The following is a 57,466-nucleotide window of genomic DNA, read 5'->3' as shown; positions in this document are numbered from 1 at the left end:
CCCGGTCAGAGCCCGGCTGAGCGTGCACGGCAGGCCGCCGATGGCCTTGCCACGCTGTTCGACCAGCACCCGGGCGAGATCTGTGCGGTGATCCTGGAACCGCGCCTGCAGTGCGCCGGCGGCATGCGCATGCATGACCCGGTCTACCTGCAGCGCGTGCGCGAACTATGCGACGCCCATGGCGCGTTCATGATCGCCGACGAGATCGCCACCGGTTTCGGCCGCACCGGCACCCTGTTCGCCTGCGAGCAGGCCGGGGTGATGCCGGACCTGATGTGCCTGTCCAAGGGCCTGACCGGCGGCTTCCTGCCGCTGGCCACCGTGCTGGCCACGCAGGCGCTGTACGACGCGTTCCTCGACGACTCACGCGAGCGCGCCTTCCTGCATTCGCACAGCTATACCGGCAACCCGCTGGCCTGCGCGGCGGCATTGGCCACGCTGGACATCTTCCGCGACGACGATGTGATCGCCCGCAACCGTGGCATCGCCTCGGTGATGGGCACGCTGGCCGCACCGTTCAGCGACCATCCGCACGTGGCCGACGTGCGCCAGGCCGGCATGGTAGTTGCCTTCGAGCTGTCGCGCGACGGCAACAAGCGCACGCCCTTCGACCCGGCCATGCGGCTGGGCCTGCATGCCTACAAGGCCGCGCTGAAACGTGGCGTGGTGCTGCGTCCGCTGGGCGACGTGCTGTACTGGATGCCACCCTACTGCGTGGACGACGAACAACTGGAGCTGCTGGCAGATACCACGCTGGCGGCGATTGACGAGGCGATTGCATGCGCGTGACCCGCTGCCCCATCCACCTGGCGCTGCACAGCGGCCAGACCGTGACCCTGCCGGAAGAGACGGCCAACCATCTGGTGCGGGTGATGCGCCTGCGCGAGGGTGATACCTGCGTGCTGTTCAACGGCGATGGCCACGACTACAGCGCCACGCTGACTGCCGCCGGCAAGCGTGAGGTGCAGGTGCGCATCGATGCGGTGCAGGCGGTGGACAACGAATCGCCGCTGGCGATCACCCTGCTGCAGGGCATTGCCCGAGGCGAAAAGATGGACCTGATCCTGCAGAAGGCCACCGAGCTGGGCGTGGCGGCGATCATTCCGGTGAATGCCGAGCGTACCGAGGTGAAGCTGGATGCGGCTCGGGCGGAGAAGCGCGTGTCGCACTGGAACAATGTGGTGACCTCGGCCTGCGGCCAGTCCGGGCGCGCGCGCATTCCGCAGGTGGGCCCGCCGCTGTCGCTGGCACAGGCCGCGGCGGCACTGCCGGCCGATACGCTGCGGCTGACCCTGGACCCGCTGGGTGCCCATCGCCTGTCGACGCTGGACGCGGCGCCGGCGGGCGGCATCGTGATCGCGATCGGTCCGGAAGGAGGCTGGTCGCCGCGCGACCGTGATCAGTTGGCAGCAGCAGGCTTCCAGGGCCTTCAACTGGGCCCGCGCATCCTGCGAACCGAGACCGCCGGGCTGGCCGCGATTGCCGCATTGCAGGCGCGGCTGGGCGATCTGGGGTGAGGCTGATTCGTTGTAGTGGCGGGGGCGGGGCGGGCCCCCCCCGGGGCGGGGGGGTGGGGGGGCCCGCGGGGCGGGCCCCCCGGGGTACCGTGGGGGGGGCCGCCCCGGCCCCGCCACTACCGCGACCAGCGCGTCCAGGGCAGCAGCCGAGCGTAGGCTCGGCTCTACAGGCCCGCGCCAGATTGCAGTTTCCTTGTAGAGCCGAGCCATGCTCGGCTCGGTGCCGGTCGGCAGCCGGCACTACCAGCCTGGTGGATCAAGCCGCCAGCGAATCCAGGGCGGCTTCCAGTGCGTCCAGGTTCGGCAGCAGCGCGCTCTGCTCACCCAGCAGCACGCGCATGTGCACGATCTGCGGCAGGGTTTCCTCGGAAGCATCGGCCAGCAGGCCATCGCGCGGCACCGAGATCAGCTGCGGAAAATTCTGCGTCAGCAGCGCGTAGTACGGGCGCTGCGCGTTGCCGCTGAGGGCCTTCAGCACCACCACCTTGTTGTGGCCGCCCACGGCTTCCTCGCCCAGGCCGGAAAGGCGCGCGAACGACACCAGCGGCACCTGCCAGCCGTGCCAGCCGATTTCGCCGACCAGCCAGCGCGGGGCATCGGAAACCGGCTGCACCGGCACCCGCGACATCATTTCGGCCACGGTGGCATTGGGCAGCAGCACGCGTTCGTTGCCGGCCTGGATCAGGACGCCTCGGATTTCGTCATTGCTGGCATAGCTCATGGTGCGTCTCCGTTATCGTCTTCCACGCCCCAGCGCGAGGCGATGGCCTGCGCCAGTTCCTGTGGTTCACCGGCCACCATGCCAGCGGCGACCACCGCCGTGGCCGCGGCAGGGTCATAGCAGCCCTCGCCGACCTGCCCGGCCACCCACGCACCGGCGGCGGCCAGATCCAGTGCCGGCCCCACAAGCGCAAGGTCGGCGCCGCTGAGCAGGACCAGCGCGGTGTGCTCAGCCGGCAGCGCGGCAATCGAGATCCCTTGCGCGTCGCTGACGAAATGCAGGCCGTCGCTGGCTGCCTGCACGCCGATGTCATCGGCCAGCACGTGCACTTCACCGGGTGTTGCACGCTGGCCGACTTCGGCCAGCTGCACCGGCAGCGGCGACACGCGCGCCATCTGCTTGACCAGGTTTCCGTAGCGGCCACCGTCCAAGCGCATATGCACCAGCACCGGGACGCTCAGCGATGCAGGCAGCGCGCCCAGCAGGCGACGCAGTGCATCCGGGCCGCCGATGCCGGCCAGCACCAGCAACGATCCGGCGCGTGCGCCCACGGGCGCACCAGCATCCAGATCGACCAGGCTCAGATGGCCGGTATCGAAGGAAGGCAGCGGTGCCTCCGGCGCGGCGTGTTGCGAAGCGGCTGCCGGAACGTCGGCCACGTCATCGACCAGCGACCATGCGGTGTGGTCGAAGGAGGCCGGCGGAATGGGCGGTGCTGCGGGCGCGATCTCCGCCAGCGATGGCGGTTCGGGGGCCTCCAGCGGCTCAGGCACGACCGGCTGCAGCGCCGCCAGCGCCTGTTCCAGCGCAATCGGTTCGTGCAGCTGCGCAGGCGGCGAGTACAGGCTGTCAGCGGGGACCTCGTCGGCCCAGCTCGATGCCTGGTCCAGGTGCGCCTGCAGCGCTTCTTCCTGCGGTGCCGGTGGCGGTGCCGGATGGCCCGGCGCCAGTTGCAGGCTGGGTTCTTCTTCGGCCCCCGGCGGCAATACCTGCTGATGGCCATGCAGCTTCGCGGCCAGATGACGGCCCCAGCGCTGGGCCTCCCAGCCATCACGACGTGCGGCCAGTTCGGCCTCGTCGAAGACCAGGGTCAGGCCCGGTGCGGACAACACCGTTTCCAGGCGCTCCAATGCGTCCTCAATGGCCGTCTCCAGCGCAATCACCACGACCTGAGGTCGGGCGTCGTGCAGCAGCTGCGGCTCAAGGCTGTTCGGGTCGTCTTCCAGCACCAGCTGCACATCCGCATGCGACAGTGCCTCGCGCAGGCGCTCGCGCGCCGCGCCGGGACAGGCCAGCAGGGCAACGGCCGGAGCCGCCTGGGTTTCACTCACGGACACGGGCGATCCCCAACAGGTCGTACACGTTACGCATCAGGTCCAGTTCCTGGTACGGCTTGCCCAGATAACGCTGGACACCGATCTCGAAGGCGCGCTGGCGGTGCTTGTCACCGCTGCGCGAAGTGATCATCACGATCGGCACGTCCCTGTAGCGCGGGTCGGCACGCATCGCGGTAGCCAGCTCGTAGCCATCCATGCGCGGCATCTCGATGTCCAGCAGCATCAGGTCCGGTACCCGCTCTTCCAGTCGCTCCAGTGCTTCCACGCCGTCGCGCGCAACGCTGACCTCGAAGTTGTGGCGTTCGAGGATGCGGCCGGTGACCTTGCGCATGGTCAGCGAGTCGTCGACCACCATCACCAGCGGCACCTGGCGCTCCTGGCGCGGCGCATTGGCCAGTACCGGCAGCGTCGGGTTGGCCAGGAAACGGCGCACCAGCGGCGCCACGTCCAGGATCACCACCACGCGGCCGTCGCCGGTGATGGTGGCGCCGTAGATCCCCGGCACCGACGCGATCTGCAGGCCGACCGGCTTGACCACGATTTCGCGGTTGCCCAGCACCTGGTCGATCGCGACGGCGGCGCGCAGATCACCGGCACGGACCAGCAGCAGTGGCACCTGCTCCTGGCCGTCGGCACGCGCCGGGGCCTGGCCGACCAAGCTGCCAAGGTCGTACAGCGGATAGTCTTCGCCGCTGTAGCGGTAGCTGCTGTCGGCAGCCTCGAAGCGCTCGCGCGACAGGCGGCCGATACCACTGACCGAGGCCACCGGCACTGCGAAGGTGGTTTCGCCGATCTGCACGAACACCGCCTGGGTGACCGCCAGCGTCTGCGGCAGGCGCAGGGTGAAGCGCACGCCCTGCCCACGCACTGACTGGATATCGACCGAGCCACCCAGCTGGCGCACTTCGTTGCGCACCACGTCCATGCCCACGCCACGGCCGGCCAGCTGGCTGACCTGGTCGGCGGTGGTGAAGCCTGACGCGAAGATGAGGTTGTCCAGTTGCTGCTCGTTCGGCTGCGCATCGGCGGCCAGCAGGCCGCGGTCGATGGCGCGGCGGCGGATCGCTTCGCGGTCCAGGCCAGCGCCGTCATCGGCCACTTCCAGGACGATTTCCGAGCCTTCGCGGTGCAGGCGGATGGCGATCTCGCCCTCCTCCGGCTTGCCGGCGGCGCGGCGCTGTTCCGGCGCTTCCAGGCCATGGGCCACCGAGTTGCGCAGCATGTGTTCCAGCGGCGCGACCATGCGATCGAGGACGTTGCGGTCCAGTTCGCCGTGGGTGCCTTCCAGAGTCAGGTGGACCTGCTTGCCGGTATCCATGCCGGCCTGGCGGACCACGCGGCGCAGGCGCGGCACCAGGCCATCGAACGGCACCATGCGCGCGCGCATCAGGCCGTCCTGCAGCTCCGAACTGACACGCGACTGCTGCTGCAGCAGCGAATCGTACTGGCGCGACAGATCGTCCAGCACGCCCTGCAGGCCGCCAAGGTCGGCGGCGGACTCGTTCAGCGCACGGCTGAGCTGCTGCAGGGTGGAGAAGCGATCCAGTTCCAGCGGATCGAACTTCTGGTCGGCCTGGTCCTGCTCGCGCTGGTAGCGGGCGACGATCTGCGCCTCGGTTTCCAGGTCGAGGCGGCGCAGCTGGTCGCGCAGTCGCGCATTGGTGCGCTCCAGTTCGCCCATCGCGCCGCGGAAGGCGCCGAGCTGCTGTTCCAGGCGCGAGCGGTAGATCGCCACTTCACCGGCATGGTTGACCAGGCGGTCGAGCAGGTCGGCGCGCACGCGCACCTGTTCCTGCTGCGGACGTGCCAGGGGGTCTTCATCGACCGTACCCTCGGCCGGCAGCGGTGCCGACAGCGGCGCGTCGACAATCGGCGTCAGCGTGGCCGCAGCCTGCGCCGGCACGGTCTCGGCCTCGCTGGCTGCACGCGCGGCCGTGGCGGCTGCAGCAATATCGGTGGTGGTGCGAACCTCGAAGGCCTCCACCAGATCCAGCGCCGGCTCCACCACGCGGTGGGTGCCGGTACGGGTGAGCAGCTGGTGCAGGCGGTCAAAGCCGCGTTCCAGCAGCTGCACGTCGCGGCGCTCGATTTCGGTACGGCCAGCGGCCACCGCTTCCAGCAGCGATTCGATGCTGTGGCCGAGGTCGCCGATGGCATTGATACCGGCCATGCGAGCGCCCCCTTTGAGGGTGTGCAGGTCACGCTGCAGGCCGGCCAGCACCTCGCGATCCTGCGGTGCATCACGCAGCTCGCTGATCAGGCCATCACAGTGGTCGAGTAGGTCCCTGCCTTCCTCGACAAAGATGTCGACCAGCTCGCGGTCGTACACGCTGAAGTCAAGCGCATCGGCATCGGCACCGTCTTCGGCATCCGCCGCAACAGGCGCCTGCTCAACATCCGGCGCAGGGGGCTCGATGTCGGCCGCTGCGATCTCCGTGCCGTCACCGGTGTTGATCGTGCCCTGGCCCGGCGCCTCTTCCATTTCGAAGAACCGCACCGGAGCACCACTGCCAACGCGTGCCTCTGCGCTGAACGCCTCAATCACCGTCGCCGGGGACGGCTGATCGGCGCTCTCTCCTTCACCGACCGCCGCCTCCCCGCCGACGTCCGCATCCTCGGCAAAGGCATCTGCCTCGCCCGGCGCGAGTTCGCTGGCCTGGAGGCCGATCACGGGCCATTGCCCGTCGTCGTCCAGGGTCCGCTCTCGCTCGATCACGTGCAGGCCGGCCTCGAGCGCGGCTGCCAGCGTGACCGGTTCTGCGAAACCCGGCACAGCCATTTCATCCTGCAGGCTCGACAGCTCGCTGTCGAGTGGCAATGCAGCAGCGTCGTCAATGACGCTGTCATCGCCGCTGCCCGAATCAAAGGACAAGGACGTATTCAGGTCGATCGCGTCAACTTCCGCAGACACCGGCAGCTCTTCCGCGTCGCGGTCGTCGACCGGCAGCGCACTGGCGTCGAGGTACGGCGACAGATCGTCGGCCATGGTCAGATCAGCGTCGTCGACGGTCTCGATCGTGGGCGCGGCAGCTGCGTCGGCCCCTTCGGCAACAGGCGCACTCTCCACCGGCTGGATCGATTCAATCGCGCCGGTGTACGCCACTGCGGGTTCATCTTCTCCCTGCACCGACGGCCAGCCGGCATCGAAGTAACGCGAAAGATCGTCGCTGGCGGTCAACTCGCCGACTTCCAGGCCGCTGTCGGCGGCGACGTCCGGCGTCCTGAGATCGGGCGCAGATGGAACCGGTTCCAGCGCATCTTCGGCAAGCGGGTCGGCAATGAGATCAGGAGCCGCATCGGAAGCAACGGGCATGCTGGTTTCGCCCAGCGCGTCCAGGCCGGCCAGCGGCGCTTCGGCTTCGGATGCCTGCTCGACATCTAGCGCCGGTTCGGTGCCCTCTTCATCCTCGTCTTCCGACGCGAACAGCGGCCAGCGCGCTTCCGGCAGCTCGCCAGCCAATGCCTGCAGCCGCTGCACCAGCGCATCCTGCGGCGCAATGCGCGGGTGTTCGGCCTGCAGCGCCTCCATGGTCGCGGTGATCGCCTGCGCAGCTGCGTCCAGCGCGGCGACACCCTCGTCGCCAGGTACCACATCGGCGGCCAGAGCCCGCTTGATGTAGGACTCGGCGCCGCCGGTAACGGCGGTGATTTCCGGCACTTCGGTCATCGCGAAGGCGCCGTTCATGGTGTGAACCGCACGCAGCAGTGCGTCGCTGACCGGCTGCGGTGCCTGCTGTGCCGAGCGCAGCCACTCCTGCAGGGTCGCCTGGTGGACTTCGACCTCGGCCTCGAGGATCTCGCGCAGCACGCTGTCGATGTTGGCCGGGGTCCCGGCGTCTTCGGCCACCGCCGAGGCATCGGCCTGCGCCGACGCAGCGGCCTCGGCGTCCAGCAGGCGGCTGATTTCGTCTTCGCCTTCGGACTCGGCCAGTGTCGCTGCCGGTGCGGCCGCAGCCGGCAACGGCACGTAGAAGGTCTCCTCGCCGGCGCCGACCCGATCGGCGATGGCCTGCATTGCCTGCAGGTCCACGCTGATGCGCTGGCCATGGCGCAGCGCGGCATTCAACTGCGGCAGTGCGGCGTGCGCATTGTCGACCATTGCCAGCACGGCCGGCGTGGCCGGCCGGTTGCCATCGAGCACGCGGTTGAGCATGCCCTCGATCTTCCAGGCGAACTCCCCCAGGGTGCGCGCGCCGACCAGTCGGCCACTGCCCTTGAGGGTGTGGAAGATGCGGCGGATCGGCCGCAGCCGGTCCATGTTGTCCAGCTGCGTGCGCCATGCCGGCAGCAGCGTGCCAAGGTTGGCCAGTTCGTCGTCGAACTCTTCCAGGAACACCTCGCGGATGTCCTCGTCGATGTTCTCGGCATCGTCGTCGAAGCCGGCCTCGAAGCCGGCCTCGGTCCCAGCCACGACCGGGATGTCCGCAGCGGGCGGAGCCGCCATGGCCTGCGGATTGAAGTCGGCCGCCGCGGCGCTCAGCTCGGCAAAGAACTGTGCGTCGGCTTCGCTGAAATCGATCGGTGCGATGGTGTCGATATCAATCACCGACACCGCCGGTGCCGGTGCATCGGAGGCCGGCGTCAGCACCTCGGCCATCGGCGCGGCCGCGTGCTCCGGCACATCCGCCGCAACGGCGTCGACTTCGGCAACCACGGGGCTTTCGTCCAACGGCTGGGGCGTGGCGTCATCGACGGTCTCCAGCGACGGATGCAGTCCGGCGTCGTCGTCCAGCGACAGCGTCTCCATGGCGTGCAGCGACAGCACGTCGTCGGCGTTATCCAGCGCATCGGCGTCGAAACGGAACACCACGTCGTCACGGGCAGCAACCACATCGTGCTCGGCAGCCACCGGGTCGAACACCGGCGCTGCAAAGCCAGTGGTGTCAAAGGGTACCGACGCGTCGACGTCGTGCTCGACATCCGCCACTGCCACATCAGCCGATACCGGTGGTGTCGCCTCCGACAGCGTCCATTGCGGCACCGATTCCATTCCGGTTTCGGCGCGTTCGAAGCTGACCGGATCGAAACTGGCGAAGGTCGGGCTGCGTTCGTCTTCGGCACTCGCGGCCGGATCGGCGTCCGGATGGAACGGCGCGAGATCCCACTGCGGCACCTCGGGCGCAGGCGCGCTGGAGGCGGCGAAGACCAGCGCCGCCTCGCGGTCGTCATGCAGCGACAGCGGTGTGGATGCAAGGTTCCCCAGCGCACCGAACATCAGGCGGTTGTCCAGCACCTCCGGTGCAGGCGTGGCCGGTGGTGGATCAAAGGTGAAGTCCGGCAAGGGCACCGGCACAGTGCCGGCGGCGGGCGCGGCTGGCTGAACCGGAATCTCGATGCGCTCCGGCTGCAAAGGCTCGGCCTGCAGCGCGACCGGCTCCCGGTCCACCAGCAGCGATGCGAACGGAACCGGCGCGGCGGCAACCGGTTCCACCGCGTTGCGGTCCGGCAACGGCCAATAGCGCAGCGCTTCAAGGCTGCTGCGGGTGATGTCGAGGATGTCCTCGCGGCCCGGACGGCGGTCGCGCAGGGCTTCCAGGTAGTACTCTAGGCTGGCCATGGCATCGGCCAGGGTGTCCAGCTGGCGGCCACTGGGCACGCGCTGGCGACCGATCAGCTCGGCCTCGATGTACTGCTGTACGCCACGCAGGTAGTCTGCGGCGGTGCCCAGATCGAGCATGCGCAGCGCACCGGATACATCACCCAGCAGGCGCGGCACATCCTGCAGCTCGGCATGGTTCCAGCTGGTTTCGATGAACGCGACGAAATGCTCGCGGGCGGCGGCGAAGTTGGCGATGGCTTCATGCGCCAGCACCTCCACCGTGCGGCGGTTCTCAACCGCGCTCGGATCGTCCTCGCCACTGCCGCCAGCGCCCAGATGGGCGACCTGGTCGTCCAGCGAGGCGTCCACGTAGAGCAGTGCCCCGGCGATATCCAGCAGCAGGTTCTCATCGATCTGCTGGCGCCCTTCCACCACCCCACGCAGTGCGTCACGCTGCTGCACGACCACGCTGCGGGCCACGCCCAGGCCCATCATGCCCAGCGTATCGGCCACCGCCCCGAGCTCGTTGGCCTGGGTCTGCAGCTGTTCCGGAGCACCGCCGGTGCGCAGGTGCAGGTCCAGCGCATCCTTGATGCGCAGCAGTTCTTCCTTCACCGCACTGCCGACCGTGTCCAGCAACTCGCGGTTGCGCCCGCTCAGGCTGCCGCGGGCATGGTCCAGCTCGGCCTCGGTGGCGGTGACGCTGTCCGGTGCGAATGCCAGCAGCACGCTGTCATGCACGCCTTCTTCGCCACGCGCGGCACGGATCTCGTTGAGCAGCGGCATCAGCACGATCGGGATGTCGCGGTGGCCGTTCTGCAGGCGCTCCAGGTAGTCGGGCAGCAGCACGCTGCCACGCATCAGGGTCGCGCAGGCTTCATCACGGTCGGCCACGCCGTCGGCCCCGATGGCATTGGCCAGTTGTTCCAGTTCCTCGGCCACCATCGCCGGTGCATACAGCTCGACCATGCGCAGGGTGCCCTGCACCTGGTGCAGGTAGCCGGCGCAGATGCGCATGCGGCTGGCATCGCTCGGGTCTTCGGCGTAGTACTCGACCTCGTTGCGCACCTGGCGCAGGGTCTCGTCCAGCTCGGGCTTGACCCAGCCCAGCGCTGCGTGGCTCATCGCATCGCGCAGACTGCTCATGGACGCGCTCCGTTCGCCGCCGCGCGGTGGCCGCGCGAGTTCTGGCGTGGGAAATGGAAATGCTTCATCGACTGGTTCCTTGCTCGCCGCCCTGCCCGCGTCACGCCGGCAGCTTGAAGTCGGCGACCGAACGGCGCAGGTCCGCCGCCAGCTGCGCGAGATGGCCGATCGATTCGGCGGTCTGCCCCGCACCCTGCGAGGTCTGGCCGGTGATCTGCCGGATCACGCCCATGGTGCGGGTGATGTCCGAGGCCGCAGCCGACTGCTGCTGGGCGGCGATGGAGATGTTCTTGATGAGGGTGTTCAGTGCATTGGACACGCGCTCGATCTCGGTCAGCGCGGTGCCGGCATCCTCGGCCAGGCGTGCACCGGACACCACTTCGGCGGTGGTCTGTTCCATCGAGGTGACCGCTTCGTTGGTGTCGGCCTGAATCGCCTGCACCAGGTTCTCGATGCGTCGGGTCGCACCCGAGGTGCGTTCTGCCAGGCGCTGCACTTCGTCGGCCACGACCGCGAAACCGCGGCCCGCTTCACCGGCCGACGCCGCCTGCACCGCTGCATTCAACGCCAGGATGTTGGTCTGCTCGGAAATGTCATTGATCAGTTCCACGATCGAGCCGATTTCCTGCGACGACTCACCCAGGCGCTTGATGCGCTTGGAGGTTTCCTGGATCTGGTCACGGATCTGGTCCATGCCCTGGATGGTCTCGCGCACCACGCCGGCACCTTCGGCGGCAATCACCACCGAGCGCTGTGCCACGTCGGCCGACTCGGCCGAGTTGCGCGACACCTGTTCGATGCTTGCCGCGATTTCGCCGATGCGGTCCGACGCCGAGGTGATCTGGTTGGCCTGGTGGCCGGCCGCCTCTGCCAGCTGCATGGCGGTGGCCTGGGTCTCCTGGGTGGACAGCGCGACCTTGGCCGAGGTGTCATTGATGGTGGTCACCAGGTGGCGCAGCTCGTCGACGGCGTAGTTGATCGCGTCGGCGATGGCACCGGTCATGTCCTCGGTCACCGAGGCCTTCACCGTCAGGTCGCCCTCGCCGAGCGAGGAGATTTCGTCCAGCAGCCGCATGATCGCCTGCTGGTTGCGGCTGTTGAACTCCACCTGGGTCTGGTAGCGCAGTTCCTGCTCGCGCGAGCGGCTGCGCACGTTGGTGGAAACAAAGCCGATGATCGCGATCAGCGACAGCGCACCGGAGACCACACCGATCCAGAAGTTCGGGAACAGGCGGGTGTCAGACACCGAGCCGAACGAGGAGAACGCGTCGAACAGCTTGCGGCTGTCATCCAGCATGTGGGCCGAACCCTGGCCCAGCGCGGTGGCGGCGGACTGCGCCGCGAACAGCTGGCGCGAGCTGGCCAGGATCGCGTCAGCGTCCTGCTTCATCGCTTCCCACTTCTGCTGCGACTGTTCCAGCGCGGCCACGGCAGCGGCACCGCGCACGGCGGTGATGCCCAGTTCCTCGTTGCCATTGCGCAGGCCGTCGAGCACCTGCGAGAACACGGTGATGTCACGCGCCAGCGCATCGCCGGCCGTAGCAGCGCCGCTGCCACCGGCGCGCATTTCGGTTACGCGGCGGGCCATGGAGCCGGCCACCACGACCTGCTGCAGTGCGCTGTACACCTGCGACGAGGGCGCGCCGGCAGCGGACATCGCACGCACCAGCTCGTTCAGCTGGGCCTGCAGCCCCGGCACGGCGCCGGTGAAGTTGTTGGCGTTGCCGGCCAGAGCCAGCACCGCCGGTTCACTGGCCACCAGCTGCCCGGCCTGCTTGCCCAGCGGCGCCCAGGTCTCGCCCAGCGTGGCGATCGCACCGGACACGCCCGGCTCCTTGCCATAGCGGCCCTGCAGGGTCGACACATTCTGTTCGATCGCGTTGCGGGTGGCCTTGAAGGCAGTGAACGCCTGCGCGTTGCCGCCCACCGCGTCACGGCCCTGGTTGGCCAGCTGCTGCGACAGCACCTGCAGGTCGGCCGCCTTGGAACCGGCATCGGCCAGGCGACTGCCCTGCCAGGTAGCGACGCCGGTGTTGACGCCGAACAGGATCATCGATGCCAGCAGCAGGAACAGCCAGAGGTTGCTGCCGCCCAGCCGCAGCTTGCCGGTCTTGGTGGCGTCCGAAGCAGTACTCATCGTTCAACCTCGATCTTCAATGCAGGGGGCGATGCCCGGCCTCAGGCCGCGGCTTGCCGGAATTCAGGGGTGCGCGACAGCAGCGAAAGCGAGAATACGCCCCAGTCGTGGCCGTCGGCATGGAAGGCGCGATCGACGAAATGGCCGTAGCGCCCTTCGGCCAGCATGCCGGCCTCGATCTGCTGGTCCAGTTCGAAGCTGCGCTGGCCGAACAGTTCATCGATGGTCAGTGCGACGTCGCCACCGGCCTGGCGCATGATCAGCACGCGCTGGCCTTCCTGCTGCACGGTACGCACGCCTTCCAGGAAGTACTTCAGGTCGACCACCGGGAACAGGTTGCCGCGCAGATTGCCCACGCCGAGCAGCCAGGGCTGCGCGCATGGCACCGGGGTCACCGGCGGCATCGGCACGATCTCCACCACTTCGCGGAAATCGGACACCAGCCGGCGCTGGCCGACGCGGTAGCCCACGCCACGCCAGAGGTCCTGGGCGAACTGCCGTTCGGGCAGCTGCACCGCGTGGGCCAGGCTGCGGCGTTCATAGGCTTCGAGGATGTCGAAAGGCGAGCGCATCAGGCCACCAGTTCGTTGATCCGCGCGATCAGTTCATCCTCGCGCGGCGGCTTGACGATGTAATCGGCCGCGCCCTGGCGCAGGCCCCAGGCCTTGTCGGTTTCCATCGCCTTGGTGCTGACGATGATCACCGGGATGTGCTTGATCGCTGCGTCACGGGCCATCGCGCGGGTGGCCTGGAAGCCGCTCATGCCGGGCAGGACCACGTCCATCAGCACCAGTTGCGGCACCTGGTCGCGGACCAGCTGCAGTCCATCCTCGGCGTTGTCCGCTTCCAGCACCTCGTGGCCGGCACGGCGCAGCCACTGGGTGAACACCGCGCGGTCGGTCGGTGAATCCTCGATCAGAACGATACGAGCCATTGTGCCTTTCCCCCCTGGTCAGGCGTTGACGTATGTGCGGATGGCACCCAGCAGTTCTTCACGCGTGAATGGCTTGGTCAGGTATTGCTCCGAGCCGACGATGCGTCCCCGCGCCTTGTCGAACAGGCCATCCTTGGACGAGAGCATGATGACCGGGGTCGCCTTGAACAGCTGGTTGCCCTTGATCAGCGCACAGGTCTGGTACCCGTCCAGGCGCGGCATCATGATGTCGACGAAGATGATCTGCGGTTGCTGGTCTGCGATCTTCGCAAGCGCTTCAAAGCCGTCGGTGGCGGTGACCACCTCGCAGCCTTCCCGCTTGAGCAGTGTTTCCGCAGTCCTGCGGATGGTCTTCGAATCATCGATGACCATCACCCGGAGTCCTGCGAGTTCCCCGCCCGCAGTCGTGTTTTCAGTCATTGCCTATCCCCAAGCGCACGGCCCGATCTCTGGCGGGGGCCGCTACGAAAGCGTATCTATATCGCACTTTCCGCGCCCGCTTCAAGGCCGGCCCATGGCGCGGGGCATGGCAGCCTCCTGAACGTGACGGGTTTCGCAATGAGTGCGCGAGCGCCGGGCGGACGCTGCGTTGCAGTATGGCAGGGAGGCGCGCGACCGGCGTTGCCGCTACCATCAACGCCTTGCCTGACAGGTGCGCCCATGCCGTTGAACGTCCTCGTGGTGATGGACCCCATCGCCCACATCAAGATCGCCAAGGACACCACCTTCGCCATGCTGCTGGAAGCCCAGCGCCGCGGCCATGCCCTGCACTATGTGCGCCCGGGCGGCCTGGCCCTGGAGGGTGGCGTGGCAGTGGCCCAGACCGCGCCGCTGCAGGTGCGCGACGACCCGGCTGGCTGGTATGAGCTGGGCGCATTCAGCCGTACCGAATTCGGCCCCGGCCAGATCGTGCTGATGCGCAAGGATCCGCCGGTCGACGCCGAGTACATCTACGACACCCAGGTGCTGGACGTGGCTGCGGCCGCCGGTGCCTGCGTGGTCAACAATCCGCAGGGGCTGCGCGACTACAACGAGAAGCTGGCCGCGCTGCTGTTCCCGCAGTGCTGCCCGCCGACCCTGGTCAGCCGCGACGCCAAGGCCTTGAAGGCCTTCGCGCTGGAGCATGGCCAGGCCGTGCTGAAGCCGCTGGACGGCATGGGCGGCCGCTCGATCTTCCGCAGCGGCCAGGGCGATCCGAACCTGAACGTGATCCTGGAAACCCTGACCGACGGCGGCCGCAAACTGGCACTGGCCCAGAAGTTCATTCCCGACATCACGGCCGGCGACAAGCGCATCCTGCTGGTCGATGGCGAACCGGTCGACTACTGCCTGGCGCGCATCCCGCAGGGCGACGAGTTCCGGGGCAACCTGGCTGCCGGTGGCCGCGGCGAAGGCCGTCCGCTGAGCGAGCGCGACCGCTGGATCGCGGCCCAGGTCGGCCCGGAGATGAAGCGTCGCGGCATGCGCTTCGTCGGCCTGGACGTGATCGGCGATTACCTGACCGAGGTCAACGTGACCAGCCCGACCTGTGTACGCGAACTGGACGCACAGTTCGGCCTGAACATCGCCGGCACCCTGTTCGACGCGCTTGAGGCCGGCCTGCGCTGATGGCAACCGCACCTGCCGTCCTGCCCCCGCCACCACGCGAAGCGCAACGGCTGGGGGCGACCATCGCGCTGTCGGTGCTGGTTCACGCGCTGCTGATCCTGGGCGTGGGCTTCGCCGTGAAAGGCGATGCACCGCTGGTGCCCACGCTGGAAGTGATCTTCAGCCAGACCCGCACCGCGCTGACGCCGAAGCAGGCCGATTTTCTTGCCGCAGCCAACCAGGATGGCGGTGGCGAACACGACCGCGCACAGCGTCCGCGCGACAACCAGGCCGGCATCGTGCCGCAGGCGCAGCCCGGTTTGAGCCCGGTCCCACAGCAGCAGCAATCGGCCGCGCCGGTCCCGCCGCCACAGGCACGGGTGGTCAGCAGCCGCAATGGCGAAGAGGCGGTCGCGCAGGCCCAGTCCCGCCCCACGCCGGATCAGCCCGAACCGGACGCCCCGCTGAGTGCGCGCGAACAGCGCGATGTGGAAATGGCCCGACTGGCCGCAGAAGTGCATCTGCGCTCGGCGCAGTACGCCAAGCGCCCGAACCGCAAGTTCGTGTCGGCCAGCACGCGCGAGTATGCCTATGCCAATTACCTGCGGGCCTGGGTTGACCGCGCCGAGCGCGTGGGCAACCTGAATTACCCGGACGAGGCCCGGCAGCGCCGGCTGGGCGGCCAGGTGGTGATCAGTGTGGGCGTGCGCCGCGATGGCAGCGTGGAGAGCAGCCGGATCCTGCGGTCGAGCGGAACGCCACTGCTGGATGAGGCGGCACTGCGGGTGGTGAAGCTGGCGCAGCCGTTCCCGCCGTTGCCGAAGACCGAGGATGAGATCGACATCCTGCAGGTCACCCGCACGTGGGTGTTCCTGCCCGGCGGCGAACTGCGCGACGACCGGTAGGGTTTGTTGCCCGGCCCTGCGGCCCGGGACCCGCTGAAAGGCTAGAGCAACGGCAACAGCAACAGCGGCGGTTGGTGTACTGAAGCGTGGCGAGGCGGTGTCGGGCGGCGGGGACGCCGCAAGTACGTCCGTGTAGGCTTAGCCGCGGCATCCATGCCGCGGATACCCCGCCGCCCGACACGCCCCGCCTCTGATAGATCGCGGCGCACCACTGCTTTGGTAGGTGTCGACCTTGGTCGATACACATCCACGCCACGCGTGGATGCAAGCGAAGCGACCCGCTTTTGATTTTGACTTTTCTTTTTTTGATCTTCCGTGGCGGACGTGCACGGAAACTGTCAGAGGCCGGGCGGGTGGGCTGCGCAGGGGCGTGAGCCGCATGGATGCGGCGACCGAGCTTACATGGACGTACTTGCAGCGCCCCCTGCGCAGCCCACCCGCCCGGCCAAACCACGGCTTTTGATCTACGCGACCAACTCCGCCACGAGGGGCTCAGCCGTTGGCCTTCGCCTTCGCCTCGCGCGCGGCCTGCTGCTCGACCAGGGTCAGTGCCACGTTGTCGCGCAGGTAGGCCGGCTCGACCTTCTCCGGTGCAATGGCTTCGCCGCGGGCGAACGCCGGCACCGCCAGTGCGAGCACGTCAGACGCACGCGGCAATGCCGTGGCGTCGAATCCGCGCAAACCTGTGCCGAGCTGCGCGACCAGCGCACCCTCGGCTGCGGCGAACCCGGTACCGACACCGTAGGCCGACAGCCCTTCCGGCAGCGCTACCGCAGCGGGTGCGCACACGCGTTCGGCATCGCGTGCCACCGGCAGGCCGTCCACACGCTCGAAGCGCGCAACGTACAACTCTCCCATCCGTGCGTCGATCGCCGACAGGATCTGCGTTTCTTCCGCCGGTGCCCGCAGCGCCAGCACCTGCAGCGTCGAGACCGGCAGCAACGGACGATCCAGCGCCAGTGCGATGCCCTGCGCGATGGCGATCGCCAGGCGCACGCCGGTGAAAGCACCAGGACCGCGGCTGAGCGCGATACCGTCCAGCTGGCGGCGGCTGATGCCGGCTTCGGCCAGCAGCGCCTCGGCCCACGGTAGGCTCAGTTCGGCATGCCGGCGCGCGGCGATCTCGAAACGTTCCAGTACCTGTCCATCGACATGCAGGGCAACGGAACAGGCTTCGGTGGCGGTTTCAAAGGCGAGCAGTTTCATCGGATCAGGTCAGAACAGGGGGAACGTGACACCGGGCGCCGGCTCCGGGCCCGCCGCGGCGGCGGCGGTCGGAACGGCATCATCGGCCACGGGCGCCCATTGTGGCGTAAAGAAGGCCTGCACATCGGCCAGGCTGCGGGTACGGCGGAACGGTGGCAGTGAATCGAGAAACACCCGGCCGTAACCCCGGTTGAGCAGGCGCGGATCGCACAGGACCAGCACGCCCCGGTCGCTTTCGCTGCGGATCAGGCGGCCAACGCCCTGCTTCAGGGCGATCACCGCCTGCGGCAACTGTTCGTCGCGGAACGGATTGCCGCCCTGGCTGCGGATCGCCTCCAGGCGTGCCTCGTAGACCGGGTCGTCCGGGGCCGCGAACGGCAGCTTGTCGATCATCACCACGCTCAACGCTTCGCCGACCACGTCCACGCCCTCGCGGAAACTGGCCGAGCCCAGCAGCACCCCATTGCCCGATTCGCGGAAGCGCTGCAGCAGCGTCGCACGCGGCGCCTCACCCTGCACGAACAACGGCCATGGCCCATCGCGCAGTGCCTCGGCGGCCTCACGCAGGGCGCGATGCGAAGCGAACAGCAGGAACGCCCTGCCCTGCGAGGCCTGCAGCACCGGCCGCAGGGTCTGGATCAGCGCGGTTCCGAAACCCCGCGCGGCCGGATCGGGCAGGCCTTCAGGCAGGTAACACAGCGCCTGCTCGGGCCAATTGAACGGACTCGGCTGGACCAGCGTCTGCGGGTCGTCCAGCCCGAGGCGGGTGGCAATGTGATCGAAACCACCGCCCACGGTCAGCGTCGCCGAGGTGAAGATCCATGCCGCGCGACTGCGCTCACGGTGCTCGCGCAATGGACCGGACACGTCCATCGGCGTGCGCTGGCAGCGGAAACCACGCGGGGTGAGCTCATACCAGAGCACATCGGTGGCATTGCCGGTGTCCGCAGGATCGGTATCGAAGTCGAGGGCGGGTTCGTCATCGCCCAGCCAGCGACCGAGCCGCGAAACCGCCTCACGCGCCCGCGCATTGCAGGCATCCAGGCCCGCCGCAGCTTCGCGCAGCGGCTGCAAGGCCTGCTCCAGCGTCACCAGGCCAGCCATCACCGTATCGAAGCCATCACGCACCTGCGGCATCGCCAGTGCACGCCATTGCGTGCCACGCGCTGGCAGCCCTTCCATTGCCGAGCGCAGCGCCAACAGCGCCTGCTGCAACTGGTCGACCGGTTCCTGCAGCGCCGACTGCGCCCCCCCGACGCCGCGCGCTTCGGCCAGGCAGTCGCGGCCCAGCTCCTGCCACGGGCGCATGCCGAAGCCTTCGCCGAAGAACTGCGCGGCCAGTTCAGGCAACTGATGCGCCTCGTCGATGACGAAGGCCTGCGCCCCCGGCAGCAGCTCACCGAAGCCATCCTGCTTCAATGCCAGGTCGGCCAGCAGCAGGTGATGGTTGACCACCACTACGTCTGCCGCCTGCGCACGTTGCCGCGCACGCACCACGAAGCAGTCTTCCCAGAACGGGCAGTCGGTGCCCAGACAGTTATCGACGGTGGAGGTGACCATCGGCAGCAGCGGCGAATCATCGGCCAAACCGTCCAGTTCGGCGATGTCGCCGAACTCCGAGCGTCCGGACCAGGCCAGGATGCGCTGGAACTGCGCCGCCTGTTCTGGGCTTGAGAAGCGCGGCTCGCCCCGCGCCTGCTGCAGGCGGTAGCGGCACAGGTAATTCGAACGTCCCTTCAGCAGCGCACTGCGCAGGCCGACACCGAGTGCCTGGCGCACACGCGGCAGGTCGCGGTGGTAGAGCTGGTCCTGCAGCGCGCGGGTGCCGGTGGAGATGATGGTGCGCAACCCGGACAGCAGCACCGGCACCAGGTAGGCGAACGTCTTGCCGGTGCCGGTACCGGCCTCGGCCAGCAGCAGGTCACGCTGCTGCAGCGCATCGGCGATGGCTTCGGTCAGGCGCAGCTGGGCCGGGCGCGGGACGAAGGCGTCCAGATGCGAGGCGAGCGCGCCGCCGTCGCTGAGGGCTTCGCGGCTGGCATGGACAAGGTCGGACATCAGAGGGAAAGGATACCCGGCCGGGCGCTGCCCGGCACCCGTTTCAAGCCAGAGCACCAGCAAAAGCAACGGCAACAGCTTGGTTCATGGCTCTGGGTTGTACTGAGGGTTGGCGGGGGACTGTGGGTTTGCGGGGACGCCGTGAACCCGTCCCTGGTGGCTTGGCCGCGGCATCCATGCCGCGGACACCCCGCAAACCCACAGTCCCCTGCCTTCGACAGTTTCCCGGTGACGGAGGGACGCGCTTCGTAGCGTCAAGCCTGCTCTACTGGTAGCTCAGAAGCGGTGGAAGGAACGGGAAAAGAAGATGGATTACTGCGAGCGCGCGCAGCGCGCGACCCGCTTTTGTTTTTGATCTTGTTCTTGCCTGCGGCACGCGCGATGTATGGCGGGCCGGTTGGGTAGGGCGTGCAGGACCGTTGGCGCCATGGGCCCGAGGCACGCCTCGGGCGGGTTGGGCAGGACGCCCAACCCCGGTCTTGCCGCGTGCGCAGGACAGCGCACACGAGCAAGGCGCCATCGAGCCCCCATGGATGGGTTTACGGCGTGTCCTGCACGCCCCACCCAACCGGCCCATCACCCGCATCCATCAGTGCGCGCGCCGCAGAGGGGGCAGCGCCCAGTGGAGTGGAATACCTCAGTACCGCTTGATCCCCGGCACCGTGCAACCTTCAATCTGCGCATGCGCCGACACCGCATTCTCCTTCTCGCCCCGCGCCAGGCGTGACTGTTCGATCGTCGCCCAGTGCCGGCGGCACAGCGGCCCCGTCTTCGAGCCCAGATCCACCGCCTTGCGCGCGAACGTCTCCGCCTGTTCCCACTGCCCCTGCAGCAGTGCCAGTTCGGCACGCTCCTGCAGCACCGCCGGGTCGCTGGCCACGATTTCCAGCGCATGGTCCAAGCTGCTGGCGGCACCGGCCAGGTCGTTCGCCTGCCGCTGCGCCTGCGCGGTCACCCGCAGGTCTTCCACCTGCGAATCACGCAGCGGCTGCACCGACAGCTCCTTGTCGTCAGGACCTGCGGCCGCATCGACTGCCGCCAGGCGCTGTGCCGGCGTAGTGGTATCGACTGGCTTGACCACCGGCGGCGCGCTGGTCACACAGGCGGCCAGGGCCAGGCTGAGGCCGGTCAGGGCCAGGGGCTGCAGCAGGGATCGCATGTTCATCGGCTTCATCGGCTCGGGGGAGGAGTAGCGGCGGCGGGCGCTGCGGCAGGTTCGGCGGGCGCTTCCGGCTTGCGGTCCAGGCCGAACCAGCTACGCCAGCCACCGCCCTCCCCTTCAGCTTCGCCCGGCTCGCCCGGCGGCACTGTCGGCGCGCACGGCGCATACGCCGGTGCATAGCCCACCACGAACGGGAAGCGGCGTGCGCCCGGGCAGCCTTCATCGGTTGTGTTCAGACCCGTGGCCGCGACCGACTGCCAGTCCAGGCCTTTGTTGCTGACCCGCAATGGCGCACTCGGCAGGCGTTGGAAGATGCCCGACCAGACCCGCATCGCGCCGGTAGCGCCATACAGGCCGGCCTGCTGGTTCTGGTCGTTGCCGATCCAGATCACCGCCAGATGATCGCCGGTGTAGCCGGCATACCAGCTGTCACGGCCATCGTTGGTGGTGCCGGTCTTGCCGGCCGGCTGCAGGCGGCCGAGGCCATCGGCATTGAGCCGCTGCGCGGTACCACTGGAGACCACCTGCTGCAGGCCGACGCTGATCAGGTTGGCGGCAATTGAATCGCCTTCCTGTGCCGGCGCCGGGGTCTTGTCGTAGCGCTTGAGCAGCTTGCCCTGCGGATCGAGCACGCCACGCACCGCGTGCAGCGGCTGGATCTCACCGCCCGAGGCGAGGAACTGGTACAGCTGTGCCATCGCGTACGGGCTCTGGTCGGTCGAGCCAAGGATCACCGCCGGATTGGCCTCGGCCTTGATGCCCGCCAGCACATGGATCAGCTGGGTCACGCGCTCGGGACCGACCTGCATGCCCACGCGCACCGTGGCCTGGTTGTAGGAGTGTGCCAGCGCGTCGATCAGGCGCACCGTGCCGTGGCTGCGGTTGTCCGCATTGCCCGGGCTCCAGTTGCGGCCGCGGCCGAGCTGCACCGTCACCGGTGAATCGTCGACCCAGCTGGCCAGCGAGTAACGGTCCGGCTGCGCCAGCGCGAGCAGGTACACGAATGGCTTGAGCAGCGAACCGACCGGACGCTGCGCCTCGATCGCGCGGTTGAAGCCGACCTCGGACACTTCACGGCTGCCGATCACCGCCAGCACGTCACCGTTGTGCACGTCGGTCAGCACCATGCCGGCCTGCAGTTCGGGCCGGCGCTTGCTTTCCAGCGACTTGATGGTGCGGGTCACCGCGCCTTCGGCATAGGCCTGCGCGGAGGGCGACATGCCGGTCATGACGCTCAGGCCAGCGCCCTGCAGGGCAGATTCCGGGTAGTCATGGCCGAGCTGGCGACGGACCAGGTCAACATAGGCGGGGAAGCGGTTGGCCGCCACCAGTCCCGGCGTCTTCGGCACGCCCAGCGGGGCCTTCAGTGCGCGCTGGTACTCGGCGTCGTCGATCAGCGTGGCTTCGTGCAGTTTGCCCAGCACGAAGTTGCGACGGTCCAACGCACGTTCCGGATTACGCCGCGGGTCGTAGAAGGACGGGCCCTTGACCAGGCCGATCAGCAGCGCGATCTGCTCGGTCTCCAGCGACTGCAGGTCACGGCCGAACCAGAACTCGGCACCGGACGACATGCCATGGATCGCCTGGCTGCCGCGCTGGCCCAGGTACACCTGGTTGAGATAGGCCTCGAAGATGGTGCGCTTGTCATAGCGCGCTTCCATGATCAGGGCGTAGAGCACTTCGTTGAATTTGCGGGTGAGCGTCTGTTCCTTGCCGATGCCGAGCAGGCCGCTGCGGGCCAGCTGCTGGGTCAGCGTGGAAGCGCCCTGACGGCTCTGGCCACCGGAGCGGATGGTCACCCACACCGCGCGCGCGATACCGGACAGGTCGATGCCGTGGTGGCGGTTGAAGTCCTTGTCCTCCACTGCCTGCAGGCCGGTCACCAGCAGGTCCGGCGCCTCGTCCATGCGGATCAGGCGGCGTTCTTCCTGCTTCTGGCCGTACAGGGTGGCGATACGCGCCGGATCCAGCCGCGCCGCCTTCAGGGCCTTGCGGCTGTCGGCATCGCGCAGCGAGGCGACCGCACCATCGGCCAGCGACAACTCGAGCCGACGCGGGGCAACCCGGCCATCGACGTCGTTGTAGCCGCGGCTGGAGATGACAAAGCGCCCGCCATTCACCGCATAGGTGGCCGGCTCCTTGCCCTGGCCATCATCGCGGTAGGCGGAGGCGGCCAGCTCGGTCTTCAGCGTGGACGCATCCATCGCCTTGCCGGGAGTGAGCACCAGCGGCCGCGCATACACCCGCGTCGGGATCTGCCAGCGCAGTTCGCCGAAACGTTGGGTCACCTGCTGGTTCAGGTACAGCGTATAGGGAATGAGGAAACCCAATCCCAACGCGACCGCAGCCATGCTCCAGGTGATCAGCCGGCGCCGCCACAGCGGGCCGTTGTCCTGCTGGTCGTCGTCGTCGAAATCGTCGATGTCGTCGGAATCGTAGCGTCGGGGCACGGGAATGCAGACAGGTAGGGTCTGGCGAGTCTAACGCAGGCGCCGTGGTGGCCGGCAGGTAATGGACCTCGGTTTCACTGCAGTTCAAGCAGCGCGCGACGCCCGCCACCCGGCCCTGACGCCCGCAAGCGCCGCCCAGCCGCCCTTCCAGCCGCCCCCCGCCAGGCAGACGTTGGCCAGGCGTGCGAGCAACTGCGGGGCATCCTGGGCGATCCAGCCTGCCGGCACATCCACGCGGCGATACAGCTGCAGGCGCGACCAGGCCATGCGCCAAGCGAGCGCGTGAAGTCCCTGGAAGCGCTCCGGCGCCACCACCACGCCGCGCTGTCCCAGCAGATCAGCCAGGGCCAGCAGGCGCCCCGCCGTGCGCTGGCGCGCCTGTGAATCAAACAGATCGAGATGGCGCAGGCGTTGCAGGAAACCACGGCGACTGGCCCCGATCTGGTTGTTGCCATGCTGCCGGTAGTCGATGGTCGGTTCGGCCAGCATGTCCAATCCTTTACGCAGCGATGCGTGGACCGCCAGCCATTCGTCGTGGCTCCAGCCCGCAGGCACGGGCAGTGATCCGACCACGAGCCGGCGACGCAGCGCACAGGTTGCGCCGGTGACAAAATTGCGTTGCAGGATCACGTCGGCAGCCAGCCCGTCGCGCTCCAGCTCCACTTCGGCCAGGTGCACTTTCAGCACCTCCATCAGGCGCTGGCCCAGCGGCGCGCCCTGCGCATCCACCAACCTCGCGTCGCTGTGCAGCAGCAACAGGGCCGGGTCTGCCCGGAAGCGTTGAACATAGCGGCGGACACGCCCCGGATGCCAGACATCATCCTGGTCGCACAGGAACAGGATGTCGGCCTGGCAACGCATCAGTGCATCGGCGAAATTGCGCACATAGCCGAGATTGTGCGCGTGCTGGACGATCTCGACACGGATGCCCAGCGCTTGTGCACGCGGCACGAAGGCCTGCAGCAGCTGCAGCGTCTGGTCGCTGGAACCGTCATCGCCGATCATGACTTCGTTCACCGGAAGATCCTGGTCGAGGATGCTGTCCAGCTGCGCCTGCAGGTAGCGCGCACCGTTGTAGGTGCACAGCGCGACGCCAATGCGCTCGGCAGGGGCCGTTCGGGATGGCGCGTCAGGCATCGAAGGTACTCGCGGAAACAAGGGCTGGGGGATGGTAGCAGAGCCCCCCAACAGGATGGATACGCTGGCTGGCTAGCCGTTGCCGGGATACGCAGCGATCCGCTGCATGGCCTGGGCCGCGCTCATCGGTCGCCACGTGTCCGCGTCGGGCTGGAACGGCCGCGGATGTACGTCTAGCAGCGCCTGCAGTGGGCCATTGTCCGCAATCAGATCCTGCTGCAGGCGTGACACCGGACCACGCGCCCGCGGCAGCACCGCGGCCAAGCCTCGCAGTGCCGCGCCCGGCAACGGCAGCGCCCAGGTCGGCTGTGCCAGGCTGGCGTGCACGCGGCGGAACATCGCGTGATAGGGTAGGCGCTCGCCACCGCCGATTTCCAGCACCCGTGCCGACGCAGCACCGGTGGCGATGCAAGCCACCACGGCGCGGGCGATATCGTCGGCATGCACCGGTTGGCGCAGGCCTCCCACCAGCGGAATCGGAAACAGGCGCAAACGCAGCGCACGCTGCACGATTGGGGTGATGCTGCGGTCGATGCCGGCCCCATAGACCAGGGTCGGCCGCAGGATCGTCCAACCCATGCCAAGACGCTCGGCCTGCGCGATCAGGCCCGCTTCACCCCGCTGCAGCATCGCCACAACGTCCTGCTCGTCGGCCTGCTCGGAATTCTGCTTGCTCAGCACGCTCATCGAACTGGTGGCGATGACCCGCCGCGCGGGGGCCGCCGTCTGCCGCGACAACCACTGCGCCAACGCTTCAAGGGGGCCGAAGCTGGCAATCGCCTGCAGGTCCGGAGACGGCATGCTGTCCAGCGCAGCCGCCAAGTCCCCGCACAGCCACTGCACGCCGTCCTGTGCCGGCTGCGGTTGCCGGCTCACCGCCTGTACCCGCCCATGCGCCTGCACCAGGCGCGGCAGCAGGAACCGGCCGATCTGGCTGGTGGCTCCGGAAACAAGGACGGTCATCGGCACTCCGTGGGGATGTTGCGAGGGGTGCCTACTATAGCGGTCCCTCCGGCAGCGGCGGGCTCAGGGCGACGACACCCCGATGTCGCGCAGGCGCTGCCGCAACTGCTGGTACTCGCTGCTGGAAGTGCCAACGCCAAGTTCGCCCGCCTGCTGGAGCGCACGTTCGGCAAAGGCGACATCACCGTTGCCCAAACGTTCGCTGCCAATCGCAAGCCAACGCTGCGCGAGGCGCTGGCGGGCCGCAGGCAGGCCGCCAGCGGTGGGAGCCAGCGTCTGCCAGGCCTGCAGGCAGGCACCTGCAGCCTGCACCCGGTTCTGCCGGAGGTTGTCGTCGAAACAACTGCGACTGGCAGGCAGCAAGCGCGCGGCCGCGGCCTTCACCCGTGAATCGAGCGGTGCCAGCGCCTGTGCTTCGCGAAGGGCATCGAATGCGCTGTGCCCCGGCGGGCTGATCCATTGGCCTGCGCGCTCGGCGCGTTCGATCCGGCGCAGGTGATCGCGCAGCTCGCGTTCACGCTGCGTGTTGCTCACTGCAGGCTGCTGAAGTGCCTCCAAGGCCTGCCGTGCGCGCTGCAGGCGTTGCGCGAGCTGCTGTTGCGCGGCCGGCGAAGCGCCCAGCTCCTCCGCCAGCGCTGCATCGGCCCGCGCCGCCTCGAACCGGAAGTCGTCGGCCTGCCTCTGGCTGCGTGCCAGCACCGCCTGCAACGTCTGTTCACGGCCGCGCTGGGCGCTGGCATCATCGGCCGCCACTGCCAGAACGGCGAGAAATCCCTTTGCTGCGGACTCCAGCTGCCCGCGCTGCAGGGCGCGCTGGGCCTGGCGCAGGCGCCGCTCGACGGCCTGCGCCAATGCTTCCTGGCTGGCGGGCAGATCAGCATGGCCGGCATCGAACTGGCGCGCACGCTGCAGTAGTGCGGCGGCCTCGGCCAGCTCGCCGCGTCCCGCCAGCGCGCGCGCCTGCTGCAGCAGATCGCTCAGTGCATCTTCGCGACCTTCCAGCGCGGGCAGATTGTCCGGCTGCAGCGACAGGATGCGCTGGAACAGGGGCAGCGCGCTGCTGTCACCTTCATCCAGCCGGCCCGCAGCGAAGGCGTTGCGTGCCTGCGCCAGCAGCGCACCGATGCCGGCACCTGCGCTGCACCGGGCCCGCAGCTGGCGCGCGACGGCGTCCGCCTCGCCCTGTGGTACCTGCAGTTCCTGGGCCAGTGCCAGCGCCTGCGCGCTGCCGTCGAGATCGTTGGCCTGCATCTTTTCGCGGGCCTGCTGCAGGGCCGCCGCGCCGGTACGGGCCAGGCCTTCGCGGGCCTGCGGACGATCTCCATCCAGCGCCAGCACGGCCTGGTAGCGCTCGCGCGCACCACTGCCATCGGCGGCACTCAGCCGCCCGGCCGCCAGTGCGCCATCACCTTCGGCCAGCAGCTGCTCGATCCGAGGCTCATCCCAGAACCAGTCGGCCAGCGGCTTGCGCAGCAGCACCAGCAGCACAAACACCGCCAGCGCCGCGACCAGCGCCCAGCGCCACACCCGGCGCGCGTGGCGTGCCTGCAGCCACCACCAACGGCCTTCGCGGCGGACGCGGTCCAGCGCAGGAAGTTCAGCGCCATGCGGGCGATGCGGGGGCTCGCGTTCCATGCGTGCAGGGTAGCCGGGGCAGCGTGAAGCTCAGCCGAGGCGACGCGCCTCGCTCACGCCGGGCAGCGCGTCCAGCTTGCCCAGCAGGGTCGACAGCTGGCCGTAGTCACTCACCTTCAGCCGCAGGCGCAGGTGGGCACGGCCACTGTTGCGCACGTTGTCACTGTGGATGTCCAGCACGTAGGCGTCTTCCTGGGCGATCAGGTTGGTGATGTCCTTCAGCAGCCAGCGGCGATCGACCGCATCGACCACGACGTCCACCTCGTAGCCGCCCCCGGCCTGGCCCCACTCCACCGGCAGGATGCGCTGCGGGCTGGTGGCCGCCAGACGGGCCAGCGCAGCGCAGTCTGCACGATGCACGGTGACACCGCGGCTACGGGTCAGGTAGCCGACGATGGGTTCGCCGGCCACCGGCTGGCAGCAGCGCGCCAGTTGTACCAGCAGGTTGCCCACGCCCTGTACGGTGAACTTGGACTTGCCCAGGTTCTCGCGGCGCGCGGTCGGCCGCGGCAGGCTCGGCGCGGGCGCCGGTTGGCTTGCTGCACGTTCGGCTTCCAGCAGGGCACGGCTGACCTGGTTCGGCCCGGTATCGCCCAGCGCCACCTGGATGTAGAGGTCGTCAACGCTGTCGGCATGGAACTTCTTCGCCGCGATGGCCAGGTCCGAGTGCTGCAGCCCCAGGCGCTTCAGCTCGCGCTCGAGCAGTTCGCGCCCGGCCTGCACGTTGCGCGCGCGGTCCAGCTTGTGGAACCAGCTGCGCACCTTCTCGCGCGAACGGTTGCTGGCCAAGAAGCCGTTGGCCGGCATCAGCCAGTCGCGGCGCGGGTCGGCCTCCTTGCCGGTCAGTATCTCGACCCGGTCGCCACTGCGCAGACGGTAAGTCAGCGGTACGATGCGGCCATTGACCTTCGCGCCACGGCAGCGGTGGCCAACCATGGTGTGCACCTGATAGGCGAAATCGAGCGGCGTGGCGCCCTGCGGCAGGTCCAGCACCTCGTCCTTCGGGCTCAGCGCATAGACCCGGTCCTCGGTCAGTTCGGCATCGAGCGCCCCGGCCAGTTCGTTGCCCTGCCCGTCCTGGGCCTGCTCCAGCAGCTGGCGCATCCAGGTGATCTTGCGGTCGAAGGACTTCTCCGCGCCCTTGCCGCCTTCCTTGTACTTCCAGTGCGCGGCCACGCCCAGCTCGGCCTGCGAATGCATCTCGTGGGTACGGATCTGCACTTCAATGGTGCGCCCTTCCGGACCAACCACGGCGGTATGCAGCGAGCGATAGTCGTTGGCCTTGGGCCGGGCGATGTAATCGTCGAACTCGCTCGGCACCGGTGCCCACAGTGCATGCACCACGCCCAGCGCGGCATAGCAGGCGGCGACATCGTCGACCATTACCCGCACCGCACGGATGTCGTACAGCTGGTCGAACGCCAGCCGCTTCTTCTGCATCTTCCGCCAGATGCTGTAGATGTGCTTCGGGCGGCCACTGACCTCGGCCTTGATGCCCTGCGCAACCAGCTCGCGCGACAGCACCTTCTTGACATTCTCGACGTAGCGCTCGCGGGCGATGCGGGTTTCGTCGACTTCCCGAGCAATGCGCCGGTAGGTCTCCGGCTCCAGGTGGCGGAACGCCAGGTCCTCCAGCTCCCACTTCAGCTGCCAGATGCCCAGGCGGTTGGCCAATGGCGCGTGGATGTCGCGTGTCAGCTGCGCCAGCGCGCGGCGCTGCTCGTCGTCCAGCTTGTCGGCCGCGCGCATCCGCGCCAGTTGCCGGGCCAGCAGGATCGGCACCACGCGCAGGTCGCGGATGATCGCCAGCAGCAGCCGGCGCAGGCCCTCGCTGTTGCGTCCGGCCTCACGGCCGGCGTGCAGTGCCCACACCGGGTCGGCCGCATCCTGGCCGTCGAGCAGGCCGATCACCGCCGCCTTGTGGTTGCCCAGCGGCAGCTGGTCCAGGCTGGTACGCAGGCCCGGCAGGTCAAACAGCAATGCTGCCACCACCGCGCCTTCGTCGGCCGAGAGCATCGCCAGCGCATCGAGGGTATCGCCCAGCACCGACCAGGTAGTACGCATCTGGTGGTCGCAATCCGGCGCTTCCCAATGCTCGCGCAGGGCCTGGCGCAGCGGAGCAGGCAGCACCGCTGCCGAGGGACGGTTCAACAAGGCATCCAGGCCGGGGACGGAAGCGCGGTTCACAGCATCAAGCAGGCAAGACAGAGGCCTCTACACTAGCGCCGGCGCCGTTCAGGGACAATGACCGTGGCCACCATCCCCCGGCATGAAGACATGCCGCTACACTCGCGGGCAAACCCAGGAGAGTCCCGTCATGTCCCCGATCGTCCCGCGTTTCCGCCTACGGCTGCTGGCTTGTGCCGCACTGTTGCTGTCCCTGTCGGCGCCTGCGCTGGCCCAGCGCGTGGTAGAGGGTGACCTGCAGCAGCAGATGTCACCGGCCGAATTCAAGGCTGCTGGCCTGGACAAGCTCAGTGCGCAGGAACTGGCCACGCTCAACCGCTGGCTGCAGGGCAAGGTCGAGGCGGCCACGACCCAGGCAGTTGCAGCGGTACGGGAATCGGCGCGCGAGGAAGGCCGCCAGGAAGTGATCGTGAAGAATCGCGGCTTCTTCGATTTCGGCAGCAGTGAGCCGATCGTCGGCGTGCTGCAGGGTGAGTTCCGCGGGTTCGGCAAGGGCCGCGTCTACGTGCTGGACAACGGCCAGGAATGGGAGCAGATCGATGCAACCACCCTGGCAGGCGTGCGCAGGCAGTCGCCCGCCGTCAGCATCAAGCCCGGTGTGATGGGCGTCTGGTACCTGAAGGTCGACGGTGTGAACACCCAGCCGAAGGTGCGTCGTACCAAGTAACGACGCCCATCGTGTAGAGCCGAGCCCACGCTCGGCTGCGATCTGCACGGGAAGATGACGAGGCATCAAAAAAGCAGCCGAGCATGGGCTCGGCTCTACGTCATCACATCATCGGAGTCACGCCTGGCGCAGTGCGGCTACCCGCTGCGCCAGCTTCTTCGCCGAGATGCCGGTCCGCGCGCCCAGCTCCTGCGCGAACAGCGACACCCGCAGCTCTTCCAGATCCCAGCGCAGCGCCTGCCATTGCGGGTGCTCGCGCAGGCCCTGCTGCTCAGCCACTTCCAGCGCTTCCAGGAACGGATGCAGTTCCAGCATGCGCGCCTGATCGCGCGGCGGATCACGCTTGGCGCGCTCGGTACGCAGGATCATCGCTTTCAGATAGCGCGGATACTGCGCCAATGCGTCGGCCGGTGTATCGCGCAGGAAGCCTGGATGGATCAGCCCGGCCAGCTGCGCCTCCATGTCGTCCAGGTTGCCGCGCGCCCAGCCCATCAGCGGCGCTTCCAGCATCGGCTTCAGTTCGGCCACCAGCGCCAGGATGGTCTCGGCCAGCTTCAGCCGCGACATGGCCTCACCGAACAGCGCCTTGGCCGCATGCTCGCGGCGCTGCTCGAAGGCCGCCGCATCGCGTATGTCTTCCAGGCCTTCAGCCAGTACGGCGTTCATCGCCGCATCGACCAGGTCGCCACGAAGGCGTTCCTGCGATTCGATCGCCGCATACAGCAGGCCCGTCTTGGCACCCACCGGCAACTGCTTGCGTGCCTGCTTCATCTTCTCGGCCAGCGCGATCTCCAGCAGGCGGCGCACACCCAGCGGATGAGCCGCCTGCGCCTGCTGCCGATCAGCGAAGATGCGCAGCGCCACGCTGTCGCCCTCGTCCAGCAGCGCCGGATAGGCCGGCACGCCGGCTTCGCCGGGCACCTGCAGCGGAATCGGCGTGGCCGGGAAGGTACGCAGGCCATCAGCCGCCATTTCACGTCCGGCGCGTGCAGCGAAGGCGTCGCCCGCGCGCCCACCGAACTTCGCGCGCAATGCGTCCAGGTCGCGCGAGGTGGCCAGCACCCTGCCCTGCTCGTCGCGCAGGCGCAGGTTCATGTGCAGGTGCGGTTCGATCGAGCCGGGCTCGAAATCGAGCGCGGTCACCGTGGCGCCTGTCGCGCGTGAGAGGAAACGCGCCAGTTCGCCGGTGATGGCATCGGCACTGGGTTGCGGGAACGCCTCGTAGAACGCGCGACCAAAGTCCGGCGCCGGCACGTAGTTGCGGCGCATCGCCTTGGGCAGGCTGCGAATCAGCGCCGCAGCCTTGTCGGCAACGAAGCCGGGCGCCAGCCAGCCCAGCTGCACCGGATCCAATGCGTTGAGCAGGTGCAGCGGTACGTCAAGGGTTACGCCGTCATCCTCGGCACCCGGCTCGAAGCGGTAATGCAGCGGCAATCGTGCCTGGCCCAGCGCGAGGTACTTCGGGTAGCGCTCCTGCTCACTGCCTTCGCCCGGCAACAGGTCGGCCAGCGTCCAGTGCAGGGTCTTGCGCTGTTCCGGCGCAAGACCCTTCCACCAGGCATCCAGGCCGGAGGCCGAATGGATCTGCGGCGGCACCCGGTCCAGGTACCAGCGTGCCTGCCAGTCTTCGTCGGCAACGATGCCGGCGCGGCGCAGCTTGGCTTCTTCCTCGCGCGCGACCTCCAGCACCTTCTGGTTGTCGGCGACGAAACTGGCGCGGGTATTGATCTCGCCGGTCACCAGTGCCTGGCGCACGAAGATGTCATGCGCCTCGCCCGGCGCGATGCGGCCGTAATGGACCGGTTTCTTCGGTGCCAGCACCAGGCCGAACAGGCTGATCTGCTCAGACGCCAGCACCTGGCCCTGCGCGCGCGACCAGTGCGGGTCGAAGTGCTTGCGCAGCAGCAGGTGCGGCAGTTCGGCGATCACCCAGTCCGGCTCGATCGCGGCCAGGGTCATGCCCCATACCTTCTGCGTATCCAGCAGGTTGGCCACCAGCAGCCACGGCGGTGGCCGCTTGGCCAGCGCCGAACCGGGGAACGGCAGGAAGCGGCGCTGGCGCGGCGCCTGGAAATCGCCCTTCTCGGTGCGGTGGCCGATCTGCGTCGGCAGGCCCGCCACCAGCGCCCGGTGCAGGGTCTGGTAGGCAGCAGCGCGCACACGTTCGCTGAAACCGCCGCCAACCGGCGCCTGTTCCTTCTGCGCGCGCACGGCCACCGGCGCCGGTGCGGCCTCCGCCTTGCCTTCGCGGGCCAGGCGTGCAGCCCGGTGCAGCTGGCCCCGGGTCGCCTTCACCGCCGCCGCGTCATCGCGCGCCGGGGCCGGTGCAGTGCTGCCCGCCAGCAGCGGCGCCATCGATGCCTCGCTGGGCTCTTCCTTCCAGCCCAGTTCCTCGCACAGCAGGCGCAGCTGCCGGTGCAGCTCGCGCCATTCGCGCATGCGCAGGAAACCGAGGAAATGACGGCCACACCAGTCGCGCAGCTTGGACTGGGTCAGGTCTTCATGTGCCTGCCGGTAGGCATCCCACAGGCGCAGCACGCCGACGAACTCGGAGCGGCCGTCGGCAAACTGCGCATGCGCGCTGTCGGCCGCACCGCGCGCCTCGGGCGGGCGTTCGCGCGGGTCCTGGATGCCCAGGAACGAGGCGATCACCAGCATCGGCCGCAGGCAGCCGGCGGCCTGCGCGGCCACCAGCATGCGCGCCAGCTTCACGTCCACCGGCAGGCGCGCCATCTGCTTGCCGATGGTGGTCAGGCGCCGTTCGGCATCGATCGCCCCCAGTTCGGTCAGCTGCTGCCAGCCATCGGCCACCGCGCGCTCGTCCGGTGCTTCCAGGAACGGGAACTCCTCGATGCGGCCCAGGCCCAGCTGCAGCATGCGCAGGATCACCCCGGCCAGGCTGGAGCGGCGGATTTCCGGATCGGTGAACTCCGGCCGCGCCTGGAAATCGGCCTCAGCATACAGGCGGTAACAGATGCCCTCGGCGATACGGCCGCAGCGCCCCTTGCGCTGGTTGGCGCTGGCCTGCGAGATCGGCTCGATGTGCAGGCGGTCCAGCTTGTTGCGCGGGCTGTAGCGCTTGACGCGGGCAAGGCCCGGATCGACCACGTAACGGATGCGCGGCACCGTCAGCGAGGTTTCCGCCACATTGGTGGCCAGCACGATGCGCCGGTTCGGCCCGGGATTGAACACCCGGTCCTGGTCCTGGTTGGACAGCCGCGCATACAGTGGCAGTACCTCGGTGTTGCGGTACTTTCGCCGTTCCAGCGACTGGTGCGCATCGCGGATCTCGCGCTCGCCCGGCAGGAAGATCAGCACGTCGCCGCGTGCATCCAAGCGGGTAATCTCGTCGACAGCCGACACGATGGCATCGTTGACGGTACGTTCGCCCTGGTCTTCACCCTCGCCTTCCAGCGCGCGGTAGCGCACCTCCACCGGGTAGGTGCGGCCCTCAACGCTGATCACCGGCGCATTGTCGAAATGCTGGGCGAAGCGTCCGGTGTCGATGGTGGCCGAAGTGACGATCAGCTTCAGGTCGGGGCGCTTGCGCAGCAGCTGCTTCAGGTAGCCCAGCAGGAAGTCGATGTTGAGGCTGCGCTCGTGCGCCTCGTCGACGATGATCGTGTCGTAGTTCGACAACCAGCGGTCGCTGGCAATCTCCGCCAGCAGGATGCCGTCGGTCATGAACTTGATGCGGCTGTCTTCGCTGACCTTGTCGTTGAAGCGCACCTGGTAGCCCACCAGCTGGCCCAGTTCACTCTGCAGTTCCTGTGCGACACGGCTGGCTACCGCACGTGCGGCAATCCGTCGCGGCTGGGTGCAGCCGATCATGCCGGCCTGGCCACGGCCGGCGGCCAGGCACAGTTTCGGCAGCTGGGTGGTCTTGCCCGAACCGGTTTCACCAGCGATCACCACGACCTGGTGGTCGCGGATCAGCCCGATGATGGCGTCGGCTTCACGCGCAATCGGCAGCTGCGGGTCCAGAGTAATGGACGGCTGCTGCTGCGCCCGCACCTGCCGGCGCTGCACCGACGCCTGCAAGGCCTGCTCGAAGGTGGCGGCCAGTGCCGCATCCTGTGGCTTGGCCTGGCAACGCGAGAGCATCCCCAGCAAACGGCCCCGGTCGCGGCTCATGGCGCCGTCGATGGCGGCGCGCTGTTGGCGCAGGCGGGGCGATGGATTTTTATCGATAGAGTTCATCAATCGGTTCGTTCAAAACTTTGAAAGCGACCAGTCATCACGACCGGTTTATTGTGAAGGCCAACGATTCCACAAGGAGGAACCCCATGGCGAAGACCAAGAGCACGACCAAGGCCAAGACCGGCAAGCAGAAGCTTGCGGCGGCGGCACCGTCGGCGCCGAACATCGATATCGGGATCACCCAGGGCGACCGCAAGAAGATCGCCGACGGTCTGTCGCGCTTCCAGGCCGATGCGTTCACGCTCTACCTGAAGACGCACAACTTCCACTGGAACGTGACCGGGTCGATGTTCAACTCGCTGCACACCATGTTCGAGACGCAGTACACCGAGCAGTGGGCGGCACTGGACGATGTGGCCGAGCGCATCCGCGCGCTGGGCTTCAATGCCCCGGGCTCCTACCGGGAATTCGCTGCGCTGACCTCGATCGTCGAGGAACCGGGCCTGACCGACAGTGCGGACTGGCGTGAAATGGTACGCCAGTTGGTGGTCGCCAACGAAGCGGTATGCCGTACGGCACGTGAAGTGCTGGAGGTGGCGGCCAAGGGGGACGACGCGCCGACCGAGGATCTGATGACCCAGCGCCTGCAGACCCACGAGAAGTATGCCTGGATGCTGCGTTCCCTGCTGCAGTAAGGGTTGGCGGGGGCGGCAGGGCTGCGCCCTGCACCCGCAGAGGCAACTGCAACGTCAACGTCAACGTCAAAAGCGGGCTATCCGTGGATTGGCGGGGCGGGTCCAGTTGCGGGGGACGCCGTGAATACGTCCATGTAGGCTCGGTCGCCGCATCCATGCGGCTCACGCCCCCGCAACCGGACCCACCCCGCCTTCGACAGTTTTCCGCGATCTGCCAGCAAAGCCATTGGGGTCAGATCCGTTTTCCGCAGGAAAACGGATCTGACCCCATCTTGTTTGTCGATATCTGACTGTTTTCATCACGCATGGCGTGGATGGACCCTCCGTGACCGGGAAACCGTCGAAGGCGGGGCGGTGTGGGCTTGCAGGACCGTTGGCGCCATGGATGGCGCCATCGAGCCCCCAAGGACGGGTTTACGGCGTGTCCTGCAAGCCCACACCGCCCCGCCCAGCCAGCAGACACCCCAGAGCCGGCTGTTGCCTTGGACGTTGCTCTGGCTTGTAGCAGGTGCAGGGCGCAGCCCTGCCGCCGCCTCCGGGAGGTAAACTAGCCGGATGCCTTCCCGTCCCGCGCACGACCTGCTTCAACGCGTCTTTGGTTACGACGATTTCCGTGGTCCGCAGCAGGACATCGTGGAGCATGTCGCTGCCGGTCACGATGCCCTGGTGCTGATGCCCACCGGCGGTGGCAAGTCGCTGTGCTACCAGGTGCCGGCCCTGCTGCGTGACGGATGTGGCATCGTCATCTCGCCACTGATCGCGCTGATGCAGGACCAGGTCGAAGCCCTGCGCCAGCTCGGCGTTCATGCCGAGTACCTGAATTCCACCCTGGATGCCGAGACCGCCGGCCGCGTCGAACGCGAGCTGCTGGCCGGCGAGCTGGACATGCTCTATGTCGCCCCCGAGCGGCTGCTGACCGGCCGCTTCCTGTCGCTGCTGTCACGCAGCCAGATCGCCCTGTTCGCCATCGACGAAGCCCACTGCGTGTCGCAGTGGGGCCACGACTTCCGCCCGGAATACCGCCAGCTGACCGTGCTGCACGAGCGCTGGCCGCAGATTCCGCGGATCGCGCTCACCGCCACCGCCGACCCGCCGACCCAGCGCGAGATCGCCGAGCGTCTGGATCTGCAGGAAGCGCGCCACTTCGTCAGCTCGTTCGACCGCCCCAACATCCGCTACACCGTGGTGCAGAAGGACAACGCCCGCAAGCAGCTGACCGATTTCCTGCGCGGCCACCGTGGCGAGGCCGGCATCGTCTACTGCATGTCGCGGCGCAAGGTCGAGGAGACCGCTGAATTCCTGTGCGGCCAGGGCTTCAACGCCCTGCCCTACCACGCCGGCCTGCCGCCGGAGGTGCGCGCTAACAACCAGCGCCGCTTCCTGCGCGAGGACGGCATCGTCATGTGCGCCACCATCGCCTTCGGCATGGGCATCGACAAGCCGGACGTGCGCTTCGTGGCGCATACCGACCTGCCCAAGTCGATGGAAGGCTACTACCAGGAAACCGGCCGCGCTGGTCGTGATGGCGAAGCTGCCGAAGCCTGGCTGTGCTACGGCCTGGGCGACGTGGTACTGCTCAAGCAGATGATCGAACAATCCGAGGCGGGCGAAGAACGCAAGCAGCTGGAACGGGGCAAGCTCGACCACCTGCTGGGCTACTGCGAATCCATGCAATGCCGCCGCCAGGTGCTGCTGGCCGGTTTCGGCGAGACCTATCCCCAGCCCTGCGGCAACTGCGACAACTGCCTGACGCCGCCGGCCTCGTGGGATGCGACCATTCCGGCGCAGAAGGCGCTGAGCTGTGTCTACCGCAGTGGCCAGCGCTTCGGCGTCGGCCACCTGATCGACATTCTGCGCGGCAGCGAGAACGAGAAGGTGAAGCAGCAGGGCCACGACAAGCTCAGTACCTATGCGATCGGCCGCGACCTGGATGCGCGCACCTGGCGCAGCGTGTTCCGCCAGCTGGTGGCCGCCAGCCTGCTGGAAGTGGACAGCGAGGGCCACGGTGGCCTGCGCCTGACCGATGCCAGCCGCGACGTGCTGACCGGTCGCCGCCAGATCAGCATGCGCCGCGACCCGGCCAGCAGCGCCAGCGGGCGCGAGCGAAGCGCGCAGCGCACCGGCCTGTCTGTGCTGCCGCAGGATCTGGCGCTGTTCAACGCGCTGCGCGGTCTGCGCGCCGAACTGGCCCGCGAACAGAACGTGCCGGCCTTCGTGATCTTCCACGACAGCACCCTGCGCAACATCGCCGAGCAGCGCCCGACCAGCCTGGATGAACTGGCACGGGTCGGCGGCATCGGCGGCACCAAGCTGAGCCGCTACGGCCCGCGCCTGGTCGAGATCGTGCGCGAAGAGGGGTAGCGCCGGGCGCCTGGCCAGGCGCCTCCCCATCGCCAACCGTGCGCTCGTCCCCCTGTAGAGCCGAGCCCACGCTCGGCTGCTTCTGCGTGAACGGCAGCCGAGCGTGGGCTAGGCTCTACACTGGTGCAGGTCCAACCTTGAACCGCCCATTCAGCCGGAGGTGCATCCACGGCCGCTTGCGGCTAGATTAGCGCCATGTCCCTCGCCTCGACCCTGCTCCGTGTCGTGCTCATGCTCAGCCTGCTGCTCAACGGGCTGAACGCGGCCATGGCAAGTGGTCACGAGGAAATGGGCCGGATGGCCCACGCGGTAGCCGCCCTTGATGGCGGCGATGCCGACTGCCACCACCACGCCGCCATGCAGGCCGACGAGGCCCCGCAGGCCAAGGCCCCCGCCCACGACGCCCACTGCCAGATCAAGGACTGCGTGCGCAGTTGCGCCCAGCACCCGCTGCTGGTGGTGCAGCCGTTGCCGTACCTGGCGGGCCCGGCGTTGTCGCTGGCACCACAGCCGATGCCGGCGACAGGCCGCCCGGCGCCGCCGCTGCCGCCCATCTCACGCCCTCCCATCGGCTGATTCCACACGCACCGTGCGCCCTGCGCACCGTAGCCGGCGGCCTGCCGGCGTCTTTACGTGTCTGGAGTCACCACCATGAATACCCGCATTCCCCCCGGCCCGGGCGCTGTGCCCATGCCGTCGCGCCGCCTGTTCGTGCAGGGCCTGGCCGCCGGTGGCGTGGTTGCCGGCATCGCCGCTGTCGGCGTGCCGCAGCGCGCGCTCGCCGCCGCCACGGCCGCCCCGCGCCTGGCCGGCGCCCCGGCCGTGCTCAGCGATACCCGCATCGAACTGGCCATCGGCGAATCGCTGGCCAACTTCACCGGCCGCACCCGCCCGGCGATCACCGTCAACGGCTCGCTGCCGGCACCGATTCTGCGCTGGCGCGAAGGCCAGACCGTGGACCTGTTCGTGCGCAACACGCTGGAGCGCCACCCGACCTCGATCCACTGGCACGGCATCCTGCTGCCGGCCAACATGGACGGCGTGCCCGGCCTGAGCTTCAACGGCATCGGCCCCGGCGAGACCTACCACTACCACTTCCAGCTGAAGCAGTCGGGCACCTACTGGTACCACAGCCATTCGATGTTCCAGGAGCAGGCCGGCCTGTACGGTGCACTGATCATCGATCCGGCCGAGCCAGCGCCGTACCACCACGACCGCGAGCACGTGATCCTGCTGTCCGACTGGACCGACATGGACCCGGGTGCGTTGTTCCGCCGCATGAAGAAGCTTGCCGAGCACGACAACTACTACAAGCGCACCCTGCCCGACTTCCTGCGCGATGCGAAGCGTGACGGCTGGTCGGCCGCGCTGTCCGACCGCGGCATGTGGGGCCGGATGCGGATGACGCCCACCGACATCTCCGACATCAACGCGCACACCTACACCTACCTGATGAACGGCACCGCCCCGGCCGGCAACTGGACCGGGCTGTTCCGCAGCGGGGAAAAGGTACTGCTGCGCTTCATCAATGGCGCCTCGATGACCTACTTCGATGTGCGCATTCCCGGCCTGAAGATGACCGTGGTCGCCGCCGATGGCCAGTACATCCATCCGGTCAGCATCGATGAATTCCGCATCGCTCCCGCCGAAACCTACGATGTGCTGGTCGAGCCCACCGGCCAGGACGCGTTTACCATCTTCTGCCAGGACATGGGCCGCACCGGCTTCGCTGCCGGCACGCTGGCGGTACGCCATGGCCTGCAGGCGCCGATCCCTGCACGCGACCCGCGCCCGTTGCTGACCATGAGCGACATGGGGCATGACATGGGCGGTGGCGGTCATGGCGGGCACGACATGACCGCGATGAAGGGCATGGAAGGCGGCTGTGGCGCCAGCATGGGCCACGGTGCGCATGGCGGCGGTGATGCCGCCAGCAAGGCGCCAAAGCACCCGCCCAGCGAGCGCAACAACCCGCTGGTGGACATGCAGAGTTCGGCTACCGAACCGAAGCTGGACGACCCCGGCATCGGCCTGCGCGACAACGGCCGCAAGGTCCTGACCTACGGCGCCATGCGCAGCCTGTTCGAAGACCCCGATGGTCGCGAGCCCAGTCGTGAAGTCGAGCTGCACCTGACCGGCCACATGGAGAAATTCTCCTGGTCGTTCGACGGCATCCCGTTCGCCAGCGCCGAGCCGCTGCGGCTGAACTACGGCGAGCGCATGCGCATCGTGCTGGTCAACGACACCATGATGCAGCACCCGATCCATCTGCACGGCGTGTGGAGCGATCTGGAAAACGCACAAGGCGAATTCCAGGTGCGCAAGCACACCATCGACATGCCACCCGGTACACGCCGCAGCTACCGCGTGCGCGCCGACGCGCTCGGCCGCTGGGCCTATCACTGCCATCTGCTGTACCACATGGAAGCGGGCATGATGCGCGAAGTGAGGATCGAAGAATGAGCCGCTCACTGCTTTCCCCAAGCCTGCTGGCCCTGGGCCTGGCCGCCGCGTTGCCGGTGTTCGCGCAGTCGCACGCCGGCCATGACATGGGCGCGATGAACGTGCCTGCGAAGAGCGCGAAGACCCCGGCCGAAACGGTCGATCATTCAAAGATGGATCATTCGGAGATGGACATGGGTGCGGCGGATCACGCCGGCATGGACCACTCCACGATGGACCACTCGAAGATGGACCATGGCGCGATGCAGCCAGCGGCGATGGACCATTCGCAGATGGACCACGGGGCGATGGGCCACGGCACGCCTGCACCCACCGAACCGCGCGAACCGATCCCGGTCCCGACTGATGCCGACCGCGCCGCCGCCTTCCCGCCGATCGCGCATGGCGCGATGGAACACGCGCCGGAGATCAACAGCCTGCTGCTGATCGACCGGCTTGAGCATTGGGATGGCAAGAGCAGCAACGGCCAGGCCTGGGAAGCCACCGGCTGGATCGGCGGCAACATCAACCGCCTGTGGCTGCGCACCGATGGCGAACGCAGCCGCGGCCGCACCGAATCGTCGTCACTGGAAGCACTGTATGGTCGCAGCGTGTCGCCGTGGTGGGACGTGCTGGTCGGCGTGCGCCAGGACTTCCGCCCGTCCGACTCGCGCACATGGGCGGCCATCGGCATCCAGGGTCTGGCGCCGTACAAGTTCGAAAGCTCGGCCACGCTGTACATGGGCTCCGGCGGCCAGGTGCTGGCCAAGGCCGAGGTCGAGTACGACGTGCTGTTGACCAACCGCCTGATCCTGCAGCCGCTGCTGGAAGCCACCGTTGCGGCCAAGGATGAACCGGAGTACGGCATTGGTCGCGGACTGAACAAGGTCGAAGCCGGGCTGCGCCTGCGCTATGAGTTCAGCCGTCGCTTCGCGCCGTACATCGGCATCAGCCACGAACGTACGTTTGGCGACACCGCCGACTATGCCGGTGACCACGCGCGCGACACGCGTTGGGTGGCGGGCGTGCGCATGTGGTTCTGAGCAGCGGTTCGTGAGCAATGGCCAGCCCCGGCAGCCGCCGGGGCCGGCTACACTGCGCCACGTTCCAATGCAGGCACCGCCATGTCGTTGCAGATCCGCCGCGCCACCCTTGCCGATGTCGATGCGCTGTCGGCGATCGCCATCGCCACGTACAACGAAACCTGGGGCGATTCCTATCCGCCGCAGGAGCTGCACGATTTCCTGCAGGCGCACTACAGCAGCGAACCGCAGCGCATCGAACTGTCCGACCCACGCAGTGCCATCTGGCTGTTGCTGGACGGTGACGCCGTGGTCGGCTATCTGGCCGCCGGTGCCAACACCTTGCCGCACACGGATGCACGCGAGGGTGACATCGAGCTGAAGCGGTTCTACATTCTGGCTGCACACCAGAACGGCGGCCATGGTGCACGCATGATGGACGCGTTCATGGCCTGGCTGGACCGGCCGCACCGCCGCACCCCGTGGGTGGGCGTATGGGAAGAAAACTTCGGCGCGCAGCGCTTCTACGCGCGCTATGGCTGCAGCAAAGTGGGCGAGTACGACTTCATCGTCGGCGATACCCACGACCGCGAGTTTATCCTTCGGCGGCCGTGATCACGTCTTTGTAGAGTCGAGCCATGCTCGGCTATTGGCGGCAACAGCCAGTCGAGCATGGCTCGACTCTACAGAGAGCGAAGCGCCTAGAAGTCGAACAACTCGGAGAGGAAGCTCTCCTTCTTCTTTTTCTTGTAGCCGTGGCCACGGTTGTCCTCGTAGCGCTGGCCGAGGTGGCGGGTATCACGGTGCATCACCGGTGGCGGCGCGGACGCCGGCTGAGCCTGCACGGGCGCTGGCGGAGGTACCGCAGCACCGGCGCCCGCACGTTCGATGATCTTGTCCAGCTCGCCACGATCCAGCCACACACCTCGGCAGCCAGGACAATAGTCGATCTCGATGCCATGGCGTTCGGCCATCTGCAGGGTCTGGGTCTTGCACACGGGGCACAGCATCGGCATTGCTCCTGTCGGTCTGGTAACGACTGTACCTGCCCTGTGATGACTGTGCGGCAACACATGACCGATAGCACAGGGACTTCCGGCGCGTGCCAGCGTCCCTCGCCATCTTCCACACTGCAAGCTGGTTCCGCAGGGAGTGCGTCCATGACCGTCCTGTCCCGCCTGCCCAGCGCCGCGCGCCTGCTGCTGGTGCTGTTCGGCGTTGGCGTTGGCCTGAATCTGCGCGACATCGCAGCCGCCGCAGGCACGCCGATTCCCGCCTTGCCCATTGCTTACGGCGGCAGCCTGCTCGACAACGCGCTGGCCGAGCTCGTGGCACTTCTGCTGGCCGCGCTGCTGCGGCCACGCGGGATGGGCCTGATGGCCAGCCTGGGGCTGCGCGGCAACGGCTGGAGCGGCCCGATGTGGGTACTGCTGGCCAGCCTGCCCTGCTGGCTGGGCCTGGCGCTGCTCGGTACACCGAACAAGGCACTGACCGTACTGGATGCCACCATGCTGGCGGTGCTGTTCCCGCTGGCCGAGGAAGTACTCTTCCGCGGCCTGGGCTTCGTGCTGCTGGTGAAGATCGTGCGCGGCCCCTGGCCATGGCTTGCACTGCCGCAGGCGCTGCTGTTCGGCATGGTGCACTGGCTCGGCTTCGGCGGGTTCGACGGTGGCGGCATCGCGCTGTTCGTCGGCGCAGTGATGGCCCTCGGTGGCTTCATCTTCGCTTGGCTCGACCACCTCGACGGCGACACGCTGTGGTGCGGCCTGGCCCTGCACGTTTCGATGAACCTGGCCTGGAATGTGTTCAGCCTCGACGACGCCGTCGCTTTGGGCTGGCAGGCCACCGGTCTGCGCATCGGCACCGCCCTGCTCGCGGTCGCGGTGCTGGCCTGGCACGTGCGGCTCCGGCGCCAGATAAGCCTGTAACGCCCGCTTAGCCTGCCGTGCACGTCGGGATCACTACTGGCTTGCGCATACTTGCGCGCCATTTCACCGTTGCTGTCCGGAGTTGTCGCGTCATGTTGCTGTCCAAGCGCCACGTCGAACCCCGCGTCCTGCTCATCGAGGACGCCGAGGAAACCCGCGAACTGAGTCGGCTGGCGCTGGAAAGCCAGGCCTGCCACGTGGCGGGCGTGAGCTCTGCCGAAGCGGCATTGGGCCTACTGGCCGCCGGTGAGCGTTTCGATCTGCTGTTCACCGACGTCAATCTGGGTGCAATCAGTGGCATCGAAGCCGCCAACCGGGTCCGCGGCCTGTATCCCCAGCTGCCGATCCTGGTGACGTCGGGCATGGACCAGCACCAGGTGCTGCCGCAGCTGCGCGACGGCATCCATTTCCTGCCCAAGCCGTACAACATGAGCGAGCTGCTCGACGCCATCCGGCTGTGCTTCCGGCATGCCGATGTGGGCGTATTGACCGGGCCGGATGCACAGGCGGCCTGAGGCGTTCATCCATGCATGGCGTGCATCTACTGCAATGGCCCTGTAGATCCACGCCATGCGTGGATGGCGCCCATCATCAACCGCTGCTGTACGGCCCGCTACCCGGAAACACCTTCAGCAGCGCACGGGTGATCGTGTCCGGGTAGACGGTGAAGTGATCCTCGTCATCGATCACCATGTTCTCCACCTTCAACGATCGCCCGCTGCTGCGCAGCTGCTCGGCGAATTCTGCGTTGTGGCGCAGCATGTCGTTGCGGGTGAAATAACGCGGTTCGGGCTTGACCGTTTCAAAGCTGCCCACCGACAGCACCACCGTGGTCGGCTGCGCCGGCGCCTTGGCCTCGGCCTGCATGCGCGGCACCCGATGGTCGTCGAACCACAGTGATGGGCTGGAGAGGATGTAGGTGCGGAACATATCCGGGCGCGTGGTCAGCACGTAGGCGCCGAGCAGGCCACCATAGGAATGACCCGCATAGGCACGCCGCGCCGGATCGGTGCGGTAGCGCGCATCGATCATCGGCAGCACCTGCTCAGCGAGGAAATCGCGGTAGTGCGCCGCGCCGCCGTAGCTGACGTCGTCGCTGTAGTCACGCGGATCGGTCCGCGCCGGATCGCTGGGCGTGTAATCGCGCGAGCGGCTCTGCTTGGACGTCAGGCCTTCCTGCGGCGGCAGCCCGACCAGGATGAAATCCTCCAGGTTCACGCCCTTCTGCCCCACCATGTTGCGCACGCTGCGCACCAGCGGGAAGCTGTACAGCGCATCGGTCACGTACAGCACCGGATAGCGCTTCTCCGGATGCGCCGCGTAGTCAGCCGGCAGTGCTACCCAGACCGGATAATCGCGGCCGATCGGATCGTGCACGCGCAGCGCTTCGGTATCCGGCAGCACCACGCCCGACACTGCGGCGGCCGGGCTCTCCTTCGCTTCATTCTGCGTTGCCGGTGGCGCCACCGACATCGCACAGCCATTCACGGCCAGGCAGGCCGCCACACTCCATCCACGCACACGCTGCATCCACACGCTCCCATTGCGGGCGGCGCACCGGATGGCGCCGCTGCCGCATCCTTGCATGGTGCGCAATCCACTGCCAGTGCGGTCAGGGCGAGGCCGGCGGCGCCGGGAACAGTGTGCGCAGCGCCTGCAATGCGGCCGGATGATAGATCGTAGCGTGGGTTTCTTCCGGCAACGGCAGGTACTTCACCAGCGGCGACGGCGAAGCCTGCTGCAGCAACTCGGCCAGTCGTGCAGTGGATGCGGCCAGCTCCGGCTGCCCACTGCTGGCCAGGAATACGCGCGGCTGCGCACGCGTCACCGCCGGCAGCTGTTTGGCTGCGCCGGCCAGCATTGCGCCACGGTTCCACCACAGGCTGGGGTCCAGCGCGATGTAGCTGTTGAACAACGTTGGCTCCTGCAGCAGCGTCTCGGCCACGAACAGGCCGGCCAGCGATTCACCGATCAGCGCGCGCTCGTCGGTGGTCGGGTAGCGCTGGCGCACCTGCGGCATCAGCTCTTCGCGCAGGAACGCGCGGTAGGCCGCCGAACCACCAATGCGCGGCGCGATCTTCCGGTCCTGCGGGTCGTTGCTGGGGCCGGTCATGTCGCGGCGGCGCTCGGTGTTCTCGATGCCAACCAGCAGGAACGGACGCATGCTGCCGTTGCCGCTCAGCACCTGCACCAGCCCGGCCACATGCAGGAAGTCCTCACCGATGCCGCCATCGGCCATGTACAGCACCGGCAGCGGCGCCTTCGGATCCAGGCCCCACGGCTGCGGGCGGTAAACATTGATGCGGCGGGTTTCGCCCAGCGCCTTCGACCCGATGGTGAAGGTCTCGCCGATGGCCAAAGGCGAGGCGGCAGCGGGCGGCGCGGTTTCTGCAGCCATCAGCGGCGCGGCGGAGACAGCGGACAACAACAGCGACAGCACGATCAGACGCATGGGGCGGTCCATATTGGGAAAGCGCTGAGCATAGACCGCCGGAGGCACTGTCGTTCGCGGCACTTTGCCGATCGACCGGAACTGGAGCACCATGGAGTCGGTGATGGTCATGCAACGCGCACCATGGCTCACGGACTGGTCACCGCCACGCTCATATCCACAAGGAGGTTCCCATGTTGAGTGTATTGATCGCCACCGCCCTTGCCGCCGCCTCACCTCAGGCCAGCAGCACTCCGCCAGCATCCGCAGCATATGCGGACTGCCTGCTCGCCCACCTCCAACCGGGATTGTCCGACCACGCGATCCCGCTGCTGCAGCAGGCCTGCGTCGCGAAGCATCCGGAGAGCCACGTCGCATATTCAGAACTGGAACGCCGGATCAGCGCGCAGCGCCGGGCTGACTTTGACGCGGCTCAAGCGGAAGCCGTGCGTTCCGCGAATGCGGCAGCGACGGCTGCACAAGAAGCTGCCGACGCGGCGGCCGCGAAAGCCAAGGGAATGCGGACGAAGTAGAGGCCCTTGACCAGGCAACAAAGACGGCACCGCATTGCGATGCCTTTCTGAATGACCTGGGTCATGGGATGCAATGGTGGGCCGCGAAGGATTCGAACCTTCGACCAAAAGGTTAAGCGTAACTGGGTAATTTCATTACTTTCAATTGGTTACGCCGCCACTCGTTCCACTTCAATCTTTAAAGCGGGCGCTTGTAAGCCTTGAGCCACAACGGGCGCAGGAATTTTGCGGAACGGATTTCCTCCCCCTCCAGTTGCCTCAACAAGGCCTACCCCATCCCCCCGAATGACGGATCCTGGTCGGCCTTGGCCAGCCGGTTGCCCCGGACCCTCTCCTGCCATTCCAGAATCTTGGCGATGTCCCGACGCCCCCCCGCCGTGACCGATGACCCAATGCCGGAAGTGGCTGAGGCGGGCCACGATCGCACCGTCATCAACCTCAAGAGCGAATGGTTGGACACTTGGCTCAACCCCGACCCTGAACATATGGATGAGCTGCAAATGGCGATGGACGATCCCCAGCGCCCCTACTACTAACACGCGCTTGAAAAGGCGGCGCAAGAACGCAATGGGCCCTGCAATGCAGGGCCATTTGCAACCTAACATCGGTGTTGACCAGCGCGGCTACTACCCACCGCACGGAAGAGTCCTTTCAGCGCGCTGCAACAAGTGCCTCAGCTTTACGAGAGGGCGACGTCCGCCCTTTATATGCTCTTTCTTTCGGGCGGCTCAGATATCCCAATTCGCGACGGGGTGCCAGCCGCCCTCCACGTAGCAATGCATGTGCGGGCCGCGCTGACCGAATTCGTGGGCATAGAAGAAGCAATGAATAACGCAGGACACGCCTATAGGATTACGAGCAGCGCAAGTCCACTTCTTCATTTCATGCGGATGCTTCGCAACTATCAAATCCACATTGGTAGCCAGCCAATGGCAAGAAAGACCGTGGATATAATCTTCGGCGGCAAGGATGCCGTCATCGAAGTCGCCACTATCGACAACCTATACGCCGACGACTTCATGCAGCTGGACACTATGAGGAAGTACAACTCATACAGCCGGAATGAAGTGGAGCAAATGATTGACTTGTTTCGCGAGCAGCAGGAGCGGCTGGGTGTGTACGAAATTCTTAGGCAAGGGACCAATCGCCTAATCTATGAAGTGCTTCAGCACATCTAAAGACGCGTATACGAACACCCCCACAGTACAGACATCAGGGTGCACAATCATTCCACTGAAGCTTGTGAGTTACGTCTCAGTGCCCGAGGGGAGACAGTGCTAGGCTCGCGCATCGATGCATGTCAACGCCTCGATGATTTGTTACAGACTCTGGAGATGTCGCATGAAACGGAAGATTCTAGGATGCTCCGCAGCACTTCTTGTATCCACCTGTGCTTTGGCGCAGGTGCCTGACGCTGACACGCAGGAAGGCAAGGAGATGCAGATTCAGGTTCACAGCTATATGAGTGAACACCCCTCAGTCTCGATAGACGAAGCAATCACGCGCCTAGCGGTTCAAGGTGAGGTGATGTCGGATATTGAAGCGTTGCGTATCGAGTTCGCAGATCGTCTGACGGAACTGTCGATCAAAGACGCGCCAGATCAACACATCCTGGTGCAACTCAAGGGGCCAGATCCAGTCGCGGATCGAACGATCAACACCGAGAGCGCGACGACCCGCGTGGTGTTCGAGGTTGGTCACAAGTACACCCAGGACGAGTTTTACGTGCTCCTTGCTAAGCACAGACCTCTTTTTCACAGCGCCATACCAGGCATCACGGGGACGACTGGGTTTCCAGGCGAAGAACGGGTGCTGATTGACACAAACGGCGACAGCCGCCAAGCAGAAGAGTTGAAGGATACAATCAAGAAGCTTGAAAGAGTCACCGGTCTCAAGATTGACGTCCGCCCCAACATGCCGAAGTCAGTCAACGCGGAGTATGTTGTTGGCGGCGCCCCCTCCAATCCAACAATAGCTACTGCACCTCAGGATTTAACGTTGCGATCCTCGCGCCGGACATAGCGCAGCGCGCTGGCACTCATCCCAATGATCGCCAGGGCACGGCGCTCGCTTGCCCCGCGCTGCACCCACTGCCGCACCAGCGCACGCCGCACCGGCGGGTCCGCTACTTTTCTCGCAGCGCGTCCTTGATCAGATCGTTCTCGAACAGCTGCTCGGCCAGCAACTTCTTCAGCCGGACGTTCTCGGCTTCCAGGTCCTTCAACCGCTTGGCGTCGGGCACGCTCATGCCACCGAACTTGCTGCGCCACAGTTGGTACGAGGCCTCGCTGAAGCCATGTCGACGGCACAGGTCCTTCACCGCCATGCCGGCCTCTGCCTCGCGTGGGAAGCCGATGATCTGTTCTTCGGAAAAGCGTTCTTCATGTCCAATCTCCGGCTTGTCGGGGATTGAACTCCAAATCGCCGTGCTACTCAAAACCTGAGGGACGTCGGGGGCACAAGAGCGCCGCCATGCGCGATAGATACGATCATCGCTTGCCTGTCGTGAAACCTGCATCTCTCCCGAAGTGTTCGGTAGGGTTTTCAGGAGCAAAAGAAAAAGGCGCCCCACAGGACGCCTAAGTCATTGATGCAATTGGTGGGCCGTGAAGGATTCGAACCTTCGACCAAAAGATTAAAAGTCTTCTGCTCTACCGACTGAGCTAACGGCCCATTGCACTGCCCCAGCCTTTCGGCGGGGTGGGCATTCTACCCTACTTTGCCGGGCCGGGTGAAACCCCGCTGCGTCGAGGTTGCCGGCCAGCGGCCAGCACTACCCGATCTGGCGAGCCCGCTTAAACCTTCCGGGCCGTCGTCGCATCCCATCTGTGATCCTTCCCCGGAGCCACGGATGCGCCTGCCCCTCTGCCTCGTTGCCGCCCTGCTGCTGCCCTGTACGGCACTGGCCACCCCATCCCAGGTCGTCACCGACGACATCGGCCGCTTCTGGGCCACCTATGACGCGGTGCGCGCCGAGCCCGACGTTGAACGCCAGGTCGCACTCGTGCAGGAGCGCTACATTGATCCAGGCAGCCCCGGCCTGCATGCGCTGACGCAGGTCCGCAACTATACCGCCCGCGAATACGCCGAGGCCATGCGTGCGTGGCCGCGCTTCTGGACGTCGGTTCGGCCGTTGACCGCCAACGCGCAGCAGGCCAGCGCCACCCTGGAATGGGATCTTTCCAGATTCCGGGCGCTCTACCCGGCTTTGCGCCCGGCCCCCATCACCTACGCAGTCGGTGTGCTGCGCACCGGCGGCACCGCGCTCGGTGACAAGGTGCTGATCGGTGCCGAGATGGCGCTGGGCGATGAGCGCGTGGACGTGAGCGAGTTGCCGGCGAAAATGCGCGATCGCCTGCGGATCTTCTACGACAGCCGTCCGGGGGCGAACAATGCGCAGAACAACCTGCACGAGTACGTGCATACCCAGCAGCGCGAGACTACCGGCAGCCTGGCGCAGTACGCGGTGCGCGAAGGCGTGGCGGAGTATGTGGCCGAACGGCTGAGTGGGCGCCGGCCGGCGTTGCCACTGTACAGCTACGGGCCCGCGCACGAGGAGGAGATCCGCGCGCGTTTTGTCGCTGAAATGGACGGCGATGACCTGGACAACTGGCTGTACAACAACGGCCGCAATCCATTCGGGGTGAGTGATGTGGGGTACTACGCCGGGTATCGCATCGCGCAGGAGTACATGCGCCAGCAGGCCGACGAGAAGGCCGGTATCGCGCGGATGATCGAGTTGGACTATGCCGATCCGAAGGCGGTGCGGGCGTTCATCGAGGCATCGGGGTGGTTGCCTGATGAGGCTGCCGGCCAGCGGCCGGCACTACCAGACTCCAGCCGCCGGTAGCGCCGGGACAGAGAGTGCGAACCAACGGTTCGCACCCACCATTGGGGCATCAGCCCCATCACCTCAAGCGTACAGCGTGGGGTCCGGCACGCCGGCTTCGGTGAAGCCCTGCGCGCGCAGGCGGCACGCATCGCAGTGGCCGCAGGCGGCGCCGTTGGCGTCGGCGTTGTAGCAGGACACGGTCAGGCCGAAGTCCACGCCCAAGCGCACGCCTTCGCTGACGATCTGGCCCTTGCTGAGGAACTGCAGCGGCGCGTGTACCTTGATGCCCGCACCTTCCACGCCCGACTTGGTGGCCAGGTTGGCCAGCGCCTGGAACGCGGCCACGAACTCGGGGCGGCAGTCCGGATAGCCGGAATAATCCACCGCGTTGACGCCGCAGAAGATGTCGTTGGCGCCGAGCACTTCGGCCCAGCCCAGGGCCAGCGACAGCATGATGGTGTTGCGCGCCGGTACGTAGGTGACCGGAATGCCGGCACCGCCGGCCTCGGGCACGTCGATGTCATCGGTGAGCGCCGAGCCACCGATGCTGCGCAGGTCCACGTCCACGGTCTTGTGCGCGACCACGCCTTGGGCCTTGGCCACGCGGGCGGCGGCGTCCAGTTCGGAGGTGTGGCGCTGGCCGTAGCGCACGCTCAGGGCATGCACGGCGAAGCCCTGTTCCTGGGCCATGGCGATGACGGCGGCTGAATCCATGCCGCCGGAGAGAAGCACGACTGCCTTCTTCATGGGTAAAACATCCGGTTGGGAGGGGAAAGCCAGCACGCTGTCCCGCGCCGGAGTTACATCAGGGAACGTTGCCTGGGCTCATCGGCCCGGCTCGTCGTTCCACAGGATTTTATGCAACTGCATCTGGAAGCGCACCGGCAGGCGGTCTTCGACGATCCAGTCGGCCAGCTGGCGCGCGGTGATCTCGCCCTTGCTGGGCGAGAAGAACACGGTGCAGCGCTTCACCAGCTCGTGCTCGGCGACCAGGGCCTTGGCCCAGTCGTAGTCCTCGCGGCTGCAGATGACGAACTTGATCTGGTCGCGTGCGGTCAGCAGCGGCAGGTTCTCCCAGCGGTTGCGCGCCACTTCGGCCGACCCCGGGGTCTTGATGTCGACCACGCGCGATACACGCGGGTCCACCGCGCTGACGTCCAGCGCGCCGGAGGTTTCCAGCGAGACGTCCATGCCGGCGTCGCACAGCTTCTGCAGCAGCACCAGGCAGCGTTTCTGCGCCAGCGGCTCGCCGCCGGTCACGCAGACGTGGCGCACGCCCTGGGCCAGCACCTCGGCCACGATGTCGTCGATGTCCCACCAGGTGCCGCCATGGAAGGCATAGGCCGTATCGCAGTACTGGCAGCGCAGCGGGCAGCCGGTCAGGCGCACGAACACGGTCGGCCAGCCGGCGGTATCGGCTTCGCCCTGCAGCGAGGTGAAGATCTCGGTGATCTTCAGGCGTGGCAGGGGCGACTGCACAATCTCACTGGGCGTGGCGGCGGCGCTGGACGGGGTAACGGCGGTCATGGCGGGCACTTCTTGGTGGGACACGTGGCGGGTGGGCTACCGTGGCCGGTAACGAAAGCAGCCGAGCGTGGGCTCGGCTCTACAACAGCAACCAAACGGGCATATCCCTGCCGGTGACGCGAGCCGTCGGGCATGGCCCGGCGCTACCGGATCCGGGCGGGTTTGCCGGTCCGGAAACGAAAGCAGCCGAGCATGGGCTCGGCTCTACAGGGCACACATTGTACGCCCGGTCAGCGGATCAGCGGATCTGCTTGCCCAGGCGGATGGACTGCAGACGGTCCTGCGCGGTGCGCGCGGCGTCCGAGCCGGGGTACTGCGCCACGACGGTCTCCAGCGTCTGCTGGGCCTGGTCTACCTTGCCCTCGCCGTACTGCGAGAGGCCGATCTTGAGCAGGCCGCCCGCGGCTTTGTCGTGAGTCGGATAGCGCGAGAGCAGCTCTCGGAACTGGGCCTCGGCCATCGGGAAATTGCGGGTGGCGTAGTAGCTCTCGCCCAGCCAGTACAGCGCGTTCGGCGCGTAGACGCCATTCGGGTACAACTCCAGGAAGCTCAGGAACAGCTGCGCCGAATCGTCGTACCTGCCGGCCTTCAAGGCATCGAAGGCAACGTTGTAGGAGGTGCGCTCGTCACCGGTGGCGGCGAGGCTGCCGGCATCACCATGGACGGAAGGCGGCCGCTCGGAAGTGGCCGCCGCTGCGGGTTTTGCCGGGGCCGGTGCGGCCTTGGGCGCGCTCGCCGGAACGGGCGGCAGGGCCGGGGCGGCGTTGCCCCCTTCCAACCGGTTCAGGCGGCTGTCCAGATCCAGGTACTGGTCCTGGGCGGACTGCTTGAGCTGGGCGTTGTCGTGCTGCAACTGCTCGATCGAGGCCTGCAGGCTGGTGACCTGCTGCCGCAGCTGATTGATCTGGTTCAACAGGTCCTGGTTGGCACTGTTGTTGTACATCTGCTGCTCGAGCGCGCCGACACGGTCAGCCAGGCTCTGTCGCTGTGCGTGCGCCGGTGCGGCAGCCACGAGGGCTGCCGCAACGACCAGCATCAGTTTGATGCCAATGCGCATGGATTACTGCGCGGTGTAGACGATTTCGACGCGACGGTTCTGCGACCAGCAGGACTCGTTCGACTCGGTGCAGACCGGACGCTCTTCACCGTAGGACACGACGGTCAGCTGCGAAGCCGAACCACCGTTGGCCTGCAGGGCCGAGCTGACGCCGTTGCCACGACGCTCACCCAGGGCCTGGTTGTACGCGCGCGAACCGCGCTCGTCGGTGTGGCCCTGCAGGGTGATGCGCGAGGACGGACGGTCACGCAGGTACTTGGCGTGGCACGCCATGATGGCCTGGAATTCCGGCTTCACGTCTTCCTTGTCCAGGTCGAAGTAGACCACGCGCTGGCGCAGGCAAGCGTCGGTGTCCAGGTCGCCCGGGCCGTACAGGCCGGAGGTCGACGGACCGGTCGGGGTGGTGGTCGAGGTGCCGGTGTCGACCGGGGCTGCCGGCTCTTCCTTCACCTTCTTCGAGCAACCGGCCAGGACGGCCACAGACAGCAGGGAAACAAGCAGAACGCGGGTGGACTTGTTCATGGCGATACCTTTGTGGCTCCTAAGCCGATGAGGGGTTCAAGACAACGAAAATATTAACACTCTTTTAGCGCTGGGTACGGTATGGGGACCATGCCGGTTCGCGCACATCACCGTCAGCCAGGACCAGGCGCTGGCGAACCCGCGCATCGGCCGAAACGGCATACAACACACCACGGCCACCTTCGCGGGCGGCGTACAGCACCATGCTTGCGTTGGGCGCAAAGCTCGGCGATTCATCCAGCGAACCCGGGGACAGCGTGCTCCAGCGGGGCGACCCCAGCGAGCTGTCCATCATCGCGATCTTGTAGCTGTTGCCAGAACCCTGGGCGACGACGATCTTCTTGCCGTCGTAGGACACCGACGGCTTGGCATTGTAGTTGCCCTGGAAGGTCACGCGCTCGGCGCTGCCGCCACCGGCACCGACCTTGTAGACCTGCGGACGGCCGCCGCGATCGGAGGTGAAGTACACCGCGCTGCCGTCCGGTGCCCAGGTCGGCTCGGTATCGATGGCGAAGTGGTTGGTCAGCTGGGTCAGCTGCTTGCTGCCCAGGTCCATGACGTAGATTTCCGGGTTGCCCGAACGCGACAGGGTCAGGGCCAGCTTGCGGCCGTCCGGCGAGAACGCCGGGGCGCTGTTGATGCCACGGAAGCTGGTGACCAGCTCGCGCGCGCCAGTGCCGATGTTCTGGATGTAGATGGCCGAATTGCCACGCTCGAAGCTGACGTAGGCCAGCTTGCTGCCATCCGGGCTCCACGACGGCGACAGCAGCGGCTCGGCCGAACGCACGATGGTCTGCGGGTTGAAGCCGTCGGAGTCGGCCACCATCAGCGCATAGCGCATGGCGTCGCCCTTGCCGCTGGCAGTCACGTAGGCGATGCGGGTCCAGAAGGCGCCGCGGATGCCGGTGATCTTCTCGTAGATGGCGTCGGCCATCTGGTGGGCGACGTCGCGCATGGCGTTGCCGCGGGCAGTCATCGCCAGGCCCAGCAGGCGCTCGCCCTTGGGCACGTCGAACAGTTCGTATTCGACGCGGTAGGCACCGGCACCGGCGTCGAGTACGCGACCGACCACGATGTAGTTCTGCTTCAGCGCGCGCCAGGTGGCGAACTGGATGTCGCCGCCACGCACCGGCTTTTCGACGATCTGCGCTTCCGGCAGCGTGCGGAACTGGCCCGAACGCTCCAGGTCGGCACGGACCACGCCGGCGACGTCGGTCTGCGGAGCGGCCGACGAACCCTGGTAGGGCATCGGCACGATGGTGATCGGCAGCGCGGAGGCATTGCCGCCGATGATGTCGATATCCAGCCCCTTCTGCTGCGCGACGGCAGCAAAGGGCAGCAACAGGGCCGCAAACACGGCAAGCCAGCGAGGCATCTTTTTCATGGAGCGCTCAATAGGGGAAACCGGAACGAGGGATAGCAAAGCAGGAGTGAACCGCTTCGCAATCATGAACCAAGGGTACGTGAATTCCGGGTCAGTTCCAGCCCGTCCTCTCACGCACCGTTAACGTCGTGGCTAACATCGCACCTGCCTGCCCCGGTCACTCCGCCCAGCGGGGCGGTGTTCGACAGAAGCCTAAAGCCTGCCCGGCCGAAACCGAGCACACCAGAGGCAAGCGCGACATCCATGGGCAGGAGTGGCCCGAGCCCCCCCCCTGCCCTGCCCGCCTCAGCGATCCTGGGCGGTAAAAGTGAAGTTGAGCGTGCGCGCGAACACCGACTCGAAGCCGCGGTACGGCAACGGCTGCGCATTGAGCACGGCGGCCTCGATCGAACGCTTGCCGGCCTCGTCGTACGGGCAGTTCGGGCTGACCTTGGCCTGCATCACTGTGCCACCCGGAATCTGGGTGATGGTGATCTGGCAGCGCTGGCCCAGCGGCACCGTGTCCGGCCGCACCCACTGCGACAGCACCTTGGCCTGGATCGCCGCGGCGTACTTGGCCGAAAGATCATCGCTGTTGCCACCACCACCGGCAGCCGGCTGGGACGCACCGCTGGAACCGGCGGCGGCACTGCCGGCGGCATTGCGCGCAGCAGCCACCTGGCGCAGCTTCTGCTCGGCCAGCTTGGCTTCCTTCTCGGCCTGCTCACGACGGGCACGGATCTCGGCGATCTTCTTCTGCTTCTCGGCCTCGGCCTTGTCCGCGGCCTGACGCGCCTGATCGGCCAGCTTCTTCTTCGCGTCTTCTTCCTGCTGCTTGGCCAGGCGCAGCTTCTGCTCGGCCTCTTCCTGGCGCTTGCGTTCGGTCAGGTCGATCTGCTCCTGGCGGCGCTTGGCTTCCTGCTCCTGCCTGGCCTTCTCCTGCGAGATGGCCAGCGCACTCACCGCTTCCTGGTCCTTGGTATCCGGCTGCGCGACACGCTCCTGTGCCTGTTGCTGCTGCGGCGTGGGGGCGTCCTGTGGGCGCGGCTCGGGAATCGGCTGTGGCGGCGGAATGGTGTCTTCCGGCACCGGAACCGGCTCGGCCACCGGCGGCGGCAGGTCTTCCAGCTTTTCCGACTGGCGCAGGGCCTGGCGCGCGGCGGACGCCTCAGACGCGGACAGCGCCAGGCTGGCCTCCACCGAAGGGTCACCGGCGGCGGCATCGGTGTTGCGCTCGGGTGACCAGAACCAGGCCACGATGAAGACCAGCGCGACCAGCAGGTGCACCAGCAGTGCCAGTGCCAGGGGCAGGCCCCAGCCGGGTTCGCGCTGCCGCGAAGGTGGCAGGGCGTCAGCGTGCATCGGTGGACAGGCCTACCTTGTCTACCTTGGCGCGCTTGATCACATCCATCGCGGCGATGACCTTCTCATAGGCCACGGCACGGTCGGCGGCGACGATCACGCGCACGCCCTTGTCCTGGGCGGCGATGCCGGCCAGGCGGCCTTCCAGTTCCTCGGCCGACACGGCGGCCGGTTCCTTGGCGTCGGGCAGCTTCAGGCTGAGCTGGCCGTCCTGGCGCACCGAGACGATCACCGGGTCCTGCTTGCTTTCCAGCGCCTTGGCGTTGGATTGCGGCAGGTCGACGTCGAAGCTCAGGGTGAGCAGCGGCGCGGTGACCATGAAGATGATCAGCAGCACCAGCATGACGTCGATGTAGGGGACGACGTTGATTTCCGATTTCAGCTTGCGGCGCTTTCGGCGGCCGATGGCAGCGGACATGGCTTGGACTCCCGGGTCAGGCGCTTACTCGTCGCCAGCGCTCTGGCGCTGCAGGATGGAGCTGAACTCTTCGGCGAAGGTCTCGAACCGCACCGACATGCGCTCTACGCGGGTGGTGAAGCGGTTGTAGGCCCACACTGCCGGGATCGCCACGAACAGGCCGATGGCGGTGGCGAACAGCGCTTCGGAGATGCCCGGCGCGACGGCGGCGATACCGGCCTGCGCACCGCTGCTGATCATGTCGTGCATGGTCACCATGATGCCGAACACGGTACCGACCAGGCCCACGTACGGCGCGGTCGAGCCGATATTGGCCAGCAGTTCCAGGTTGCGCTCAAGCTGGTCCACTTCGCGGGTGTAGGTGGTACGCATGGCACGCTGCGCGCCTTCCAGCTGCGCACGGCCGTCCAGGCGGCGCTTGTCGCGCAGGCGGGTGTACTCGCGGAAACCGGCTTCGAAGATGGCTTCCAGGCCGGTCACGCTGCGGCTGCGGTCGGTGGCGGCGCTGTACAGCTTGCCCAGGTCGGCGCCGGACCAGAAGCGGTTCTCGAACTCGTCGGCTTCGCGGGTGGCCTGCTTGAACACGCGTGCCTTGCGGAAAATGATCACCCAGCTGACGAACGAGCCGACCAGCAGGAGCAGCACGATGATCTTCACCGGCAGGCTGGCCTTGGCCATCAGTTCGAGGTAGTTGATGCCGCCGCCGGTGGTGGCCTGGGCAAGGGTCTGTGTCGCGGCGTTGCTGACGTCGGCCGGCAGTGCCTCGGTGACCGTGGCCTGCAGGGCCAGGAGCGTTGCGATCATCCGTTGTTCCTCAGTGTTCGGATTCGGGGTGGAGGTGGGGTTGCAGCACGGCAAGGACGGCCTCGTCCATGCCACGCGGGCGGAAACTGGCCGCGTCCAGTGCGGCGATGCGGACCTGGGCCGACAGCAGCAATTCGCCGTCGCGCAGGATCTGCTGGTCGAAGACCATGCTGGCCTTCTTCAGCTGGACCAGACGGGCGCTCACCTGCAGGGTGTCATCCAGCCGTGCCGGCCTGATGAAATCCATCTGCATCGAGCGCACCGCGAAGACCATCCCATGCTCGGCGCGCATGCGCTCCTGGCCGTAGCCGAGCGCACGCATCCATTCGGTCCGGGCCCGTTCCATGAAGGCCACGTAGCGGGCGTGGTAGACCACGCCGCCTGCGTCGGTATCTTCCCAGTAAATGCGTGTCGGCCAACTGAATAGTGGCTCAACCAACATCGGGAACCTCCGCGAACAGGTCCTGCGGCGGGTTCTTCGGCTTCAGGCCCATGTGCCGGTAAGCCTTGTGGGTGGCCATGCGGCCACGCGCGGTACGCACCAGGAAGCCCTGCTGGATCAGGTAGGGCTCGACCACGTCTTCCAGCGTGCCACGCTCCTCGGACAGGGCCGCGGCCAGCGATTCGATGCCGACCGGGCCGCCATCGAAGTAGTCGACCATGGTCCTGAGCAGGCGCCGGTCGAGCTCATCAAAGCCCTCCGGGTCGACCTTCAGCATCTGCATCGCAGCCTGTGCCACGGCCTCGTCGATGTGGCCGCCCGCCTTTACCTGCGCGTAGTCGCGCACGCGGCGCAGCAGGCGGTTGGCGATACGCGGGGTGCCACGCGCGCGGCGCGCGATCTCCCCTGCCCCATCGGCGGTGCAGTCGATGGCCAGGATCGCCGCCGAACGGCGCACGATGCGGGTCAGCTCTTCGACGCTGTAGAACTCCAGCCGCTGGACGATGCCGAAGCGGTCACGCAGCGGTGCGGTCAACAGGCCGGCACGGGTGGTGGCACCGATCAGGGTGAACGGCGGCAGGTCGATCTTGATCGAGCGGGCAGCGGGGCCCTCGCCGATCATGATGTCGATCTGGAAATCTTCCATCGCCGGGTACAGCACTTCCTCCACCACCGGCGACAGGCGATGGATCTCGTCGATGAAAAGCACGTCGTGCGGCTGCAGGTTGGTCAGCAGCGCAGCCAGGTCGCCAGCCTTCTCGATCACCGGGCCGGAGGTCACGCGCAGGGCCACGCCCAGTTCGTTGGCAATGACGTGGCTGAGCGTGGTCTTTCCCAGGCCGGGCGGCCCGAAGATCAGCACGTGGTCGAGCGCGTCGCCGCGCCCCTTGGCCGCTTCGATGTAGATCTCCATCTGCTCGCGCACCGGGGCCTGGCCGAGATAGTCGGCCAGGCGCTTGGGGCGGATGCTGGCGTCGGCGGCGTCATCCTCGCGGGTGGCGCCGGCGCCGATGATGCGGTCGTCGGTCATGTGCTGATTATGCGGCAAAAGCGGGGTGATTCGGCCGGGCTGCGCCCGGCACCCGCAGAGGCAACGGCAACATCCAGAGCAACAGCCGAAGCGGGCTTCCTGGGGGATGGCGGGGTGGGTCCGGTTGCGGGGGACGCCGTAAATACGTCCATGTAGGCTCGGTCGCGCCATCCATGGCGCTCACGCCCCCGCAACCGGACCCACCCCGCCTTCGACAGTTTCCTGCGGTCTGTCGGACCGGCGTTCGGCGTTGGTGGGGGCCGACCGTT

Annotated in this window: 47 protein-coding genes, 1 tRNA gene and 1 pseudogene (1 of these 49 cut by a window edge); 18 read left to right on the top strand and 31 right to left on the bottom strand. The window is 67.2% G+C overall.

Features of this window, described 5'->3' with window-relative positions; all coding sequences use genetic code 11:
- A protein-coding gene (gene bioA, locus R5H29_RS11280) for an adenosylmethionine--8-amino-7-oxononanoate transaminase (RefSeq protein WP_239502476.1) crosses the window boundary here: on the top strand, positions 1–789 show its 3' portion. Its footprint begins 603 nt before the window's first position; only the last 789 of its 1,392 coding nucleotides appear in the window; its start codon lies beyond the left edge, outside the window; it ends in the stop codon at positions 787–789.
- Positions 780–1,517 (top strand): 16S rRNA (uracil(1498)-N(3))-methyltransferase, encoded by a 738-nt coding sequence (locus R5H29_RS11275; protein ID WP_171953496.1) that lies wholly within the window; start codon positions 780–782, stop codon positions 1,515–1,517. Before bioA ends, R5H29_RS11275 begins: the two co-directional genes overlap by 10 nt.
- A 256-nt stretch (positions 1,518–1,773) precedes the next feature.
- On the opposite strand, the gene R5H29_RS11270 is transcribed toward R5H29_RS11275, so the two are convergent.
- From R5H29_RS11270 to pilG, 7 genes are all read right to left on the bottom strand, one after another.
- Complete coding sequence (locus tag R5H29_RS11270; protein ID WP_005410712.1) at positions 1,774–2,238, bottom strand: chemotaxis protein CheW; 465 nt, start codon at positions 2,236–2,238, stop codon at positions 1,774–1,776.
- Complete coding sequence (locus R5H29_RS11265; protein WP_332329191.1) at positions 2,235–3,575, bottom strand: chemotaxis protein CheB; 1,341 nt, start codon at positions 3,573–3,575, stop codon at positions 2,235–2,237. Before R5H29_RS11265 ends, R5H29_RS11270 begins: the two co-directional genes overlap by 4 nt.
- Positions 3,562–10,260, bottom strand: a complete 6,699-nt coding sequence (locus R5H29_RS11260; protein WP_332329190.1) for an Hpt domain-containing protein — start codon at positions 10,258–10,260, stop codon at positions 3,562–3,564. The genes R5H29_RS11265 and R5H29_RS11260 overlap by 14 nt, the downstream gene beginning before the upstream one ends.
- Before the next feature lie 100 nt (positions 10,261–10,360).
- Complete coding sequence (locus R5H29_RS11255) at positions 10,361–12,397, bottom strand: methyl-accepting chemotaxis protein (protein ID WP_019660096.1); 2,037 nt, start codon at positions 12,395–12,397, stop codon at positions 10,361–10,363.
- A 41-nt stretch (positions 12,398–12,438) separates the two neighbouring features.
- Positions 12,439–12,969, bottom strand: a complete 531-nt coding sequence (locus tag R5H29_RS11250) for a chemotaxis protein CheW (RefSeq protein ID WP_019660097.1) — start codon at positions 12,967–12,969, stop codon at positions 12,439–12,441.
- Complete coding sequence (locus R5H29_RS11245) at positions 12,969–13,331, bottom strand: PleD family two-component system response regulator (protein WP_005410717.1); 363 nt, start codon at positions 13,329–13,331, stop codon at positions 12,969–12,971. The genes R5H29_RS11250 and R5H29_RS11245 overlap by 1 nt, the downstream gene beginning before the upstream one ends.
- A gap of 18 nt (positions 13,332–13,349) precedes the next feature.
- Positions 13,350–13,751 (bottom strand): twitching motility response regulator PilG, encoded by a 402-nt coding sequence (gene pilG / locus R5H29_RS11240; protein WP_005418455.1) that lies wholly within the window; start codon positions 13,749–13,751, stop codon positions 13,350–13,352.
- Positions 13,752–13,991: 240 nt separating this feature from the next.
- On the opposite strand from pilG, the gene gshB reads away from it, so the two are divergent.
- Together gshB and R5H29_RS11230 are read left to right on the top strand one after the other, a co-directional pair.
- Entirely contained in the window at positions 13,992–14,939 is a 948-nt protein-coding gene (gene gshB, locus R5H29_RS11235; protein ID WP_332329189.1) for a glutathione synthase, read from the top strand.
- Positions 14,939–15,823: an energy transducer TonB gene (locus tag R5H29_RS11230; RefSeq protein ID WP_021203311.1), complete on the top strand. Its 885-nt coding sequence runs from the start codon at positions 14,939–14,941 to the stop codon at positions 15,821–15,823. Before gshB ends, R5H29_RS11230 begins: the two co-directional genes overlap by 1 nt.
- Positions 15,824–16,315: 492 nt before the next feature.
- Here the strand turns inward: R5H29_RS11230 and tsaB are convergent, their stop codons facing one another.
- The 8 genes from tsaB to R5H29_RS11190 all read right to left on the bottom strand — a co-directional run bounded on the left by tsaB (position 16,316) and on the right by R5H29_RS11190 (position 28,621).
- Positions 16,316–17,029: a tRNA (adenosine(37)-N6)-threonylcarbamoyltransferase complex dimerization subunit type 1 TsaB gene (gene tsaB / locus R5H29_RS11225; RefSeq protein ID WP_332329188.1), complete on the bottom strand. Its 714-nt coding sequence runs from the start codon at positions 17,027–17,029 to the stop codon at positions 16,316–16,318.
- Positions 17,030–17,038: 9 nt separating this feature from the next.
- Entirely contained in the window at positions 17,039–19,087 is a 2,049-nt protein-coding gene (locus R5H29_RS11220) for an ATP-dependent DNA helicase (protein ID WP_332329187.1), read from the bottom strand.
- 637 nt (positions 19,088–19,724) lie between these two features.
- Complete coding sequence (locus R5H29_RS11215) at positions 19,725–20,261, bottom strand: hypothetical protein (RefSeq protein WP_019660102.1); 537 nt, start codon at positions 20,259–20,261, stop codon at positions 19,725–19,727.
- A complete protein-coding gene (mrcB, locus tag R5H29_RS11210; RefSeq protein WP_332329186.1) occupies positions 20,258–22,699 on the bottom strand; it encodes a penicillin-binding protein 1B in 2,442 nt (813 codons plus the stop codon). Before mrcB ends, R5H29_RS11215 begins: the two co-directional genes overlap by 4 nt.
- An 84-nt stretch (positions 22,700–22,783) precedes the next feature.
- On the bottom strand, positions 22,784–23,836 hold the full coding sequence (locus tag R5H29_RS11205; RefSeq protein WP_227844844.1) for a glycosyltransferase family 2 protein: 1,053 nt from the start codon (positions 23,834–23,836) through the stop codon (positions 22,784–22,786).
- 72 nt (positions 23,837–23,908) lie between these two features.
- A complete protein-coding gene (locus R5H29_RS11200) occupies positions 23,909–24,799 on the bottom strand; it encodes an NAD(P)-dependent oxidoreductase (protein ID WP_197575595.1) in 891 nt (296 codons plus the stop codon).
- Between the two features lie 63 nt (positions 24,800–24,862).
- A complete protein-coding gene (locus tag R5H29_RS11195; RefSeq protein ID WP_332329185.1) occupies positions 24,863–26,434 on the bottom strand; it encodes a hypothetical protein in 1,572 nt (523 codons plus the stop codon).
- Positions 26,435–26,464: 30 nt separating this feature from the next.
- Complete coding sequence (locus tag R5H29_RS11190) at positions 26,465–28,621, bottom strand: bifunctional (p)ppGpp synthetase/guanosine-3',5'-bis(diphosphate) 3'-pyrophosphohydrolase (protein ID WP_019660106.1); 2,157 nt, start codon at positions 28,619–28,621, stop codon at positions 26,465–26,467.
- A 130-nt stretch (positions 28,622–28,751) separates the two neighbouring features.
- Between R5H29_RS11190 and R5H29_RS11185 the strand changes: the two genes are divergently transcribed.
- The gene (locus R5H29_RS11185) at positions 28,752–29,288 is read left to right on the top strand and encodes a hypothetical protein (protein ID WP_019660107.1); all 537 of its coding nucleotides are present in this window, start codon (positions 28,752–28,754) and stop codon (positions 29,286–29,288) included.
- 117 nt (positions 29,289–29,405) lie between these two features.
- Here the strand turns inward: R5H29_RS11185 and hrpA are convergent, their stop codons facing one another.
- On the bottom strand, positions 29,406–33,488 hold the full coding sequence (gene hrpA, locus R5H29_RS11180) for an ATP-dependent RNA helicase HrpA (RefSeq protein WP_134731872.1): 4,083 nt from the start codon (positions 33,486–33,488) through the stop codon (positions 29,406–29,408).
- Positions 33,489–33,574: 86 nt separating this feature from the next.
- Between hrpA and R5H29_RS11175 the strand changes: the two genes are divergently transcribed.
- The 6 genes from R5H29_RS11175 (at position 33,575) to R5H29_RS11150 (ending at position 40,563) form a co-directional block, all read left to right on the top strand.
- Entirely contained in the window at positions 33,575–34,123 is a 549-nt protein-coding gene (locus R5H29_RS11175; protein WP_019660109.1) for a Dps family protein, read from the top strand.
- A 555-nt stretch (positions 34,124–34,678) separates the two neighbouring features.
- Positions 34,679–36,484 carry a DNA helicase RecQ gene (gene recQ, locus R5H29_RS11170; protein ID WP_332329184.1) on the top strand — a complete coding sequence of 602 codons (1,806 nt, stop codon included), beginning with the start codon at positions 34,679–34,681 and terminating at the stop codon, positions 36,482–36,484.
- A gap of 195 nt (positions 36,485–36,679) precedes the next feature.
- Positions 36,680–37,060: a CopL family metal-binding regulatory protein gene (locus tag R5H29_RS11165; RefSeq protein ID WP_134731874.1), complete on the top strand. Its 381-nt coding sequence runs from the start codon at positions 36,680–36,682 to the stop codon at positions 37,058–37,060.
- A 75-nt stretch (positions 37,061–37,135) separates the two neighbouring features.
- The gene (locus R5H29_RS11160) at positions 37,136–38,947 is read left to right on the top strand and encodes a copper resistance system multicopper oxidase (RefSeq protein WP_329859466.1); all 1,812 of its coding nucleotides are present in this window, start codon (positions 37,136–37,138) and stop codon (positions 38,945–38,947) included.
- Positions 38,944–39,969, top strand: coding sequence for a copper resistance protein B (locus R5H29_RS11155; RefSeq protein ID WP_134731878.1), 1,026 nt, complete (start codon positions 38,944–38,946; stop codon positions 39,967–39,969). The genes R5H29_RS11160 and R5H29_RS11155 overlap by 4 nt, the downstream gene beginning before the upstream one ends.
- A gap of 81 nt (positions 39,970–40,050) precedes the next feature.
- A complete protein-coding gene (locus R5H29_RS11150; RefSeq protein WP_332329183.1) occupies positions 40,051–40,563 on the top strand; it encodes a GNAT family N-acetyltransferase in 513 nt (170 codons plus the stop codon).
- Positions 40,564–40,649: 86 nt separating this feature from the next.
- Here R5H29_RS11150 and R5H29_RS11145 read toward each other — a convergent pair whose 3' ends face one another.
- Entirely contained in the window at positions 40,650–40,958 is a 309-nt protein-coding gene (locus R5H29_RS11145) for a zf-TFIIB domain-containing protein (protein WP_111098887.1), read from the bottom strand.
- A 150-nt stretch (positions 40,959–41,108) separates the two neighbouring features.
- Between R5H29_RS11145 and R5H29_RS11140 the strand changes: the two genes are divergently transcribed.
- Together R5H29_RS11140 and R5H29_RS11135 are read left to right on the top strand one after the other, a co-directional pair.
- Positions 41,109–41,876 (top strand): type II CAAX prenyl endopeptidase Rce1 family protein, encoded by a 768-nt coding sequence (locus tag R5H29_RS11140; protein WP_332329182.1) that lies wholly within the window; start codon positions 41,109–41,111, stop codon positions 41,874–41,876.
- A 92-nt stretch (positions 41,877–41,968) separates the two neighbouring features.
- Positions 41,969–42,391, top strand: coding sequence for a response regulator (locus tag R5H29_RS11135; RefSeq protein ID WP_021203157.1), 423 nt, complete (start codon positions 41,969–41,971; stop codon positions 42,389–42,391).
- 76 nt (positions 42,392–42,467) lie between these two features.
- Here R5H29_RS11135 and R5H29_RS11130 read toward each other — a convergent pair whose 3' ends face one another.
- Both R5H29_RS11130 and R5H29_RS11125 read right to left on the bottom strand, forming a co-directional pair.
- On the bottom strand, positions 42,468–43,406 hold the full coding sequence (locus R5H29_RS11130) for an alpha/beta hydrolase-fold protein (protein ID WP_332329181.1): 939 nt from the start codon (positions 43,404–43,406) through the stop codon (positions 42,468–42,470).
- Between the two features lie 82 nt (positions 43,407–43,488).
- On the bottom strand, positions 43,489–44,328 hold the full coding sequence (locus tag R5H29_RS11125; RefSeq protein ID WP_180877692.1) for an alpha/beta hydrolase-fold protein: 840 nt from the start codon (positions 44,326–44,328) through the stop codon (positions 43,489–43,491).
- Between the two features lie 173 nt (positions 44,329–44,501).
- Here R5H29_RS11125 and R5H29_RS11120 point away from each other — a divergent pair, with 173 nt between their 5' ends.
- From R5H29_RS11120 to R5H29_RS11105, 4 genes are all read left to right on the top strand, one after another.
- Positions 44,502–44,840 carry a hypothetical protein gene (locus R5H29_RS11120; RefSeq protein WP_227854159.1) on the top strand — a complete coding sequence of 113 codons (339 nt, stop codon included), beginning with the start codon at positions 44,502–44,504 and terminating at the stop codon, positions 44,838–44,840.
- Between the two features lie 356 nt (positions 44,841–45,196).
- A complete protein-coding gene (locus R5H29_RS11115) occupies positions 45,197–45,376 on the top strand; it encodes a hypothetical protein (RefSeq protein WP_180877711.1) in 180 nt (59 codons plus the stop codon).
- A gap of 132 nt (positions 45,377–45,508) precedes the next feature.
- Entirely contained in the window at positions 45,509–46,018 is a 510-nt protein-coding gene (locus R5H29_RS11110) for a hypothetical protein (RefSeq protein WP_180877694.1), read from the top strand.
- 163 nt (positions 46,019–46,181) lie between these two features.
- Positions 46,182–46,862, top strand: a complete 681-nt coding sequence (locus R5H29_RS11105) for a hypothetical protein (protein WP_332329180.1) — start codon at positions 46,182–46,184, stop codon at positions 46,860–46,862.
- On the opposite strand, the pseudogene R5H29_RS11100 reads toward R5H29_RS11105, so the two are convergent.
- Both R5H29_RS11100 and R5H29_RS11095 read right to left on the bottom strand, forming a co-directional pair.
- Positions 46,838–47,166, bottom strand: a pseudogene (locus tag R5H29_RS11100) (transposase); the annotation flags it as partial. The gene R5H29_RS11105 and the pseudogene R5H29_RS11100 overlap by 25 nt on opposite strands.
- Before the next feature lie 271 nt (positions 47,167–47,437).
- A tRNA-Lys gene (locus R5H29_RS11095) sits at positions 47,438–47,513 on the bottom strand.
- Between the two features lie 178 nt (positions 47,514–47,691).
- Between R5H29_RS11095 and R5H29_RS11090 the strand changes: the two genes are divergently transcribed.
- Positions 47,692–48,690, top strand: a complete 999-nt coding sequence (locus R5H29_RS11090; protein ID WP_332329179.1) for a DUF2268 domain-containing putative Zn-dependent protease — start codon at positions 47,692–47,694, stop codon at positions 48,688–48,690.
- Positions 48,691–48,753: 63 nt separating this feature from the next.
- Here R5H29_RS11090 and queC read toward each other — a convergent pair whose 3' ends face one another.
- From queC to ruvB, 10 genes are all read right to left on the bottom strand, one after another.
- Positions 48,754–49,419, bottom strand: a complete 666-nt coding sequence (gene queC, locus R5H29_RS11085) for a 7-cyano-7-deazaguanine synthase QueC (protein ID WP_043400548.1) — start codon at positions 49,417–49,419, stop codon at positions 48,754–48,756.
- 78 nt (positions 49,420–49,497) lie between these two features.
- On the bottom strand, positions 49,498–50,199 hold the full coding sequence (queE, locus tag R5H29_RS11080; RefSeq protein ID WP_019660124.1) for a 7-carboxy-7-deazaguanine synthase QueE: 702 nt from the start codon (positions 50,197–50,199) through the stop codon (positions 49,498–49,500).
- Between the two features lie 238 nt (positions 50,200–50,437).
- Positions 50,438–51,256: a tol-pal system protein YbgF gene (ybgF, locus tag R5H29_RS11075; protein WP_005418509.1), complete on the bottom strand. Its 819-nt coding sequence runs from the start codon at positions 51,254–51,256 to the stop codon at positions 50,438–50,440.
- A gap of 3 nt (positions 51,257–51,259) precedes the next feature.
- Positions 51,260–51,778, bottom strand: coding sequence for a peptidoglycan-associated lipoprotein Pal (gene pal / locus R5H29_RS11070; protein ID WP_005418510.1), 519 nt, complete (start codon positions 51,776–51,778; stop codon positions 51,260–51,262).
- 64 nt (positions 51,779–51,842) lie between these two features.
- Positions 51,843–53,162: a Tol-Pal system beta propeller repeat protein TolB gene (gene tolB / locus R5H29_RS11065; RefSeq protein WP_019660126.1), complete on the bottom strand. Its 1,320-nt coding sequence runs from the start codon at positions 53,160–53,162 to the stop codon at positions 51,843–51,845.
- Between the two features lie 285 nt (positions 53,163–53,447).
- Positions 53,448–54,503: a cell envelope integrity protein TolA gene (tolA, locus tag R5H29_RS11060; protein ID WP_332329178.1), complete on the bottom strand. Its 1,056-nt coding sequence runs from the start codon at positions 54,501–54,503 to the stop codon at positions 53,448–53,450.
- Positions 54,493–54,921 carry a protein TolR gene (tolR, locus tag R5H29_RS11055; protein ID WP_332329177.1) on the bottom strand — a complete coding sequence of 143 codons (429 nt, stop codon included), beginning with the start codon at positions 54,919–54,921 and terminating at the stop codon, positions 54,493–54,495. The genes tolA and tolR overlap by 11 nt, the downstream gene beginning before the upstream one ends.
- Before the next feature lie 24 nt (positions 54,922–54,945).
- Positions 54,946–55,725 (bottom strand): protein TolQ, encoded by a 780-nt coding sequence (gene tolQ / locus R5H29_RS11050; protein ID WP_005410752.1) that lies wholly within the window; start codon positions 55,723–55,725, stop codon positions 54,946–54,948.
- Between the two features lie 10 nt (positions 55,726–55,735).
- The gene (gene ybgC / locus R5H29_RS11045; protein ID WP_019660128.1) at positions 55,736–56,167 is read right to left on the bottom strand and encodes a tol-pal system-associated acyl-CoA thioesterase; all 432 of its coding nucleotides are present in this window, start codon (positions 56,165–56,167) and stop codon (positions 55,736–55,738) included.
- Positions 56,157–57,197, bottom strand: coding sequence for a Holliday junction branch migration DNA helicase RuvB (gene ruvB / locus R5H29_RS11040; protein WP_019660129.1), 1,041 nt, complete (start codon positions 57,195–57,197; stop codon positions 56,157–56,159). The genes ybgC and ruvB overlap by 11 nt, the downstream gene beginning before the upstream one ends.
- Positions 57,198–57,466: the final 269 nt, after the last annotated feature.

Source organism: Stenotrophomonas sp. A3_2 (assembly GCF_036624925.1).
GTDB lineage: Bacteria > Pseudomonadota > Gammaproteobacteria > Xanthomonadales > Xanthomonadaceae > Stenotrophomonas > Stenotrophomonas hibiscicola.
This window is presented reverse-complemented; position numbering and strand designations above follow the sequence as displayed.

Excerpts from the sequence above, each read along its gene's own strand:
- gshB (WP_332329189.1), top strand. The coding sequence starts at position 13,992 with ATGCCGTTGAACGTCCTCGTGGTGATGGACCCCATCGCCCACATCAAG.
- R5H29_RS11185 (WP_019660107.1), top strand. The coding sequence starts at position 28,752 with ATGTCCCCGATCGTCCCGCGTTTCCGCCTACGGCTGCTGGCTTGTGCC.
- ruvB (WP_019660129.1), bottom strand. The coding sequence starts at position 57,197 with ATGACCGACGACCGCATCATCGGCGCCGGCGCCACCCGCGAGGATGAC.
- R5H29_RS11275 (WP_171953496.1), top strand. The coding sequence starts at position 780 with ATGCGCGTGACCCGCTGCCCCATCCACCTGGCGCTGCACAGCGGCCAG.
- R5H29_RS11115 (WP_180877711.1), top strand. The coding sequence starts at position 45,197 with ATGTCCCGACGCCCCCCCGCCGTGACCGATGACCCAATGCCGGAAGTG.
- R5H29_RS11160 (WP_329859466.1), top strand. The coding sequence starts at position 37,136 with ATGAATACCCGCATTCCCCCCGGCCCGGGCGCTGTGCCCATGCCGTCG.
- R5H29_RS11270 (WP_005410712.1), bottom strand. The coding sequence starts at position 2,238 with ATGAGCTATGCCAGCAATGACGAAATCCGAGGCGTCCTGATCCAGGCC.
- tolA (WP_332329178.1), bottom strand. The coding sequence starts at position 54,503 with ATGCACGCTGACGCCCTGCCACCTTCGCGGCAGCGCGAACCCGGCTGG.
- R5H29_RS11125 (WP_180877692.1), bottom strand. The coding sequence starts at position 44,328 with ATGCGTCTGATCGTGCTGTCGCTGTTGTTGTCCGCTGTCTCCGCCGCG.
- R5H29_RS11205 (WP_227844844.1), bottom strand. The coding sequence starts at position 23,836 with ATGCCTGACGCGCCATCCCGAACGGCCCCTGCCGAGCGCATTGGCGTC.
- R5H29_RS11260 (WP_332329190.1), bottom strand. The coding sequence starts at position 10,260 with ATGAGCAGTCTGCGCGATGCGATGAGCCACGCAGCGCTGGGCTGGGTC.
- pilG (WP_005418455.1), bottom strand. The coding sequence starts at position 13,751 with ATGACTGAAAACACGACTGCGGGCGGGGAACTCGCAGGACTCCGGGTG.
- R5H29_RS11105 (WP_332329180.1), top strand. The coding sequence starts at position 46,182 with ATGAAACGGAAGATTCTAGGATGCTCCGCAGCACTTCTTGTATCCACC.
- R5H29_RS11130 (WP_332329181.1), bottom strand. The coding sequence starts at position 43,406 with ATGCAGCGTGTGCGTGGATGGAGTGTGGCGGCCTGCCTGGCCGTGAAT.
- pal (WP_005418510.1), bottom strand. The coding sequence starts at position 51,778 with ATGAACAAGTCCACCCGCGTTCTGCTTGTTTCCCTGCTGTCTGTGGCC.
- tolR (WP_332329177.1), bottom strand. The coding sequence starts at position 54,921 with ATGTCCGCTGCCATCGGCCGCCGAAAGCGCCGCAAGCTGAAATCGGAA.
- R5H29_RS11120 (WP_227854159.1), top strand. The coding sequence starts at position 44,502 with ATGTTGAGTGTATTGATCGCCACCGCCCTTGCCGCCGCCTCACCTCAG.
- R5H29_RS11145 (WP_111098887.1), bottom strand. The coding sequence starts at position 40,958 with ATGCTGTGCCCCGTGTGCAAGACCCAGACCCTGCAGATGGCCGAACGC.
- ybgF (WP_005418509.1), bottom strand. The coding sequence starts at position 51,256 with ATGCGCATTGGCATCAAACTGATGCTGGTCGTTGCGGCAGCCCTCGTG.
- R5H29_RS11140 (WP_332329182.1), top strand. The coding sequence starts at position 41,109 with ATGACCGTCCTGTCCCGCCTGCCCAGCGCCGCGCGCCTGCTGCTGGTG.
- R5H29_RS11220 (WP_332329187.1), bottom strand. The coding sequence starts at position 19,087 with ATGTCCGACCTTGTCCATGCCAGCCGCGAAGCCCTCAGCGACGGCGGC.
- tolQ (WP_005410752.1), bottom strand. The coding sequence starts at position 55,725 with ATGATCGCAACGCTCCTGGCCCTGCAGGCCACGGTCACCGAGGCACTG.
- R5H29_RS11165 (WP_134731874.1), top strand. The coding sequence starts at position 36,680 with ATGTCCCTCGCCTCGACCCTGCTCCGTGTCGTGCTCATGCTCAGCCTG.
- R5H29_RS11230 (WP_021203311.1), top strand. The coding sequence starts at position 14,939 with ATGGCAACCGCACCTGCCGTCCTGCCCCCGCCACCACGCGAAGCGCAA.
- R5H29_RS11090 (WP_332329179.1), top strand. The coding sequence starts at position 47,692 with ATGCGCCTGCCCCTCTGCCTCGTTGCCGCCCTGCTGCTGCCCTGTACG.
- queC (WP_043400548.1), bottom strand. The coding sequence starts at position 49,419 with ATGAAGAAGGCAGTCGTGCTTCTCTCCGGCGGCATGGATTCAGCCGCC.
- recQ (WP_332329184.1), top strand. The coding sequence starts at position 34,679 with ATGCCTTCCCGTCCCGCGCACGACCTGCTTCAACGCGTCTTTGGTTAC.
- R5H29_RS11155 (WP_134731878.1), top strand. The coding sequence starts at position 38,944 with ATGAGCCGCTCACTGCTTTCCCCAAGCCTGCTGGCCCTGGGCCTGGCC.
- R5H29_RS11245 (WP_005410717.1), bottom strand. The coding sequence starts at position 13,331 with ATGGCTCGTATCGTTCTGATCGAGGATTCACCGACCGACCGCGCGGTG.
- R5H29_RS11135 (WP_021203157.1), top strand. The coding sequence starts at position 41,969 with ATGTTGCTGTCCAAGCGCCACGTCGAACCCCGCGTCCTGCTCATCGAG.
- tolB (WP_019660126.1), bottom strand. The coding sequence starts at position 53,162 with ATGAAAAAGATGCCTCGCTGGCTTGCCGTGTTTGCGGCCCTGTTGCTG.
- R5H29_RS11150 (WP_332329183.1), top strand. The coding sequence starts at position 40,051 with ATGTCGTTGCAGATCCGCCGCGCCACCCTTGCCGATGTCGATGCGCTG.
- hrpA (WP_134731872.1), bottom strand. The coding sequence starts at position 33,488 with ATGAACTCTATCGATAAAAATCCATCGCCCCGCCTGCGCCAACAGCGC.
- R5H29_RS11195 (WP_332329185.1), bottom strand. The coding sequence starts at position 26,434 with ATGGAACGCGAGCCCCCGCATCGCCCGCATGGCGCTGAACTTCCTGCG.
- tsaB (WP_332329188.1), bottom strand. The coding sequence starts at position 17,029 with ATGAAACTGCTCGCCTTTGAAACCGCCACCGAAGCCTGTTCCGTTGCC.
- R5H29_RS11215 (WP_019660102.1), bottom strand. The coding sequence starts at position 20,261 with ATGAAGCCGATGAACATGCGATCCCTGCTGCAGCCCCTGGCCCTGACC.
- queE (WP_019660124.1), bottom strand. The coding sequence starts at position 50,199 with ATGACCGCCGTTACCCCGTCCAGCGCCGCCGCCACGCCCAGTGAGATT.
- ybgC (WP_019660128.1), bottom strand. The coding sequence starts at position 56,167 with ATGTTGGTTGAGCCACTATTCAGTTGGCCGACACGCATTTACTGGGAA.
- R5H29_RS11200 (WP_197575595.1), bottom strand. The coding sequence starts at position 24,799 with ATGACCGTCCTTGTTTCCGGAGCCACCAGCCAGATCGGCCGGTTCCTG.
- R5H29_RS11250 (WP_019660097.1), bottom strand. The coding sequence starts at position 12,969 with ATGCGCTCGCCTTTCGACATCCTCGAAGCCTATGAACGCCGCAGCCTG.
- R5H29_RS11175 (WP_019660109.1), top strand. The coding sequence starts at position 33,575 with ATGGCGAAGACCAAGAGCACGACCAAGGCCAAGACCGGCAAGCAGAAG.
- R5H29_RS11255 (WP_019660096.1), bottom strand. The coding sequence starts at position 12,397 with ATGAGTACTGCTTCGGACGCCACCAAGACCGGCAAGCTGCGGCTGGGC.